At 34.1% G+C, this 57,671-nt stretch carries 51 protein-coding genes and 1 pseudogene (2 of these 52 cut by a window edge); 24 read left to right on the top strand and 28 right to left on the bottom strand.

The genetic code is table 11. The annotated features are described in order from the left end of the window. From KO527_RS14140 to KO527_RS14190, 11 genes are all read right to left on the bottom strand, one after another. On the bottom strand, positions 1-323 hold the 5' end (the start) of the coding sequence (locus KO527_RS14140; RefSeq protein ID WP_216040931.1) for a methyl-accepting chemotaxis protein. It extends 1,996 nt beyond the left edge of the window; 323 of the gene's 2,319 nt are visible here — the first part of the coding sequence; it begins with the start codon at positions 321-323; its stop codon lies beyond the left edge, outside the window. Positions 324-412: 89 nt separating this feature from the next. Continuing rightward, positions 413-631, bottom strand: a complete 219-nt coding sequence (locus KO527_RS14145; RefSeq protein ID WP_216040932.1) for a DnrP protein — start codon at positions 629-631, stop codon at positions 413-415. A 10-nt stretch (positions 632-641) separates the two neighbouring features. Further along, entirely contained in the window at positions 642-2,468 is a 1,827-nt protein-coding gene (locus tag KO527_RS14150; protein ID WP_216040933.1) for a VWA domain-containing protein, read from the bottom strand. Between the two features lie 188 nt (positions 2,469-2,656). Further along, positions 2,657-4,090, bottom strand: coding sequence for a cbb3-type cytochrome c oxidase subunit I (locus tag KO527_RS14155; RefSeq protein WP_354668622.1), 1,434 nt, complete (start codon positions 4,088-4,090; stop codon positions 2,657-2,659). Between the two features lie 4 nt (positions 4,091-4,094). Next, positions 4,095-4,454 (bottom strand): cytochrome c, encoded by a 360-nt coding sequence (locus tag KO527_RS14160; protein WP_289847700.1) that lies wholly within the window; start codon positions 4,452-4,454, stop codon positions 4,095-4,097. A gap of 377 nt (positions 4,455-4,831) precedes the next feature. Then, positions 4,832-5,188 carry a hypothetical protein gene (locus KO527_RS14165; protein WP_216040936.1) on the bottom strand — a complete coding sequence of 119 codons (357 nt, stop codon included), beginning with the start codon at positions 5,186-5,188 and terminating at the stop codon, positions 4,832-4,834. A gap of 9 nt (positions 5,189-5,197) precedes the next feature. Then, a complete protein-coding gene (locus KO527_RS14170) occupies positions 5,198-5,473 on the bottom strand; it encodes a cytochrome C oxidase subunit IV family protein (RefSeq protein WP_216040937.1) in 276 nt (91 codons plus the stop codon). Positions 5,474-5,484: 11 nt separating this feature from the next. After that, on the bottom strand, positions 5,485-6,069 hold the full coding sequence (locus tag KO527_RS14175; RefSeq protein ID WP_252733725.1) for a cytochrome c oxidase subunit 3 family protein: 585 nt from the start codon (positions 6,067-6,069) through the stop codon (positions 5,485-5,487). Positions 6,070-6,074: 5 nt separating this feature from the next. Continuing rightward, positions 6,075-6,908: a CbbQ/NirQ/NorQ/GpvN family protein gene (locus KO527_RS14180; protein ID WP_216040938.1), complete on the bottom strand. Its 834-nt coding sequence runs from the start codon at positions 6,906-6,908 to the stop codon at positions 6,075-6,077. A gap of 119 nt (positions 6,909-7,027) precedes the next feature. Continuing rightward, positions 7,028-7,933 carry a 4Fe-4S binding protein gene (locus KO527_RS14185; protein WP_216040939.1) on the bottom strand — a complete coding sequence of 302 codons (906 nt, stop codon included), beginning with the start codon at positions 7,931-7,933 and terminating at the stop codon, positions 7,028-7,030. A gap of 113 nt (positions 7,934-8,046) precedes the next feature. Beyond that, the gene (locus KO527_RS14190; RefSeq protein ID WP_216040940.1) at positions 8,047-8,613 is read right to left on the bottom strand and encodes a bacteriohemerythrin; all 567 of its coding nucleotides are present in this window, start codon (positions 8,611-8,613) and stop codon (positions 8,047-8,049) included. Positions 8,614-8,896: 283 nt separating this feature from the next. On the opposite strand from KO527_RS14190, the gene KO527_RS14195 reads away from it, so the two are divergent. The 7 genes and pseudogenes from KO527_RS14195 (at position 8,897) to KO527_RS14220 (ending at position 16,424) form a co-directional block, all read left to right on the top strand. Beyond that, positions 8,897-10,525 carry a cytochrome D1 domain-containing protein gene (locus KO527_RS14195; RefSeq protein ID WP_216040941.1) on the top strand — a complete coding sequence of 543 codons (1,629 nt, stop codon included), beginning with the start codon at positions 8,897-8,899 and terminating at the stop codon, positions 10,523-10,525. Positions 10,526-10,661: 136 nt separating this feature from the next. Further along, a pseudogene (locus KO527_RS25960) lies at positions 10,662-11,165 on the top strand (NapC/NirT family cytochrome c); the annotation flags it as partial. Between the two features lie 72 nt (positions 11,166-11,237). Beyond that, positions 11,238-12,401 (top strand): ethylbenzene dehydrogenase-related protein, encoded by a 1,164-nt coding sequence (locus KO527_RS25965; RefSeq protein WP_354668624.1) that lies wholly within the window; start codon positions 11,238-11,240, stop codon positions 12,399-12,401. 157 nt (positions 12,402-12,558) lie between these two features. Beyond that, complete coding sequence (locus tag KO527_RS14205; protein WP_216040943.1) at positions 12,559-13,521, top strand: hypothetical protein; 963 nt, start codon at positions 12,559-12,561, stop codon at positions 13,519-13,521. Position 13,522: 1 nt separating this feature from the next. Then, the gene (locus KO527_RS14210) at positions 13,523-14,119 is read left to right on the top strand and encodes a hypothetical protein (protein WP_216040944.1); all 597 of its coding nucleotides are present in this window, start codon (positions 13,523-13,525) and stop codon (positions 14,117-14,119) included. A gap of 15 nt (positions 14,120-14,134) precedes the next feature. Then, on the top strand, positions 14,135-16,051 hold the full coding sequence (locus KO527_RS14215; RefSeq protein WP_216040945.1) for an ATP-binding protein: 1,917 nt from the start codon (positions 14,135-14,137) through the stop codon (positions 16,049-16,051). Positions 16,052-16,202: 151 nt separating this feature from the next. Further along, positions 16,203-16,424 (top strand): PGPGW domain-containing protein, encoded by a 222-nt coding sequence (locus tag KO527_RS14220; protein WP_216040946.1) that lies wholly within the window; start codon positions 16,203-16,205, stop codon positions 16,422-16,424. A gap of 10 nt (positions 16,425-16,434) precedes the next feature. On the opposite strand, the gene KO527_RS14225 is transcribed toward KO527_RS14220, so the two are convergent. Then, positions 16,435-17,238, bottom strand: coding sequence for an alpha/beta hydrolase (locus tag KO527_RS14225; RefSeq protein ID WP_216040947.1), 804 nt, complete (start codon positions 17,236-17,238; stop codon positions 16,435-16,437). 201 nt (positions 17,239-17,439) lie between these two features. Here KO527_RS14225 and idi point away from each other — a divergent pair, with 201 nt between their 5' ends. Next, positions 17,440-17,982: an isopentenyl-diphosphate Delta-isomerase gene (gene idi / locus KO527_RS14230; protein ID WP_216040948.1), complete on the top strand. Its 543-nt coding sequence runs from the start codon at positions 17,440-17,442 to the stop codon at positions 17,980-17,982. A gap of 65 nt (positions 17,983-18,047) precedes the next feature. Here idi and KO527_RS14235 read toward each other — a convergent pair whose 3' ends face one another. Next, a complete protein-coding gene (locus KO527_RS14235; RefSeq protein WP_216040949.1) occupies positions 18,048-20,564 on the bottom strand; it encodes a DUF5666 domain-containing protein in 2,517 nt (838 codons plus the stop codon). 138 nt (positions 20,565-20,702) lie between these two features. Further along, positions 20,703-23,066 (bottom strand): ATP-binding protein, encoded by a 2,364-nt coding sequence (locus tag KO527_RS14240; RefSeq protein ID WP_216040950.1) that lies wholly within the window; start codon positions 23,064-23,066, stop codon positions 20,703-20,705. 565 nt (positions 23,067-23,631) lie between these two features. On the opposite strand from KO527_RS14240, the gene KO527_RS14245 reads away from it, so the two are divergent. Further along, positions 23,632-25,959: a S8 family serine peptidase gene (locus KO527_RS14245; protein WP_216040951.1), complete on the top strand. Its 2,328-nt coding sequence runs from the start codon at positions 23,632-23,634 to the stop codon at positions 25,957-25,959. 130 nt (positions 25,960-26,089) lie between these two features. Continuing rightward, a complete protein-coding gene (locus tag KO527_RS14250) occupies positions 26,090-26,830 on the top strand; it encodes a ferredoxin--NADP reductase (protein WP_216040952.1) in 741 nt (246 codons plus the stop codon). Between the two features lie 17 nt (positions 26,831-26,847). Here KO527_RS14250 and KO527_RS14255 read toward each other — a convergent pair whose 3' ends face one another. Then, positions 26,848-27,138: a metalloregulator ArsR/SmtB family transcription factor gene (locus KO527_RS14255; RefSeq protein WP_042145420.1), complete on the bottom strand. Its 291-nt coding sequence runs from the start codon at positions 27,136-27,138 to the stop codon at positions 26,848-26,850. A gap of 169 nt (positions 27,139-27,307) precedes the next feature. Here KO527_RS14255 and KO527_RS14260 point away from each other — a divergent pair, with 169 nt between their 5' ends. The 5 genes from KO527_RS14260 (at position 27,308) to KO527_RS14280 (ending at position 34,136) form a co-directional block, all read left to right on the top strand. Next, positions 27,308-27,739 (top strand): YeeE/YedE family protein, encoded by a 432-nt coding sequence (locus KO527_RS14260; protein ID WP_216040953.1) that lies wholly within the window; start codon positions 27,308-27,310, stop codon positions 27,737-27,739. A gap of 1 nt (position 27,740) precedes the next feature. Further along, complete coding sequence (locus KO527_RS14265; RefSeq protein ID WP_216040954.1) at positions 27,741-28,166, top strand: DUF6691 family protein; 426 nt, start codon at positions 27,741-27,743, stop codon at positions 28,164-28,166. Positions 28,167-28,583: 417 nt separating this feature from the next. Further along, positions 28,584-29,294, top strand: coding sequence for a YebC/PmpR family DNA-binding transcriptional regulator (locus KO527_RS14270; protein WP_216040955.1), 711 nt, complete (start codon positions 28,584-28,586; stop codon positions 29,292-29,294). Positions 29,295-29,723: 429 nt separating this feature from the next. Next, positions 29,724-33,446 (top strand): collagenase, encoded by a 3,723-nt coding sequence (locus KO527_RS14275; RefSeq protein ID WP_216040956.1) that lies wholly within the window; start codon positions 29,724-29,726, stop codon positions 33,444-33,446. Positions 33,447-33,602: 156 nt separating this feature from the next. After that, entirely contained in the window at positions 33,603-34,136 is a 534-nt protein-coding gene (locus KO527_RS14280) for a thioesterase family protein (RefSeq protein WP_216040957.1), read from the top strand. A 48-nt stretch (positions 34,137-34,184) separates the two neighbouring features. On the opposite strand, the gene KO527_RS14285 is transcribed toward KO527_RS14280, so the two are convergent. From KO527_RS14285 to KO527_RS14295, 3 genes are all read right to left on the bottom strand, one after another. Beyond that, positions 34,185-35,393, bottom strand: a complete 1,209-nt coding sequence (locus KO527_RS14285) for a hypothetical protein (protein ID WP_216040958.1) — start codon at positions 35,391-35,393, stop codon at positions 34,185-34,187. Between the two features lie 122 nt (positions 35,394-35,515). Continuing rightward, complete coding sequence (locus tag KO527_RS14290; RefSeq protein ID WP_216040959.1) at positions 35,516-35,926, bottom strand: phosphate ABC transporter substrate-binding protein; 411 nt, start codon at positions 35,924-35,926, stop codon at positions 35,516-35,518. 9 nt (positions 35,927-35,935) lie between these two features. Further along, positions 35,936-37,111, bottom strand: a complete 1,176-nt coding sequence (locus tag KO527_RS14295) for a porin (protein WP_216040960.1) — start codon at positions 37,109-37,111, stop codon at positions 35,936-35,938. A gap of 190 nt (positions 37,112-37,301) precedes the next feature. On the opposite strand from KO527_RS14295, the gene KO527_RS14300 reads away from it, so the two are divergent. The 3 genes from KO527_RS14300 (at position 37,302) to KO527_RS14310 (ending at position 38,596) form a co-directional block, all read left to right on the top strand. Further along, positions 37,302-37,778 (top strand): sulfur transferase domain-containing protein, encoded by a 477-nt coding sequence (locus KO527_RS14300; RefSeq protein WP_216040961.1) that lies wholly within the window; start codon positions 37,302-37,304, stop codon positions 37,776-37,778. A 105-nt stretch (positions 37,779-37,883) separates the two neighbouring features. Next, positions 37,884-38,129, top strand: coding sequence for a DUF2375 family protein (locus KO527_RS14305; RefSeq protein WP_216040962.1), 246 nt, complete (start codon positions 37,884-37,886; stop codon positions 38,127-38,129). A gap of 95 nt (positions 38,130-38,224) precedes the next feature. After that, positions 38,225-38,596 carry a response regulator gene (locus KO527_RS14310; protein WP_216040963.1) on the top strand — a complete coding sequence of 124 codons (372 nt, stop codon included), beginning with the start codon at positions 38,225-38,227 and terminating at the stop codon, positions 38,594-38,596. 2 nt (positions 38,597-38,598) lie between these two features. Here KO527_RS14310 and KO527_RS14315 read toward each other — a convergent pair whose 3' ends face one another. From KO527_RS14315 to KO527_RS14330, 4 genes are all read right to left on the bottom strand, one after another. Further along, positions 38,599-39,549, bottom strand: coding sequence for a sterol desaturase family protein (locus KO527_RS14315; protein WP_216040964.1), 951 nt, complete (start codon positions 39,547-39,549; stop codon positions 38,599-38,601). A gap of 148 nt (positions 39,550-39,697) precedes the next feature. Continuing rightward, a complete protein-coding gene (locus KO527_RS14320; protein WP_216040965.1) occupies positions 39,698-41,881 on the bottom strand; it encodes a TonB-dependent receptor in 2,184 nt (727 codons plus the stop codon). 15 nt (positions 41,882-41,896) lie between these two features. After that, the gene (locus KO527_RS14325; RefSeq protein ID WP_216040966.1) at positions 41,897-43,177 is read right to left on the bottom strand and encodes an imelysin family protein; all 1,281 of its coding nucleotides are present in this window, start codon (positions 43,175-43,177) and stop codon (positions 41,897-41,899) included. An 88-nt stretch (positions 43,178-43,265) separates the two neighbouring features. Continuing rightward, positions 43,266-45,002 carry a DUF4856 domain-containing protein gene (locus tag KO527_RS14330; RefSeq protein ID WP_216040967.1) on the bottom strand — a complete coding sequence of 579 codons (1,737 nt, stop codon included), beginning with the start codon at positions 45,000-45,002 and terminating at the stop codon, positions 43,266-43,268. Between the two features lie 282 nt (positions 45,003-45,284). Here KO527_RS14330 and KO527_RS14335 point away from each other — a divergent pair, with 282 nt between their 5' ends. After that, entirely contained in the window at positions 45,285-45,518 is a 234-nt protein-coding gene (locus KO527_RS14335) for a TIGR02647 family protein (RefSeq protein WP_216040968.1), read from the top strand. A 74-nt stretch (positions 45,519-45,592) separates the two neighbouring features. Here KO527_RS14335 and maiA read toward each other — a convergent pair whose 3' ends face one another. After that, positions 45,593-46,234, bottom strand: a complete 642-nt coding sequence (maiA, locus tag KO527_RS14340; protein ID WP_216040969.1) for a maleylacetoacetate isomerase — start codon at positions 46,232-46,234, stop codon at positions 45,593-45,595. Beyond that, positions 46,234-47,562: a homogentisate 1,2-dioxygenase gene (gene hmgA, locus KO527_RS14345; RefSeq protein ID WP_216040970.1), complete on the bottom strand. Its 1,329-nt coding sequence runs from the start codon at positions 47,560-47,562 to the stop codon at positions 46,234-46,236. Before hmgA ends, maiA begins: the two co-directional genes overlap by 1 nt. 86 nt (positions 47,563-47,648) lie before the next feature. On the opposite strand from hmgA, the gene KO527_RS14350 reads away from it, so the two are divergent. Next, positions 47,649-48,092 carry a MarR family winged helix-turn-helix transcriptional regulator gene (locus KO527_RS14350; RefSeq protein WP_216040971.1) on the top strand — a complete coding sequence of 148 codons (444 nt, stop codon included), beginning with the start codon at positions 47,649-47,651 and terminating at the stop codon, positions 48,090-48,092. A gap of 104 nt (positions 48,093-48,196) precedes the next feature. On the opposite strand, the gene KO527_RS14355 is transcribed toward KO527_RS14350, so the two are convergent. Both KO527_RS14355 and KO527_RS14360 read right to left on the bottom strand, forming a co-directional pair. Further along, entirely contained in the window at positions 48,197-51,424 is a 3,228-nt protein-coding gene (locus KO527_RS14355) for a TonB-dependent receptor (RefSeq protein ID WP_216040972.1), read from the bottom strand. 70 nt (positions 51,425-51,494) lie between these two features. Beyond that, positions 51,495-52,295 carry a S1/P1 nuclease gene (locus KO527_RS14360; RefSeq protein WP_216041178.1) on the bottom strand — a complete coding sequence of 267 codons (801 nt, stop codon included), beginning with the start codon at positions 52,293-52,295 and terminating at the stop codon, positions 51,495-51,497. 338 nt (positions 52,296-52,633) lie between these two features. On the opposite strand from KO527_RS14360, the gene KO527_RS14365 reads away from it, so the two are divergent. After that, on the top strand, positions 52,634-53,455 hold the full coding sequence (locus KO527_RS14365) for a PhnD/SsuA/transferrin family substrate-binding protein (protein WP_216041179.1): 822 nt from the start codon (positions 52,634-52,636) through the stop codon (positions 53,453-53,455). Further along, positions 53,448-54,380 carry a hypothetical protein gene (locus KO527_RS14370; RefSeq protein WP_252733727.1) on the top strand — a complete coding sequence of 311 codons (933 nt, stop codon included), beginning with the start codon at positions 53,448-53,450 and terminating at the stop codon, positions 54,378-54,380. The genes KO527_RS14365 and KO527_RS14370 overlap by 8 nt, the downstream gene beginning before the upstream one ends. Before the next feature lie 52 nt (positions 54,381-54,432). Here the strand turns inward: KO527_RS14370 and ushA are convergent, their stop codons facing one another. Beyond that, positions 54,433-56,091 (bottom strand): bifunctional UDP-sugar hydrolase/5'-nucleotidase UshA, encoded by a 1,659-nt coding sequence (ushA, locus tag KO527_RS14375; RefSeq protein ID WP_216040973.1) that lies wholly within the window; start codon positions 56,089-56,091, stop codon positions 54,433-54,435. Between the two features lie 96 nt (positions 56,092-56,187). After that, positions 56,188-56,364: a hypothetical protein gene (locus KO527_RS14380; RefSeq protein ID WP_216040974.1), complete on the bottom strand. Its 177-nt coding sequence runs from the start codon at positions 56,362-56,364 to the stop codon at positions 56,188-56,190. Positions 56,365-56,603: 239 nt separating this feature from the next. Between KO527_RS14380 and KO527_RS14385 the strand changes: the two genes are divergently transcribed. Both KO527_RS14385 and KO527_RS14390 read left to right on the top strand, forming a co-directional pair. Beyond that, the gene (locus KO527_RS14385; RefSeq protein WP_216040975.1) at positions 56,604-57,380 is read left to right on the top strand and encodes a peptidylprolyl isomerase; all 777 of its coding nucleotides are present in this window, start codon (positions 56,604-56,606) and stop codon (positions 57,378-57,380) included. Between the two features lie 247 nt (positions 57,381-57,627). Further along, positions 57,628-57,671, top strand: partial view of an acyltransferase gene (locus tag KO527_RS14390; protein ID WP_216040976.1) — the start only. The gene runs 1,279 nt beyond the window's last position; the window shows 44 of its 1,323 coding nt (coding positions 1-44); its start codon is at positions 57,628-57,630; its stop codon lies off the right edge, out of view.

A 57,671-nucleotide genomic window follows, 5' to 3' on the forward strand; every position in this document is an offset into this window, starting at 1 on the left:
GTATAATATTGTTGAAGCTGCCCAGTTTCTTGAAGGCTAGTTTCCTGATCGAATTTATAAAATGGTTTTGACATTTTCTGCATCATATCACTAACCATTAAATCGCTAGATAAGCTAACAATTTCATGTTGTATGGTAATGAAATATTCTTCTATTTGCGTTTTTTGAATTTCTCTAATTGCAATTAGCTGCTCAAAAGCACGTTTTTCTAATGCTTTTGATGCGATTGAAGATGCTTGCCAACCTACAAGAGAGCCTGCGGTTATTATTCCGATTGCTGACAAAACAACAGATGCAACTATGATCTTATTTGCTATCTTCATTTGTATATTAATCTAATAGAAAAACATACTTCAAAGTTTAGTTAACTTATCTTATCCTAGCCACATGATCATGCTTTTATTACAGTATTTTACCTAGGTAAATAAATCATCATAACGATGCAAAAAATGAATATAGGCCAAAATGCATATTTAAATATCCGTCTACGATATGTGGCACTATGAGGATGGCATTGTGGAAGTATCATGCCACAATGACAACATATCGTTTCTTGTGAACTTGAGTATTTATCCTCTTGCTCTAAGGTATTTTCAGTATCACAATATAGACAATGAATTGTTTCTATCATTATATAACTCCTAACTTGTTAACTGATGGTATAGATGTGGTAACTTATTGGGCAGCGCAGTTGGATTCAAAATTACCGTAAATCCATCACTCCCAAACAAATAGGGCAGATACTCATCTGCTTGCTGATCTATGGTGATGCAAAAAGGTCTAAGCCCTAATCGTTTCGCTTCTAAGATTGCCTGATGGGTATCTTCTATACCAAAACGACCTTCATAATGGTCGATATCATTAGGCTTGCCGTCTGTCAAAATTAACAATAATTTCTGAGTGTTTTTTTGCGCTGATAATACTTTTGTAGCCTGACGGATAGCAGCCCCCATTCGAGTATAAAAGCCAGGTTGTAATGCTTGAATTCGACCTCTTACATCATCATTGTATTTCTCAGCAAAGTTTTTAAGCATGGTAAATCTAACATGATGACGTTTCACAGATGAAAACCCATACATCGCAAATTCATCGCCAACAGCCTCAAGTGCTTCACCAAATAACAACATGCTACTTTGAATCACATCAATAACACGATTATTATCATCTATATGTGCATCGGTAGACATAGATATATCAGCAAGTAATAAACAAGATAGGTCTCTATTATTACTTTTAAAACTACGGTATAAGCCTTTTTGTGGTGCTGGACCTTGCTTGCTTTGTATATGAAAATCTAACCAAGCAGATATATCTAGCTCTTCACCTTGGGGTTGCGCTTTATGCCACTGCTTCACACTTTGTAGTTGCTGAAATTGAGAACGAATTTTTTTAGCTGCACTGGATAAATTAGCAGGTAGTTTTTTAGCTGAACTGTCTTTTGGTAACATAGGTTGTAATAAACACCTATCATCTATCAATTTAGATAATTTATAATCCCATTCAGGTAACTTTAAACCAGCACCTAATGGAATATCATCTTCAGATGCAGATGGTAAATCTAGATCAACTTTGAGTTTTGCTGTTTTTTGATTTTGTTGCTTAGATAATGTAATTTTATCCAAATCTTCTGCAACACGTTGTGCATCTTCATTATCAGTATCATCTTCAGCGCGGTTAATTTTTGAAAACTCACTCCATGAAAATAAATTTTCCAATCTAAAAACCATCATACCATCGCGGGTGTGTGGATCTTGAATTCGTTCTGTTTTCTTTCTTGCCACTTTGCTTTCTTGTTTGTTTTTTGAAGATTCCTTTTTTTGATGGTTTAACTCATTATCAACTGGAGGGCTAATTTGCACATTGGCACTTGGATATAACCATAAATATACCGCTTGTGGAGCATAATTTGCCATAGGAAAATGTGTTACAGAGCCAGGTTCTTTGAGTGCTTGAATAACAGATTTTTCTAAAGCTTGATGCGCTTTTGGTAATGTATCTATTGCAGGTCTAAGTTGTAACAAAGCTTCAAGCATAGCGTAATAGCGGGTCTTTAAACTAGGGTAACGTTGTAAAACATCTAATACTCTTGCTTGATTATCTTTGGCCCAATGGTTAAATTTTTCATCTGATTGTGCAGCGAGCGCTGCAAGCCATAAATAAAGGTTTTTATTTAATGATTTTGAAGGAAAAACAGCAATTGATTCAGGGAGTCTTAAACTCGTTTCATCTTGCCAAGCAAGGCTTAATTGATGATGTGAGCCAGATATCTTTTGTAAAAAGCTACGCCTGACAATATAGTCTCGGGCCGCGGCAGCTTCAACCCGCTTTGCTGGGGAGCCTCCAAGGGCTCTAAAAATCATACCTGCTGACTTACTGACTTGTGCAAATGTTACTTTAGCTTCATCAAAATCAGTGCTTGCTTTTTTAGTGATATATTTATGCCAAATACTACCAACCCATTCTTCCATTATAAATTCTCATTAAGCTGACATCACACTCATAATATCAATAACAAAGGAAAGCAATGTGACTTATATCAAAAGAAGATTTGTTAAATATATTAATCATTTTAACTTTATAAATAATGAGGAGTTAAGAAAAGATAAAGCCCTAAACAATGTTTAAGGCTTCTGGTTGAAACTATATTGATGTGAATTTAAGCGTCGGCTTGCAATGCATCTTTATTTATTTGTGAATTACTTACTGTCACTTTCTTCCTATCTACTAGAAAGTTAGATAAATAAGTTAATAGGCCTATCATGAATACAACACCAGCTGCTTCGCGTAACCAATAGAAGATAGCCAGTTTATCTTGCGTTGCCATAAACCCTAATGCTTCGCCTGTTTCAGGCATACGCTGTAACCAAACTTGTAAGATACCAGCACCCGTTAGAAATAATGTGATGAATACCATAGAGATAGTCATTAACCAGAATCCCCACATTTCTACAACTTGTGCTTTAGGGCTAGAGGACTCTCCGATACCACGTAACTTAGGCATCGCAAATGAGATTATTGTTAATACAATCATTACATAAGCACCGTAAAATGCCATATGACCATGAGCAGCTGTTATTTGAGTACCATGCGTAAAGTAGTTAACTGGAGCAAGTGTATGTAGGAAACCCCAAACACCAGCGCCTAAAAATGCCATTACTGCTGTACCTAAAGCCCATAATGTTGCAGCTTTATTTGGATGTTCACGGCGACGACGATTTACCATATTAAACGCGTATAATACCATAGCAAAGAAAGGTAAAGGCTCAAGTGCAGAGAAGATAGAACCAATCCACTGCCAGTAATCAGGTGTAGTTAACCAGTAGAAGTGATGACCTGTACCTAAGATACCTGTGATCAGTGCCATCGCGATGATAACGTATAACCATTTTTCGATTACTTCACGATCTACACCCGTTACTTTAATTAAAATGAACGCTAAGATTGCACCCATGATCAGTTCCCAAACACCTTCTACCCATAAGTGAACAACAAACCACCAGAAAAATTTATCAAGTGCGATGTTAGATGGGTTATAAAAAGAGAATAAGAAGAATACAGCCAAGCCAATAAGACCTGTAAGCAATACTAAGTTTACAACCGTTTTACGACCTTTTAGGATTGTCATACCTAAGTTAAATAAGAAACCTAAACATACTACAACAATACCGATTTTAGTTATGGTAGGTTGCTCTAAAAATTCCCGGCCCATGGTGGGTAAAATATCGTTACCTGTCATATGCGCTAGAGTAGAGTAAGGCACTAATAGGTAGCCAAGGACAGTTAAAGTACCTGCAACTGCAAATATCCAAAATAATGCAATTGCTAATTTTGGGCTATAGAGTTCTGTTTCAGCTTCTTCAGGTACTAAATAATATGCCGCACCCATAAAACCAAATAATAACCAAACAATCAGTAAGTTAGTATGAACCATCCGCGCAACGTTAAAGGGGATTGCATCACCTAAAAAGTCACCCACCACATATTGAAGACCCATTATCAAACCAAATAGAATTTGGCCTGTAAACAGCATTAATGCAAAAATAAAATAAGGTTTTGCAACAGATTGAGATTGAAATTTTAATGTATTCACGTCATTAACCCTCAATATTTGGTGGCCAGCTATTAACATCCATCTCAGCAGTAAACTTTAGGAAGTCTGCTAGGTCATCAATTTCTTGGTCATTTAAGTTGAACTGCGGCATCTGGCGACGGCCAGGGACACGTAAAGGTTGTGCTTTCATCCAGCCATTCATGAAAGCTTTAAATGTTTCATGGTCACCTGCACCGCGACGGTAAAATACATTACCAAGTTCAGGAGCAAAGTATGCGCCTTCACCTATTAGTGTATGACAACCAATACAGTTATTTTCTTCCCATAATTCCTTACCTCGCTCCACTGATTCAGTTATATTTTCACGGTGATCCGATTTAGGCATTTCTCTTGTTGTATGCATGGTTAACCCGAGGAACACTAAGAAGAAGAACATACTTCCGCCGTAATAAATGTTTCTCGCCATACTTTTTGTAAAGGTTTCGGACATTGTCTCATCCCCTATAATTGTTAAAAAAGCTAACGGTTGTTGAACAAATAAATCTTACGGTACGGTGGGTTTGCTTTATTTGACTTGCATCAAATTTTTTAAATTGGGGAGCTTCGTTATTTGATTTGAATCAACCTTTGTAACTATAGGATTTTAAAGAGTATATAACCTTATTTAAAGTAAGGGTTTAAAAGCTACTTAATAGATATTTATAAAAAGTTTAATTGTTTTTTTATTCATAATTAATATTTTAACATTTTTGATGAGATAAAAGATATTTGTTAACTGCACTAAAAAAGAGGCAATTTTTTTGCCATGGCTCTGGAAAGATTTAGCATACCTAACAGAACAAAAATCGCATGCATGCAAATAAAATAAAACAACATTATCATAATAGACGCATTGATATTATTACCAGCTAAGAATATATAGACGATAGGAATAACAGCTAAAGCGATACCATTTAAAGCACATAATTGCATTGAGCGATATAGATGAATACGTGCTAGTCCAAAACGAGATTTGAATTTAATGAAATAAACTAATAAAAATAGAAATGCTAAACCAGGTAAAATAAGCAAATTAGCAACATAGAGCGCCTGAGCGATTGTTGATAGTTTTTTTTGTGTAATGGCACTGTTGGGCATGAGGTTTCCTTAACTCAAAGGGATCCAGTATATAAGGCCTATGATGAATGGGACAACAATCACATAGGTTAACATCAAAATCCGCCAAAGTTTTGGGCCGCTATTTAGCTCCATAAATACATCCGTGATTTGTTGTCCTTTATACATGGCAGCCGCTAAAACTAACCAAATAGTATAGACTTGTGAAATATCATTGTTATCCTGAGCAAAACCACCAACTATCACTGACTCAACTGTTAATCCGATTAATACAATAAAACTAATTATGAACTGTTTAAAAGTCATCTTCAAACTCTCTAGTTTAGAATATATATTAATGGGAATAAGATAATCCACACTAAATCGACCATATGCCAATAACAGCCACCAGCTTCAAACCCTGAAGTTTGATCTGCTTTATATACGCCATTAGCCGCTTTTTTAGCAATAAAAGCTAAAATTATCATGCCCAATAAAACATGCATAAAGTGGAAAAAGGTAATTAAAAAATAAAGCATAAAAAACGTATTTGTTGATATTCCAAACCCAGCTTCAATTAATACTTGGTATTCCCATGATTTAGTACAAACATATATACATGCAATTAATAGTGCAATTATAAGATGTTGTGCTGCTTTGGTATTTTCTGACTGTTTAATTGCATGAACACTTAATGCCACAAAATAACTACTTGTGATAAGTGCTAGGGTATTTATTATTCCTGCAATGGGGTGAAGATGGGCTTGACCCGATATAAACATTTGCGGATTTAACTGCTTAGTAACAGCAAAAGCGATAAATAGAATCGCAAATACTGTCAGTTCAGCTAAAATAAAAAACCACATGGCTAAATCGCCAGGTAGTTTTTTATCATTGGTATTTATGTCTATTTCATTTTGCATTGTTTTTATTCATCAAAATAAATTCGTGCAACATCCATTAATGCTTCAACTGTAATAGGATCATCGGTTAATGGCTCTGCTAAACAGCATCGGCATACTTCAAGTGCCGGCATACCACTAGACATCATGCGTGCCGCATAAATAAGCAAACGAGTTGATGCCACTTCATCTAAGTCGTTATCTTCTAACCGGCGCAATGCGCCAGCAAGCTCAATTAATTTATAAGCCAGATGTGCGTCAATATTACATTCTTTCATTAAAATTTCTTGTTCTACTTTAGGTTCTGGGTAATCAAACCTAAGTGCTACAAAACGCTGACGTGTACTTGGCTTCATGCCTTTTAGTAAATTTTGATAACCCGGATTATATGAAACAACTAACATAAAACCCTTTGCGGCTTCTAATAGTTCACCCGTTCTTTCTAGTGGGAGTATACGGCGGTCATCGGCCAATGGATGCAATACAACCGTTGTATCTTTTCGTGCTTCAACAACTTCATCTAAATAACAAATGCCACCTTCTCGCACAGCACGTGTTAAAGGACCATCTTGCCAATAAGTGCCATTTGGCCCTATTAAGTGACGCCCAACTAAATCAGCTGCCGTTAAATCGTCATGGCAAGCAACTGTATATAAAGGTTTATTTAATTTTTCAGCCATATGCTGAACAAACCGGGTTTTACCACACCCAGTTGGCCCTTTAATTAAAACGGGTAATTGATGTTCATAAGCATACTCAAATAGAGATATTTCATTTTTTTGTTCTTGATAAAATAATTCTTTTTGATCTGATTCTATTTCGATAATATTATCAGTTGAAGCTGCAGATGTTTGAGTCATAAAAAGAAAACCTTAAGCACATATTGTTGTTAGCTATAAGGTACTCTTGTTATATGAGAGTGGTTTTGATTTTGATCAAGTCAAATGAGAACTCGCATCAACTTGGTTTAATAATAACTTCACTTTTCTTTAGGAATGTATTTTGCTGCGGGGCGATCGATGTCAATCGCTTGGGGACCATCTACCCATTTTAATAACGTCCCTTCAGGGTTATCTTTTTGTACTTCTTGGCATGCAGAAATACATTGCGCGCACTGTGTACAGGTAAACTTAGCCCGTTTCATGTTTCGTGTAGGAAGACGCATTGGGCAGGCCTTATCACATGCTTTATCACACTCTCTACAGGCTTTTGCACGTGTACGATCAAACTTTACTGCCATCGCTTGTTTATTTGCCATCCATATAAGACTTTGAAATAAACCCAAAGCACAACCGTATTTACAAAATATGTGACGCGCAAAAATAAAATCGAAAGAAAATACACAAGTCGCAGCGATTAGAAATATGGTTGATCCAAAGCCTACTTCTAAATTAACCAAGTCAATAAGCAATGGTACGGGCGGCATTAAATAACTGAGTAAACCTACAGCCCAAGTGAATGCCATACTGATACTAATAGCCGCAACAATAAGCCTAGGAATAATAGCTTGATTCTGCTTTTCAGGCTTTTCCCATAATGTAACCCGATTTAATTGTTTCAACATCACTTGGTTTATCATTTCTACAACCGAAAAATGTGGGCACAACCAACCACAATAGATACGCCCAAACTTCCAAATTAAAATAAGAGAAGTGCCTACAAAAGCAATGGCAGGTAAGAATACTTTTAAAAATATAATAGTTGTTGCTTGTACAGTGGTACCTCCTTGATGGATAACGCTCTCAAGACCTAATGTCCATTGGTGGCCAAAAAATATAAAATGCCCTAAAGTTAAATCAAAACGAAAAATATCTAAAAGGGGAGCGAATAAAAAAAGTAAGAAAAATAATGTACGTGTCATTGTTCTTGAATGCTGATAAGTCATGAGAATACTGCTTTATGAGCTGGTTTTGAACAATTTTAGCAATAACTAGCACCACTAAAATTGATCAAAGTCTTGTTTAATTAAAAGAATGTCTAATATTTATCTCGATCATCTTATTTATAACCACGCTCAATTAAATGTTGCGTATATTGTTTATCAGTACCATTAATATGTTTTATCAACCAATTTGTTAAAAATTCACACACTTCTTCAAATACTTCATGGCCTTTCTCGTTATATTTATCTTGCATATGGGATATTTGATTTATCATATCTTGATGTTGTTTTTTATGTTCATCAAAATTAGGGTAATCATTATCACTCATAATTTCTTCTTCTCGTTCAAAATGATATTTAGTGTAATCAATTAAATCATCCAATGCTTGGCGTTCAAACTCTTCACTCATTGCATAGTCATATGCAGTATTAAATTGATTTAATAAATTGATTAATTTTTTATGGTCTAAATCTAAAACCTCTATACCTACACTATACTCTTCCTTCCATTTTAATTGCGTCTCTGTTTTAGTTTTATTGTATATAAATGGTATTAATAGCAGGGCTAAAATTAAAATCCATGAAATAGGATTATTCATTCCTGATAAAAAACCAAGAAATATTGCAACTATGATCAAACCGATAATTGCAGCGTATAACAATGCCTTAGAATGTTTCTTCATTTCTCTATACCCTTAATTTTTATGTGGTTTCTTTAACTTCAGATACCACAATATGAATTTACTCGGGGGAAATTATTGTCATAGATCAAACAATTTTTAGTTTAACTTTAATTAAAATTTAATCAGTTTAAAAATTTGATCTAGGTCAGGTTGCCATAAATAAAATTGATTGATAGTGCGCTCAAAGCAGAATAATTATTCAACAAAACGCATTCCAGGGTTAAGCGCCGAATAATAATTCTGAAAATCATTTATTTAAAATACTAAACCTGAGGGAAAAATGATGAAAAAAGTAAAAACAGCATTATCAGTTCTCACTATGGCACTTGGATTTGCAACTACAGGCATAAGTATGTCGGTATCAGCTGCAGAGCCAACGTTATCGAAAGCTGACTTTGAAAAAGCACAATTACAATATTTTCAACGTTGTGCCGGTTGTCACGGTGTTTTACGAAAAGGTGCTACAGGGAAAAGCTTAGAGCCAAAAGAAACACTGAAAAAAGGTCAAAAACGTTTAGAAAAAATTATTGCATACGGTACAGAAGGCGGTATGAATAATTTTGATGACATTTTTAGTAAAAAAGATATATCAAATTTAGCGACATTTATTCAAATGAAGCCACCTGTACCACCAGAAATGTCAATTACACAAATGCGCAGCCACACAAAACAGTTTGTAGACGCAAAAAACTATCCAGCAAAACCTATGCATAACCTAAACTGGAAAAACTTCTTTATCGTTATTGAACGTGATGCCGGTAAAGTAGCTATTGTTGATGGTGATACTAAAAAAGTGATTACGCATATTAATACTGGCTACGCAGTACATGTTATTAAAGGTACTGAGCATCATAAAATTGATCATGCTGAAGATGTAGGTCGCTTTTGGTACACCATAGGTCGAGACGGTAAAGTTACAAAAATTGATTTATGGCAAAAGCCAGAAAACATGTTAGTTGCTGAAACTAAAATGGCCTATGACGCTCGCGATATTGCCGTATCAGGTGATGGTAAATATGTTATTGCTGGTGGTTATTGGCCTGCTCACTTCGTAATTATGGATGCAGTTACATTAAACCCGCTGAAAGTCGTTTCTACCCGTGGTTACAATACTAAAGGTGAATTCATAAACGAAGCTCGTGTGGCTGCAATATATACGACACCAAACGAATCAAGCTTTATGGTCGCAGTAAAAGAGCTTGGTCAAATGTGGCAGGTCGATTACAAAGATTTAGACAACTTATCTATTACACAAATAGATTCTGCAGAATTCTTACATGATGGTTTCTTTGACCCAACAGGGCGTTATTTCCAAATTGCAGCTAACGCATCTAATAAAATGGTAGTGGTTGATACTAAGACACGTAAATTAGAAGCTATGATTGACGTAGAAAGCCTACCTCACCCAGGTCCTGGTGCTAACTGGAACGATAAAAAATGTGGTCCAGTTGGTGGTACGACGCACTTAGGAATGGGGCTAGTTTCTGTATGGGGTAACGATCCTATTGGCCATCCAGATAAAGCATGGAAACTATGTTACGAAGTTGAAACAGATGGTGCGGGTGCATTCATCCGTACCCATGAAACATCACAATTTGTTTGGGCTGATCAACTAAAACACCCTGAGCCTGAAGTACAGCAATCCGTTCAAGTATTTGATAAAGATACACACGAAATTGTTAAAACAATTCGTGTAACAACTGAACCCGGTAAAGCAGCACTACACATGGAATTTAATAAAGGAGGCTCTGAGGTTTGGGTTTCAGTTTGGAACCGTAAAGAAGCAAGTAAGCCAACAGGTGAAATTGTGGTTTATGATTCTAAAACACTTAAAGAGAAATACCGCATTAAAGGTTTAACTACACCAACAGGAAAGTTCAACGTTTACAATAGAATGAACCATAAAACCTAATCTATTTAACCACACAATAAAGCGGGCTTAATGCCCGCTACTTTTTTGAACCGTCAAATTAGAATATAGCAAGTTAGGACAAAGAATTATGGCTAACAATAAATTAAATAAGCCAAGCTTTTGGTCTCGCCGACTTATGTTTGGTAGCACAGTAGCAGGTGCAGTGATTTTTTTCGTAGTAGGGATCATTTTTTGGGGAGGTTTTAATACAGCCATGGAAGCAACAAATACGACCGAGTTTTGTATTGGTTGTCATGAAATGCAAGAAAATGTTTATCAAGAGTATACACCAACAATACATTTTACAAATCGCACTGGGGTAAGGGCTGGTTGTCCAGATTGTCATGTACCAAAACCTTGGATCCATAAAATCATTCGTAAGATCCAAGCGTCAAAAGAGGTATTTTCATGGTTAACGGGAAAGTTAGATACTAAAGAAAAGTTCAACGAACATAGATTTGATTTAGCACAAAGTGTTTGGGGCGCTATGAAGGAAACAGATTCACGAGAATGCCGAAACTGTCACAACTTTGAATCAATGAACCCTGAATTTCAAAAACCTCGGGCACGTAAGCAGCATTTGAATGCATTTGAAACTGGTCAAACTTGTATTGATTGTCATAAAGGCATTGCTCATCATGATGTACGAGATCAATTAACAGACGAACAATTAGAAGAACTCGAAGCACCTAACCCTGATTTTATTCGCGAAATACCAAAAGAATATATAGAAGGACTAGCACGTGTAGAAGCTAGAGAAGCAAAAGAGGCTGCTGAGTTAAAAGTTCAAAAAAAAGTAAGTAAAGAAAAAATGGAACAACAAATTGCAGATGCAGTTAAACTAGCTGTGGCAAATAGTCATACATTACAACTTGCATCTCTAGACCCAGATGAACAAGCTGAAACCTCAAGCAATATAGATGTAGACTGGTCTAAATCAAGTGCACAAGATATTACAGTATTTTACCCAGGCACCGCCTCTATTGAGTGGATTTTAGGTCGAAAACATGGTGGCAAACGAGCATTTTCTAAAGGTGATCGCTGTGTTGAATGTCATGGAGAAGAAACCGATGTTATCGGACAAACAATCGTATCAGGTGAAAGCGAAAAAAACCTTGAACCTAATGTGATCCCAGGAAAACGTGGCAGTATCCCTGTTCAAATTGATGCAACTCATGATAATGAACATCTATATCTACGTTTTAGTTGGGTTGATGGCGAACATGCACCTGTGCCATTTGTTGAAGGCGGTAAAATGGATCCTGAAAACCCAATGAAACTAGCCTATATGTTAGCGACCGATGACGTTGAATTTGCCGATAGAGCGGGGTGCTGGGGATCTTGTCATGCAGATGTCGATACTATGCCATTTGAACCAAGCGGTGAGTCACTGTTAAATTCAGACTTAGCGCAACGACTTAATCTTAATGCAGGTATTACAAAGTATATAAAAGAATCACGTGAAAAACTTGAAATTAAAGGCCGCAAGAAAAAACCTTTGGGTGGCTGGGATAAGCTTAAAGACGATGCCGAAATTCAAACCGTAAATGATTCTGGTTTATTTATGGATTTAATCAGATATAAATCAGGAACAGGTGAAATCGAAGACGGTAAAATTCTTGAAAAACGTGATATGCACGGTGGTCAAGGTTCTGAAGTTGAAGCGTCACTTAAAGCGGGCACTTGGTCTGTTGTGATTAAACGTAAACTAAGATCGGATAGCCCAGGAGATGTAAATATAGAGCCTGGAAAAGTATACAACTTTGGGTTTGCGATTCATGATGATTATTCTAGTGCACGGTACCATCATGTATCTTTAGGCTATAAGTTAGCATTAGATAATCCTGATGCAGAAATTAATGCAACACAACAATAAAATCTAGATGTTAAAGTTGATATCCCCAAAGCATGACAATTTATTAGTCATGCTTTTTATTTTTATAACCTAATCTTAGTAAAAATTAAAATTTAACTTATACTTAAATCAAACAAAGCAATTGGTAATAGAATATGTAGTTATATAGGAGGATTATTTGAAGCTTAAAATCTATATATACACTTTTTGTATTATACCTAATCTTGTTTTTGCAGATATCACAGATAATTTTCGTTGGTCTATAGATTCAAGTGCCCGTTACAACGATTATTCAGAGCCAAATAAATCTAGTCAAATCTACTTTATAGGTTTAGATACCCATAAAGTTTTCTCTAATAACAATGGTGATTTTGCCTATAGTGTTATGCAGTTTTATTATACAAAGCTCTCCAATCAAAACCCTTACCCATTCATGTTTGACTCACCAAATGATGGAAAAATTATTGTTCGAGAAGCGCATGTAAATTACACACCTTCACATTTTTTAATACCAAATATACGTATTGGACATTTTACACTGCCTTTTGGCTTAGAGGATAGTAATGACACAAATGGGAGATTACTTGATTATGGACACGGTTCAACCCTTGGTACCAAATTAGATTGGGGAATACTATTAAATAAAGTACATGATAAGTTTGAATATAAAGTCAGCTATACCTTAGGTGGTAAAAATGATCCTAAATCTGTTGATGGTTCGTATTTATATACTGGTCGCTTTAGTACTTTAAGCCATCAAGATTATATATTTGGCTTGTCTTTTTACTTTGGTGAACTTGATAACAATGAGCGTCAAAGAGTGTCATTTGATTTACAATACTATTATCAAACTTGGGGTGTAAAAGCAGAACTAGCACAAGGTCAATTTAACGACGATGATCAACGCTATGCTTTAATAGAGCTTAATAAACAGTCAATTGATGATTCAAAAAAGATATATGGACAATATATTTACAAAGATAGTGACAGCTTTGAAGAAGCGCAAAGTCTTGCATTAGTTGGATTTAGCTACCAGTTAAATACACAGTTAGAAGCAAGTATTGAGTTTAAAAAACAACTGGTGCAAGTAAATGATGGTAAAAGTAGTATATTCAGAGCGCAAATAAGATATAGGTATTAATATGAAATATATAATTATCTTTTTATTATTTATTTTTGTCCCAAATGTACTTGCTGAAGCTTATTGCGCTTTAAGAGATCCTGTTGCACAAATAAAACTATTATATCCAACAAAATCAAACCAACTTTCAATCGTTAAAGAAATCAATGAAGGCGTCAGGCAACAAGTAAAAATTGCTTTGCCTAATAATGACCTGCATTTTGGAGAGTTAGGTAAACATACGCTTTATGTTGTATTACAACAGCAAACAAAGCTTGGATATATACATGTTAGATCTGAGCAAAGTAAATGGGGACTAGTTGAAATCATTTGGGCAATAGATAAAGACTATCGTATTAAAGATTTTGCATTTCAACGTAGCAGAAGTCCTAAAAAGAAATTGATTGACAATAAGTCATTTAAGAATATGTTTATAGGTAAGAATTTAGCACAATTAAAGGAGTATTTAAATAAAGATGGTATTACAGCCAATCAAAAATTACTCTCAGTTGCCCCTAATGCGCCAGAGCTTGCCAATGTTGTTTTAAGATGTGCATTAAAAACATTATTATTAACACAATTGGTATGGCAGGACGAATTAGAAAACACATTAAAATAGAAGAATAAAAAATTAATGAAAATATCACATTATAACCAAATAATTTCGGTTGCAACTCTGTTGATAGGCAGTTGCATATTTGGTTTTATTTGGAGTAAATACCAAGACGTTGAATATCAATCTCGTGTACATTATCAATCGAGTATATCACTGAAGTCTTTCCAACATTTTTCTACTATGTTTCAAATATGGCTTACAACCCAAGATTTATTTTTCTCTGGAAAACAAACTTATTTAGCGCAAGGTATACAACAACAAACGGATATTTTACTTAAAGAGTTAAATGCTTTGTCAGTGATATCACACAGTCAATCTTCAGATTTAAATCAATTAATTTCAATGATTAAAAGTAACGATGACATTATCGCTTCTATACTTACTCTAAATAACCCAAAAGATAAAAAGTGGGATTTAGCAATAGAAAGTTCGGATGTGATTACGACAAATACTATTGGACTCATCGAACGATTAAAAAGTAATTATGAAGCACAAGAGTTAAACTTAGCTAATAAACATAAAAATGCGATTAATAAGTTGAAAGCATGGGTATCAGGTTTAATTGCCATATATTTATTCATGATCATATTTGGTACACGCTGGATCAGCAAAAATATTGTAAAGCCACTAGAGAATATTACCCATATTGCGAATAAACAATTAGATACTGAAGAAGACATTGAATTTGTACAACACTATGGTCCGCAAGAAGTCATTGAGTTATCTGAAACCATTCAAAATTTAACGCAACACATTAAATTAGAAATAACCAAAGCTGAATTGCAAAGAAATAATGCAGATGAAGCTAATAAACGTATCACTAGCATAATGAATTCAGTGCCTACTTCAATTATTTTAGTAAATGAAACAGGGATAATTAAGGAAACAAATAAAGCAGTTAATAAACTATTTGAAGCTGATGATAAGGATATTCTTAATAAAAAAATTGGTCATTTTTTACCAATTTTAGCTATGGTAAATGGTAACTTTGATAAAAATAGCGCAACAAAAACAATGCAAGAAGGTATTTTATCTTCAAATATAAAAAAACCTTATATTGAATACTCAGGATGTTTAGTTTCTATTTTTGGTGAAAATCATTATTTAATTGCAATAAGTGATATTAATGATAGAAAACACGATCAATTGGCTTTATCACAATTAAATCAACAATTATTGCATGCTGAAAAAATGGCATCCATAGGTCAGTTAGCAGCAGGTATCGCCCATGAAATTAATAATCCTATTGGTTATATACGAAGTAATATCGAGATATTAACTGAGTATTATGAAGTGATCATGGATTTTAAAAAACTTGTCATTGAAAATAAACCATCAACTGAAATTGAAACTTATTATCAAGAGCACGATCTGGATTATATTTTTAATGATATTGAAGCTGTTATCAAATCATGCCAAGACGGAACAGGTAGAGTATCAAAAATAATCAAAGACTTAGGTAGTTACGCTCATCAAGACAATGAAAAAATGGAACCTGTAAATATCGATGAGCTAATAAACAAGAGCTTAGTATTAGTTGCAAATGAACTAAAATATAAGGTAGAGCTTATTACACAACTTGAAGCGTCTTCTGTAATTTATGGCTACCCGCAGAAACTACAACAAGTCTTTATTAATCTATTAGTGAATGCATCTCATGCAATACAGAGTTCTGGCAAAGTATGGATCACAAGTAAACTTATTGATTCTGAGGTTAATATTTGTATTAAAGATAATGGTCATGGTATTTCTTCAGAAAATATGAAAAAGTTATTTGACCCTTTTTTTACCACTAAACCAGTAGGTAAAGGAACTGGGCTAGGTTTACATATCGTCAGCTCAATATTAGAGGAGCATAATGGACATATAACTGTGAGTTCTACATTAGGGCAGGGTACTGAGTTCACATTACATTTACCATTAACACATAGTTAATAAAATAATTAATACACTAATATTTGGTCAAAATACGCAACTTATAAAATAAGCAATTTCATAATACATTGATTTTTAATTAATAAAATAATGGAATGGAGTTTGCCTTTATAAATAATTAAAACAATCAATATTTATAAAGGACTAATCTATGAAACAAATGAAAAAAATAGCAATTACATTAGTAGGCGGTTTTTTACTTTTAATCGGCCTTTTATTTATTATTTTACCAGGCCCTGCAATTATCGTTATTCCATTAGCCCTTGTTTTGTTAAGTAAAGAATATCCAATAGCAAAGCAGTGGTTACGTAAATTTCAGCGATACTCACGTACAAGTGCACAAAAGTTAGATGCGTTTTTTTCAAAAAGATAAATCAAAACATTTAAAATGTCTTAATGATACCTTTAATAAGTGCAGCAGTTTGTTCTGGCTTTTCTAATGGAAACATATGACCTGCATCTGTAAACTCTACTGTATTGATAATATTTTGCTTGGCAAAGCGTTTTACCGCTTTGCCAGTACATACACCATTTTGAGCATAAATTAATGTTGCAGGGATATTCAACTTACTTTTATAACTGCCAAGATTAACAGGTAGCGTTCTAAAAACTTCAGTTTCCACCTCAGCTGAGAATAATAACTCTTTTTTTTGATTTCTGTTAACAAACCCATGGTTTGCATAGTCAGATAAACAACGAATATCAAAGTTTTTAAATAATGATTTGTGCTTAAACTGTTCTACCATATTAGTATTTAATGGCCATTGCTTACGTCTTATATTTGATTTGCCCGCAGGGGATATTTTATCGAATAATTTTGTACCTTTAAGTAACTTCATCATAAAAGCTGTTGTGCCTGTAAAAGCCGGTGGATCTAGCATAATAACGCCTTTAAAAAGGTCAGGTCTTTGACATGCTGCCATAAAGGAAATAACACCACCAAACGAATGTCCAATATTAATTACTTTTTCATGCTCTCGATTAAGTGCTTTTTTTTGTTTGATCACAAACGCGATTAACTCATCAACAAGGTATTGCCAATTATGGGTAATAGAATATAAAGGGTTATGCCCATACTTTTCTAGTGCAATAACTTTAAAGTCATCGCTAAATAAATCTAAAAATGTATTGTAACTTTTAGCAGGGAAGCCATTAGCATGCACAAAATTTATGATGTCATGTTTCATTTTAAATAATCAACCGTAGAGTTATTGCTCTATTTTAAATTAATAAACAAAATAACAATAATTTCATTTAATAGCGAATTATTTTCGGTCCACTATTTAAGTGAACTAAACTTATATATAAGTAAGGCTAGATGAAGTTATAGACTCGCATCTAACCATGCCTAGGTATATAATATATCGCGATTATTTTTGGGTATGTGTATGGAACGTAATAGAGTTGTATTAGTAGATGTTAATGATACTGAATTGGGTACTGCTGATAAGATGCAAGCCCATGAAAAAGGTTTATTGCACCGCGCATTTTCTATTTTTGTTGTACGAGAGACTAATGGCGTAAAAGAAGTATTATTACAACAGCGAGCATTAACTAAATATCATTGTGCCGGATTATGGAGTAATACATGTTGTTCACATCCGCAACCAGGTGAAAACATAACACAATCAGCAATTAACCGACTCACTGAAGAGTTAGGCTTTACCGTTAACAACCTTATTTGGGTCGATAGTCATTGTTATAAAGCTAAATTATCTAATGACTTAATTGAGCATGAGTTTGATCATTTATTTGTAAAGCAACTCAGCGAACTAGAGTTTAATAAATTACAAATTCGACCTAATCCAGCAGAAGTAAATGCAATCGACTGGCTAAGTATAGAGCAGATAGAATTAGAGCTTAAAAACACTGCAAATAAATATACTCCTTGGTTTAAAGATACATTTTATAAAGTACTCAATAAATTATAGATATCCATAAGATAGAAAAGATAAATCTCTTCTATGCTGTAAGAGGTTGAAAAAATTTAGAAAGCTTAATCGTCAAACTCTAACTTGGTGGCAACTAAAATACCATTTGAATTTAAAGATCCTTTTACCTTAACTTCAATACCGTTTGCAAGATCGTTTACCGTTCCACCTTTAAAATCCGTAAACTCGTTTGTAGTAACACTATGCCCATCAACTTTGAAGTTAAATTCTGATACAAAATCAGAAAGTATGCCTTCATATTCAACTTTTTCAAATTTAATCTTTTGAGCAACTAACATGTTATTATTAAAATGGCCTTCAACTTCAATATTTACGCCATTTGCTAGCATTGAAATACTACCATCTTTAAACTCTGTATCTTGAGAGACTGAAATACTTAATGTGTCTGAACTGTTAATTTCTAAGTTAAAAATAAATGGAAACTGTAAATTTTCAGAAAATTCAGAATTAACTATCACACCTTCAACTTCATGATCCTCATCATGTTTAAATTCTATTTTTATCGCTAGTATCGTATGTGAGTCTGTTAAGTTTCCCTTAACTTCAACGTTTACCCCCTGAGCCAGATCATCTTTAGTACCATATTTAAATTCAGTATTATCATCAGTATTTATTGTGAATTCACCAATTGTAAATTCTTGTATTGTACTAAAGGTTTCAATAACCCCTTCAATTTCAGACTCATCATCATCAGAATCAAATTCAATTTTTAAAGCAAGTATTGCTCCCGATTCACCTTGCTGACCTTTGATCTCTACTTTTATTCCAGGTGCTAAATCCGACTCTGAGCCGTCTTTATATTCTGTAGCCTCGTTAGTTACAATTAAATGACCATTAACTGTAAATTCAGCACTCGTTTCAAAGCTAGCATCTACAGTGCCTTTTAATTCAACTTTATTACTGTCTTGGTCGTCTTCTTCATATTCAACTTTTAACGCAAGAATACTGCTGTCTTCTTGTTCCATTCCTTTAACTTCAACTTCATCATTATCTTGTATTAAGGCAAAAAATTCTGCTTGTGATACATCATCCCAATATTCAAATTTGGTTAATTCAGTGGTTTGAACCACAATACCTTGAACTTCAAATGTTGTTTCTGTGATATTAGTTAAAGCTCCTTCAAGTTTTACTAAGCTATCCTCTGGAGATACTCTTTTTAATTGACGTATTATAAACTGAGTGTCTTTTTCAAATGCTTTAATTTGAACACGATCATGGATTTCAATATCTGACAATCCAAAGTGTTTTACTTTTAAAGCCGATTTGTCAATAAAATGCGTATGCTTATCAGATATAAAATTAATACCTAAAACTGTTATGGCTGTAGTACCATCAGTTGAATCTACAGGGCCGTTTACTTTTATAATTCCAGGTTTATCAAAACGTATTTTTGTTAAAGTTAAAACATTATCTTCATTTAACTGACCAAATACTTTTACACGTTTATGTAAAACAATATCTGATAGTTCACCATTTTCTAGTGTTGTAATGTCACTCACTATTACAATTTGGTTATTCACCTTAAATTTTAAATCGTCTATATCAATTATTTCAGTAATAATACCATCTAAAGCTATCATTGAGCCTTGGTCAAACTCTATATTTTTAACTTCGACTTTACTTGCAACAAGCGTATTATCATCCGGTGCTAATTCTGATATCACTTTTACACTTTCACCATTGACAAGTTCGCCTTCAACTTCAGCACTGGTGTAATCAATGGTTAAACTATCCAATTTAAAAGTCATTAAATCTGCATTTAAATCTGACATTTCCCCTCTAACAATAAAAACAGAGTCTGTATCATCTAATTTTTTAATTAACGTTGCCAATAAAATATCGTCAGGATTTAAGATTGCGCTAACACCTACAATATCCCCTGGAACTAATGACTCAAAATCAGTATCTTTAAACTCTGTTGATTCATCAGTTAAGATAACCTGTCCTAACACCGTGATCTCTCGCGTCAATAAATTAACTTCTTCAACGGGCCCCCTGACAATAGCGGAATAATCAACTTTATTGGCTTTTGCCATCGTACCATCAGCTGATATTAGACCTACAATTGATACATTCATACCAATATCAAGATCAGAATCAGACCCTGTAGCTGTCAAATCTGTTGTTATAATTGAGTTATCAGTATTAAACCGCGTGCCGTTAACAAACACACTGCCAAAACCTGAGATCACCCCTTGGCTTTGGGTAAGTGCACCATAGATAACTTCTGTATCTAAAGTGATATTGTCGCTAAGTGTGAAACTAATACTGGTATCAAAACCCTGATAGTTAACGCCAGATATAGTGACATCATTCACGGTGGCTGAATAACTGCCGACATCTAAATCAGTTAACTTAATGGAATCAGATATGGTTTGAGTATATCCATTTGGGCCCGTAATTGTAATATTTGCGCTTTGACCATCAGGCAAACCCAAAACAGTCAAATTTAAAATGCCCGCAGTTAATACGGGCTCAATTATAGGTTGTTCTTTAGTACCGGAGGAGCCGCCACAGGATGAAATTAAAAACAATAAAATAATCAAAAGTGAGCGTTTCATTATGACTTATCCTTTATACTTAAAATTCCAGCTTTAAAGTTAAGTTTGCCTGCTAATTAAAAGTTAATTAATAAACAGAACAAATTTAGCCCGATATGACGACTTACCTATAGATAATAGGAAGGATTCAAGTATTTGTCAGTTTTGCTCAACGTTAGATACTTCACTTTTACATAAGTATTTTTTAAATACTTGAGATATTTCATTTTTATCAATGGGTTTTGTTAAATAATCGTTCATTCCTGCGGCATAGGCCTTTTCAAAATCTTGTTTCATTGCATTGGCAGATAAGCCGCAAATAATCAGTTCAGTAAAACCTAATGCCCTAAGCTTAGATGTTGCCGTATAACCATCCATAACCGGCATTTGAATATCCATTAATACAAGATCATAATTATTTATTTCTAAAACTTTATCCAAACCTTGTTGACCATCATTAGAAATGTCATAAGTTAATCCAAATGACTTCAGCACTTTTGTAATAACAATTTGGTTTATCATATTGTCTTCTACGACTAAAATATGACCATCAAACTGTGAAAGGCTCTCTTGCTGGGTCTCATTGCTTATAATAGGTTTAACATTTACAGGTTGTGAAAGTTTGCCAATGAATTGTACAAAATGTTTAAAAGTAAAAGGGGAGAATAGCGTTTCACCTGATAGTTTTAAATCATTAGTTTTTAATGGACTTTTCAATATTTTATCTAAGATCAGTACAATCTTTAAATGTGCGAACTTAACATTAATCTCATCATAAATTTTAAGGTAATCCTTTAAACTATGAATATCAATTAGAATCACTGAAGACTTATATTGTTCTGGTGATATGTTTTTAAGCATCTTAATTGATTGATAATTTACTTTTAAGCCTAAATTTTTAAAATATGAATCAGCTATAAATGGTTCTTTTTTTGAAACAAAGTAATGTAAATTTTCAAGTTCTACACTAAAATCATCTATTTTATTTGGCTCGAAACCTAGCTTAAGACTACAAGTAAAAGTACTGCCTTCACCTAATGTTGATTCTAAAAATATTTCTCCATGCATGAGTTTAACCAATTGCTTGACAATAGATAAGCCTAAACCTGTGCCACCAAATTTCCTGCTAGTAGATTCATCAGCTTGAGTGAAAGAGTCGAATATATTGTATTGTTGTTCTTTGCTTATTCCAATACCTGAATCTTTTATTTTAACATTAAGATTTATCTGCTTAATATCCTGGCTTGGCTCACACTCTATGGATATAATCACTTCGCCATGATGAGTGAATTTAATAGCATTAATACATAAATTGTTTAATATTTGACTGATCCTTAAAGGGTCTCCAATCAGTACTTCTGGTAATTCAGGTGAACAATAAAACTTTACTGATAGGCCTTTATTTTCAGCTGTTACAGCAATATTTGATAAAAAACTTTCAAAGAAATCCGCTGTGATAAACGGCGTTTTTTCTATTAAAAGTTTACCTGATTCTATTTTAGAAAAATCTAATATATCGTTTATTACTTTCATAAGTGCTTGTGTTGAATAAGATATATTTTTTAAATCATCTCTTTGTTCTATTGTTAATTTGCTACTTAACACAATATCTAAAAGTCCAATAATACCATTCATTGGCGTTCTAATTTCATGACTCATATTTGCTAAAAATGCGCTTTTAGATTTCGAGGCGTTTTCTGCTTTTATCTTTTCTTTAACTAGTTCTCGATTTAAGGTTACCTGGGAGGCATTATGTTGCTGCGTTTGTGAAAATAATTTATCTGATTCTAGATTTCTTTCATGAAATGTAATTGCTGCTTTTGCTAAAGTGCCGATTTCATCACTACGATATTTACCTGGCACATCATTTATCTCATTTCTTAGAATCAATTGAGAAAAAACTTCAGTGATATACTTTATTGGCTCAATGATTCTTAACATTATAAACATGCCAATGATCAGCACAAATAATATAGATATAACTGCAATTACATTTTGTATATAAATGACTTCTTGAATTTTACGTTGCAAAGATTCATTTGAAGCAGGTAATTTATCCGTTACTCCTAACAATAGTCTATTTATTAATACTGAAAGTGCGTTAAGTGATTGATACATTGAAAGTTTAATATTTAGTTTATTATCTTGTATCTCTAGCTGATCATTTAAAATTGTATTGAGTGCATTGTTATAGTTATTTAAATGTAATCTTAAAAGTTCTAAATCTTTATTTAATGCAGAAAAATTTAATTTTTCTAAAGATATAAGAACCTGAAACAAATTCGAGACAATTTGATGCTGTTCAGTATAGTGGCTCTGATCTGAATGGAGTTTTTGAATATCCAAAATATGATTTTTAAAATCATATATTAAACTATCTTTAGTAGTGACTACGCTCTGATTTCCATCATTTTCTTTGCTGATCACAAATAGGGCAGTATGAGACAAGTGTGTTTGAAGAACAATCAGAAAAATCAAACTGAAGAATAATAATAGTATCTGAATTCGAATTGAATTTATCATCAATTTTACTTTATGGTATTGGCAAAAACGAGGTTAAGCTAGATATAGAAAAACCTTTAATATTTATTGAAAATGAAACTTTCATAATACCTCCTGTAACCTATGGCCGTATTCAGTTGCTGCAAGAATAGTGACTGAAGAAATCCAAAATAAAATCAACTTTAATTAAAATATCGATGATGAATATTAATTTTACATCTAACTCCTTGTTTCCCTATTTATAAATTAGTTGAGTAAATCGATTTATACAAAAAGTATATGTTTTTTTTAATAAACTCTTTAATTCGACAATGTTAAAAATTAACATTTTAATGACAAAAACCACATAAAGGGGAATTTATTACCTAAATATTACACTTTAATTATTCAGATAAACAAAACAGTAATCTAAAATTAAAATTTAATCTAACATTATCATAACCTTGCATTTTGCATACTTTATGTATTTACATTCATTAACATAACGCTTGTTAATTTAATGTTTCAATTGTATTTTTAGTGTTACCTTGGTGTTCCCATTAAGGGCAGACAACAATTATAATTTGAAACATCCAGGGTAATAAATATGAACAATACATCAACAAAAACCATACTGATGACAGCTAGCGCTTTATCTTTAGCTGTATCTACAGCTTTATATGCTGCACCAAAAGGTGTTCAGCTTACAGATAATGCCATTAATTCAGTTGCATCATCACCTTTACCTAAACGCTTTATTATTAAATACAAACAAAACAGTACTGCTGGAATGGATGACAGCTTTGCAGCTTTTGCTTCTGATAATTTATCAGTGGCATCTACAGTTAAAAGTAAATTACAAAATCTTGGCGGAAAAATAAAAGCTGAGCATAAAAATATTAATATCATTGCTGCAGAATTAAGTGCTTCAGATGCTATCGCATTAAGCTTCGATAGCAATGTTGAATATGTTGAAGAAGATTTACCACGCCGTTTAATGGCACAAAGTGTGCCATACGGTATTGGCATGGTTCAAGCTGATCAAGTAGATGACAGTGTTGCATCTGCAAGTTCTGGCGGTAAAAAAATCTGTGTTATTGATTCAGGTTTAGATTTACCTCACGAAGATATGGGAACTCGTGGCGATACTATCTCAGGTACAAATGATAGCGGTACAGGCAATTGGTATAATCACGGTGGACCACACGGTACGCACGTTGCGGGTACAATTGCAGCACTAAATAATGGCATTGGCGTTCGCGGTGTTATCGGTACTAACCCAAATATGCATATTATTAAAGTATTTAACGAAGCAGGTTGGGGGTATTCTTCTGATTTAGTTAATGCGATAAATACATGTAAAGACAATGGCTCTGACGTAATCAATATGAGTTTAGGTGGTACGGGTTCAAGTATTTCAGAAAAAAATGGCATTCAAGCAGCTTATGATGCTGGTGTTTTACTAATAGCAGCTGCTGGTAATGACGGTGTTGTCACAAAAACGACAGATGTTGAAAGCTTCCCTGCATCATATGACTCTGTAATGTCAGTTGCAGCAATTGATAGCGCAAAAGCGCTTGCTGATTTCTCACAAAAAAATAGCCAAGTAGAAATTTCAGGCCCAGGTGTTGATGTATACTCAACATATCATACAGGCGGTGGTTCTGTTGTTGAAGTTTCAGTAGCCGATGCTGGTTACGCTGCAAATGCGATGGAAAATCAAGGAACTGCCAGTGGTTCTTTATATAACTTAGGTACTGGTGAAGCAATTGATAACGGTGCTTCTGGTCGTATTTGTTTAATTCAACGTGGTAATATCTCTTTTCACGACAAAGTAAAAGCATGTCAAGATAGCGGTGGTGTTGGTGCGATTATTTACAATAATGCAGCGGGTAGTTTTGGCGGTACTTTAGGCGATACAAACGCAACTTCAATTCCTGGTGTGACCGTATCTGATACAGATGGTGCAGCTATGTTAAGCAACATAGGTATGAGCGCAAGTATCAATATTGGTGCTGGTAATTACGGTAAAATGAGTGGTACTTCAATGGCATCACCTCATGTTGCTGGTGTTGCTGCTTTAGTGTGGAGTCATCATCCTTCTTGTACAAATGTTGAAATCCGTAATGTTCTAAATACAACAGCGCAAGATCTTGGTGACTCTGGTCGTGATGTTAAATTTGGTTACGGCCTAGCACAAACTAAAGATGCTATTGATTACATCACTGCAAATGGTTGTGACGGAAGTGGCACAGGACCAGGTCCAGTAGAGCCGCCAGTAGGTAACACAGTACTTGAAAATGGTGTAGCTAAGACAGGTCTAGCAGCAACTACAGGTAATGAGGTAGTTTACACTATGGAAGTACCAGCAGGCGCAACTGATATTTCATTTGCAATGGCGGGTGGTTCTGGTGATGCGGATATGTATGTTAAATTTGGTTCAACTCCTACTGATAGCAATTACGATTGTCGTCCATATGAAAGTGGTAACACAGAGTCTTGTACAGTAACAGAAACGGCTGGTACTTATTATGTTCGTGTGAAAGCATACAGCAGCTTTGCTGATGTTTCTTTAACTGGTACTTATACTGAATCAAGTACTGGTGGTGGCAACGGTGGCGCTGTTCAACCGGTAGACGAAACTGTATCAAATGTTTCAGTAGCAAAAAGAAGCTGGACTCGTTATACATACGACTTAACTGCAGGTTATGCTGATTTAACAGTAGCCATTGCAGGTGGTTCTGGCGATGCAGATTTATATGTTACACAGGGCAAGCAATCAACTAAAACAGCCTATGACTGTCGTCCATATGAAAATGGTAATGCAGAAACGTGTACATTTGCAACACCAGCTGCAGGTACTTGGTACATCGATATTTACGGTTACTCAGCTGCATCTGGTATGACTTTAACATTACAAGCAACACCTGAATAAAATAAACTAAATTTCCCAAATTGAGTTTATAAAGGGCAACATATGTTGCCCTTTTTTTGTTTCCAAAATATTGATTAATTGACTATTTGCTGTCATTTTTAAAGTAACTTTACTTTTCAAGGTGCATTAAATGGCAAATTGGCTAACAGGACAAGTTAAAGCAATAACATGGTGGAATGATAAGTTATTTTCATTAGTGATAAATGCCCCCATCAAAGAATTTAAGGCGGGTCAATTTACTAAATTAGCAATGAACATTGATGGTAAACGGGTTGCTAGAGCTTATTCATTTGTTAATTCACCTGAAGATCAAGATTTAGAATTTTATTTGATTGAGGTCGATGACGGAAGCTTATCATGCCCTCTCGCAAGTTTAAAACCAGGAGATGAAGTTGAAATTTCAGAAATTGCCTCAGGTTTTTTTACGCTAGATGAAGTGCCAAAATCTGACCAATTATGGTTATTATCAACAGGTACTGCAATAGGACCCTTTTTATCTATTTTACAACAGCAAGCTGTATGGCAAAACTTTACTGAAGTGATATTAGTTCATGCAGTTAGAACCCAAGAAGACTTATCTTATCAAGAATTAATTAACGGCTTATGTCAAAAATACTCACAACTTAAGTATGTTTCCGTTGTGAGTCGCGAAGAAAACTCATTAGGTTTGGTGGGCAGAGTGCCTTATCTTTTAGATTCTGGAGAGTTGTTTGATTTTTGTGGCATTACACCCTCGATCAATACGAGCCAATTTATGATCTGTGGTAACCCACAAATGGTTAAAGATACAAGTTCAATTTTAAATCAAATGGGCTACGAGCGAAATCGCCGAAAATCCCCTGGACATATAACGGTTGAGCAATACTGGTGATTTTATAGGTAACTAATTTAACAATATTCATTATGAAGTAGCGTAATCATCTTACTAACAATATCATCAGCAATACTATAATAAATCGTTTGAGATTCTCGTCTTGTTTTAACGAGTTTCTCTTTGCGTAATTTAGCTAAATGTTGAGATAGGCTAGATTGGCTTAAAGGAATAACTTCGTTTAACTGTGTTACCGACATTTCAGAGATGCCTAAATGGCATAAAATAATCAATCTATTTTCATTTGACATCGATTTTAATATAGCCGCAGCTTTACCTGCTTTATCATGCATTTGTGTAATGCTCATTTCTTTCATTTATAACTAATAATATTTTAAAAATATAAGTATATATGACACACAATAAATGCAATAGCATTTTGTAATCCACGATACATTAGAAAACCCTAAATTAGATTTTACTAATGTAAGGTTTTATTGTATTCTAAATGTTCAATATAATACTTCAAGGTATCACATGTTAAATGTTCAACTATATTTAATGCCATTAGTTGGTGGCATTTTAATTGGGTTATCGGCGTTAATTTTAATGATGTCTATAGGCCGTATTACTGGGATCAGTGGGATATCAAGTGGTTTGTTAAAAACAAATCCTGAGGGTGGAAAACTTTGGCGAATAACTTTTATAGTAGGCTTAGTTTTAGGTGCATTTTTATTAGACATTTTCACTCATAACCAGCAAGTATCTACAGATGCACTTTCATTTCCAGTTATTATAGCCTCTGGTTTATTAGTTGGTTTTGGTTCTCATTTAGGCAGTGGTTGCACAAGTGGTCATGGAGTCTGTGGAATAGGGCGATTATCTATGCGTTCAATAATCGCTACTTGTTTATTCATGTTCAGTGGTGCCATTACAGTATTTATTATCCGACATATTATAGGTCAGTAAAATGATTAAATATTTACTTATATTATTATCCGGGATACTGTTTAGCTTTGGTTTAGTTATTTCAACTATGATTAATCCAAATGTCGTTTTAAACTTCTTAGATGTATTTGGTACTTGGGATCCATCATTAATCTTTGTTATGTTGGGGGCTTTAATAACGGTAGCAATTGGCTTTAAAGTTATATTCAAACAAAAAATGCCACTTTATGAAAAAAGGTTTCATATACCAAAAAAACAAAACATTGATGTAAAACTTATCTCAGGGGCGATTATATTTGGAGTTGGGTGGGGATTATCGGGTTATTGTCCAGGTCCTGCAATTGCAAGTATATCTTATGGCATCTTAGAAGTGTTTTTATTCATATTAGCCATGTTAATTGGTTTTAAAAGTTCACAGTGGTTACAGCTAAGTAGTAAAAACTCCTAAGTTTTATCTCAATTGAGAAGTGATTCTCAAAAAAAAGTTATGCTTTATCTGCTAGGATAGGGCTGACGTCAATAAATTGATAAACTCATTCGGTTTTTTACTTAGCAACTTATATGACACCATAACATTGTTTTTTTAATCATTTAAACACTAGCAGACAAACTACAAAAGGTTAATTCGATTTCGGGTTTGCAGCATAAAAATACACTTACAAAAATATTGATAAATGTATCATATTTTACAAATTTATATTTAGACATAAATTTCAATTCAAATTTTAATAAAGATTAAACCCACAACTAAATAATCTAAATAATCTAAATAATCTAAATAACATAGTTTTACTGGCGTTAGGGCACCTTTTACCGTTAAAATTGCACTTATATTTAAATGAAAGATTTTAAGGCTAGAATTCAGATGGGCAGAGCTTTCCAAAATAAAAAAAATGATATCGCTAAAACAGCTGGTCAAAAAACAAAAATTTACTCAAAGTACGGTAAAGAGATCTATGTTTGTGCAAAAAATGGCGGTGTAGATCCTGATGGTAATCTATCTTTACGTCGTTTGATTGAACGTGCGAAAAAAGATCAAGTACCAGCTCATGTAATTGACCGTGCTATTGATAAAGCTAAAGGTGGCGGTGGTGAGGATTACAGCTCTACACGTTATGAAGGATATGCACCTGGCAGCACTATGATTATAGTTGACTGTTTAACTGATAATAACAGTAGAACTTTTGCTGACGTACGCGTTTGCTTTACCAAAGCAAAATCAAAGATTGGCGCTCAAAATTCAGTTTCACATATGTTTGATCACCTCGCTATTTTTGTTTTTGATGGCGATGACGATGAGGCTGTACTTGAAGAACTTATGATGGCTGATGTTGATGTTACTGATGTTGAATGTGAAGACGGTAAAATTACTGTTTTTGCACCGCATACTGAATTTAACAATACGAAGACTGTTCTTGATGGTATGGGTGTAAAACTTGACGTAGAAGAGATATCGTTTGTACCACAAAATATGACTGCGATCTCAGGTGAAGATGTTGAAGTATTTGAACGCTTTCTTGAAATGTTAGAAGATTGTGATGATGTTCAAAACGTATACCATAACGCTGAATATTAGTTTTTATATTTAAAAATGAACCGCTAAGGTACAAGCCATAGCGGTTTATTTATATCAATTCCCACTATCACATCAATTAGTGTATTTTTTACATTAATGTAATTACTCCCACAACACAGTTTTTACTCCCACGACCTCAGTGTATTCTTTTTACATTTGTTTACAATCCATTAAAAATAACTAACCTACTGATTTTGCGATTTTATTTCTTTATTAAATGTATAGCCAATATCTATTACTGTAAAAAAACAGATTGCATACAATATACCTAATGATATATATTAACTTTAGAAACATTGTTTTAACATTTGTTTCTATTTTAATAGGGAAAATTGGACACCTAAAATTGTTTCTATCTGCAATTTTAGCGAAGGAGCCTCTGCTATCAGAGTTTAGTGCCCTGACATTCAAGAAGTGAAGTGAATTATTATGAAGATAACTACAAAAAAAACATTATTAGCAAGTGCTGTTCTTTTTTCTCTTAATATGGGGGCTCCTCAGGCTGCACAGATGTGTGGAGCTAAAACGCTTGAGAGACAAGGCGAAGTTCCTGTTAATCAAATGCAATGTATTTCAGATTACGGTCATTACCTTTTTATCAATGTCCCTTATGAAAATAGCCAAGTTACCATTTCAACATCTGGCGGTACATTTTCAGGAAGTGATGCTGACATTATTTTATTTGATGGGAATGATTGGAGTGGAAACGAAGAATTATCGAGCAAAACATTAGGCACAAATGATGAATCAATCACATTTACTTCAAGAGCAGGTGAACGTTATTTTAGAATTTCAGGTAATATAGAACAAACAAATTTAATGGTCACTGTGACTGGCGGTGACGTACCACCACCAATGGGTGATTACATTGTTTTTGATACTGATATTATAGTTTCTTTACCAGCGCCAAAAATCACATCTAAAGCAGACTACGGAAGTACAATTGCAACTATATTAGCTGCTTCTTATAGTGACTTTGAGGCAATTGCGAGCGCAAGCATCGATCCAATTACAGATGTAAGTGAAGCACTACATTACTTGGCAAGCACAAACGACCTTACTGATCCTGATCTAAACCAAATTTTATATTTTTTAGGCTCGTATAAATATTATGCAGCAGATATGACTGATGCTGAAGCGTCAGAATTAAGCACCGCATTGCAGGCAGTTGCTAAAATGACCGGATTTTTAGGCATTGATGGTGCAGTAATACAAGAAGGTTATGCTAAAGCACTAAATAATTTTGAGCGTAAAGCCGGTGCTACATACTTTAAAGATCATCTTCCACATTTATTATCGGTCATTCAATCACATTCATTAACAACAAATCCATTTTCAACCAGCAATGCAGGTGATGCGACTATGGCACTACTAGGTGCGATTGGATCTGCGGCATATTATGGTGATGCCAGTGTTAAATCAGCAATCAATACTAATATGCTAGATGTATTATCTGTACTACGTTCTTTTGCATTTTTAGGTGAGACTTCTCTAGATATGCGCTGGTCAACAGAAGCAGATAGAAAATGGATTTTACCACACTCGATGATAGCCCTAGGAAAAGTATCTAGCATCGCAACAGATGAAGCAAAAGCACGTTTTGATAGCACTGTATTAGAGATTCACGGTAAAGTAACTAAAGATATTTCAATTGAAACGACTGAAAAAATCATCACTAAAAACTACTTAGAGTCAGCAGGTCGTTTATGTGAATCGACAGATCCTTTATTTGGCAGTTGTGTTGTACCACCAAAAGAGGAAGATATTTTAACTGTCTCTCATGCCTGTACTGATAAAATCACCATAAGAGCGCAAAGTAGTATTAGCCAAGCAACACTAGATCAATCTTGTGCTGATATGGCACTACAAGAAACAGAATTTCATGCATTTTTTAATACTAACGGCATTCCAGTAACTGGCGATAAAAACGATACTATTGAAGTCATCGCATTTGCAAGTCCAGCTGACTATGAAAAATATGCACCTGAGTTCTTTGGGATCAGTACTGATAATGGTGGTATGTATTTAGAAGGAACTCCTGAATCAGATACAAATCAAGCTAGATTCATTGCAATGCAATGTCCTGATGATTGGGTAGGTGGCTCTTGTCAATATATTGATCAAATCTATAATCTACGTCATGAATTTGTACATTACTTAGATGGTAGATATGTTAAAGCGGGTTCATATGGTTCATTTGATTACAATGTATCTTGGTCTGAAGGTATGGCAGAATACATGGCTAATGGTAATGATCATCCAAGAACATTAAACACCTTAAAAGGCAAAACTATTCCACCATTATATAACTTACTATTTATGGCATACGGCTATGATGAGTTATACCCTTGGAGCTACTTTGCTATGCGCTACCTAGCAGAAGAGCATCCTACAGAAATTGAAAATTTAACTGCAGCATTGCAAGCAGGTGATAATAAAGCCTACATAGAAGTGATCAAAGGTGTTGCTGAGCGTACCCAAAGTGGATTTGAAACTTTTGTATTAGCAAATTCTGAAGCTGTTGCTCCAAAAAGTGCACAAACACCATCAGCAGATACGATTGGTAGCTGTGATTTAGTCCAGCAATACGCACGCCCTGTAGATGCAAATACAACGAACTTTACATTTACAAATACAACTAATACTCCTGTTTCTTTATTTTGGCTAGATAATAACAAAGGCACACCAAACTTTGGTAAAAACTATAAAACGTTGAATCAGGGAGATACATATTCTTCTTCAAGTTGGAAAGTGTCAGATCGTATAGTCTTAACTGATAACAATATGAATTGTTTAGGTGTAGCTGTTATGGATGAGAATACGAATACCTTTACCATAGAAGCTGATTTAGTAAAAGATGTGATTCCTGAAGTGATCCCTTCTCAAGATGAGCTAGGTAGCTGTGCTCTTACCCAACCTCATATGATTTTAGATAAATCCCATGCATTTACAATCACCAATACAAGTGACAAATCAGTAAGATTGTTTAGAGTTGATAATGCAACCGGTAAACCTAAATATGAAAGTGCAGCAACAGACTTTGATCATGGATACGGAACTTTAGCTAAAGGTGAAAGCTATACTTCAGATATTTGGTATGGCGATCGTCGTTTTATGGTGACAGATACGAGATTAAACTGTTTAACAGTGGGTGTACTAAATAATTCAAGCGCAAACTTCACAATTGATGATTTAATTGTTGTAAATGCTGCCGAGCCAGAAGTTATTCCTGCGGCAAATACCATTGGCAGCTGTGATTTAATGGAGAAACACTTAACAGGGCCATTTGAAGCTGATTTCTCATTTACAAATACAAGCAGTACACCAGTAAGAGTCTACCGAGTAGATAATGAAACTGGACAATTGAGTGAAGGCTTTGGTTTTACTACACTACAGCAAGATGAAACATACGATAGTGCTAACTCTTGGAAATGGTTTGGTAAACGTCGCGCAGCAATTACAGATACATCAGGACAATGTTTAGGTGTTGCTGTAATGACTGAAAAAGACACGATTAATACTTATGAAATTACCGATGAATTAACGGGTGGTACAACACCAAAAGACACTGATGGTGATGGTGTTGTTGATTCACAAGATGCATTCCCAAATGATCCTAATGAGTGGGCTGATACTGATGGTGATGGCTATGGCAATAACTCAGATGCATTTGTAAATGATCCTACCGAATGGTTAGATACAGATGGTGATGGTTATGGTGATAATTCAGATGCTTTCCCAACAGATGCAACTGAATGGGTAGATACGGATGGCGACGGAATGGGTGATAATTCTGATCCGTACCCTGAAGACCCTACTAATACAGCACCTCATTGTGGCACAGCAACCATTAGTTATGGTCAACTTCATTCCGGCGTAACACAGTGTATATCAGGTGGTAGAAGCTCATTTTATGTTTGGATAGATAGCGATAATACACAATTAACCGTATCAACATCAGGTGGAGACGGTGATGCTGATATTCACTTTAATGCTGACACTTGGGCTACAGCAGCAAATGCTCAAGCTGAGTCTTCAACATTAGGTAATAATGAAAGCTTTACAGTTACAGCACATAAAGGCTGGCGTTATATTGATGCGAGTACCACAAGTAATTACTCAGGTGTAAGCATCACAGTGACAATGAATTAATCCTTGTTATAACAATTGCAGAAATGTAGTTGCGAATATACCAAACGGACCTTAGGGTCCGTTTTTTCATATAAAAGATAACTTAGAGCAAAATAGAGTTTTTATTCCAATCAAACGATGGCTATAATTATAATTCATTATTTAAGGTGTATTTTCATGAATTTATATTTTCGTTTGTTTTATATTTTATTATTTAAAGTTAAAAAGTTAAGTTACCGAATAGGTTTACTTGATGAAGGCTCGATCTCATTTCGCGCACTACCAAGTGATTGTGATATTAACTTCCACCTAAATAACTCTCGATACTTAGCTATGATGGACCTAGCAAGAACTTGGTTGATGGCCGAAATGGGTTTATTGCATTTATTTATTAAAGATAAATGGATGCCAATAATGAATGCATGTTCAATCACTTATATCCGAGAAATTAAGCCGTTTCAAAAATTTGATATCAAAACAAAAATGATAGGTTGGGATGAAAAATATTACTACATTGAACAAAGGTTTGAATCAGAGAATACCTTACATGCAGTAGCGTATGTACGTGGCGTTTTTATTCATAAAGGCCAACGTATTGAAAATGATGAGTTGCTAAAAGTCGCAAAATTTGAAGGACCAGTTCCTGAATTACCAGAGCCTGTTATTCATTGGAAAATGTTATTAGATGCTAAGAAAAAGCATCATAGTTAGCAGCTATATGTTTAAGGACTATAAAAAATAGTCCTTAAACACTCAATTTCAAACTTGCATCATTGAACCTGTTCTAGGCTCAGATAATAGTTCAGTAAACACACGCCAAAGCTCATCATGGCTTGAATTTGTAACTTGGTTGGCTAAATAAACTTTAACTAAGTCTTGCCCATAGTTATAGTTAATAACATATGAGCGATTATATTCAATAAATTTAAGCCTTTGTTTCGAACGTTCTTCACTACTCAGTGCATACTTCATCAATAATTTAACAGCTTCATCTGCAGTTATTTCATTATCTAAATATTTTTGTGCAACCATATTATCAACATAAGATAATTTATGTAAAACGGCTTGTATATCGTAATATAGTTTTGCTTTTTCAGGGTTTATTTCAGCTAATGGAAACAATACCGATTGCTCAAACTGCAACCTTTCTTTAGTTGGAAATGCCACTTCAATGCCATAATTAGCACTACCTTCAGCTAATAAAGAAGAAGGTGAGAATAGATTGTAGATAGAGTATTCCATCCAGCCATTCTCATTCACTAAATGTTTTTCAATTAATACATTAAAAATGTGGTGTCCAGGATAGCCTTCGTGTGCTGCCAAATCTATTACACGATCAATAAAAATTGGATGATCAGTATTGAGTTGTATTAAGCTGTAGCTGTTACCTTTATACCAATTATAAGCACTCCAAACTTGATCATTAACTAATTCAACATTGAAATTTTCATTTGATGGAATATCAATAAAATTAAGTGTGCGCTTTCTTGCTTCATCAATAGCAGCATTAAAAACAGCATCAAGCCTGTCAACAGGTATAACAAATTCTTGGCGGTAGTCATTAATCCGGGTATTCAAATCACCTGTACCGGGTACTAAATTGTCTAGTTCTTTTAAAATGACATCAAAATGCTGAGTATCAAAAGTGGGTGGTACAACATCATATAAAGCAGCACACTCATCTACAAACTTTAATTCATTGCCTAATAACTTGTTTATATAAGTCGCACTTGCTTTTATATGTACATATAGATAATGCACACGGCGAGATGTGTTATTGGTAATTATCTTGTCGATATCGTTTATGAGCTCACAGGCATCTTTGTAAAGCGTATTTAAATCGGTTTTACTTTGCTTAGGCTGCCAATCAGCAGGGCCATAATAAGCATCAACGTAGTATTCACTATGTTGACCTATTTTAAGAGATAGCTTCACATATTGTTCAGCAATTTTATCTATAGTTATCATGTTAACTTACAAAGCTTAAAGTTGTTAGTATATTGTATACCAACAACCTTGTGTTAACTACTCTAGGATAATTAATGTTTAATAATAATGATACACTGATTATAATTGCTGGTTAAATAGCTTTAAAATGTTGTCAGTACTTTCACTTTATCGGTAATAGCACTCGAATCAACGTAGCCTATAATGTTAGGGTTGGAAGCAACAAGGTCTATGACTGCGACGTTATTATCTACACTTTTTGGTGGAGAACCTTTACCTGTAAATACCAGTTTAGACCAATATGCTTTTAGTTGGCTTGATGATTTTTTAAGCACCTTTGAATTAAATTGTCCTGTAGCACTACTTGCCTCAATTTGATTCAAGGGTATAGCAACCGAACCATCCGGAAATTTTTTTGATTTCCCAAGAAATAGCCGAGATATTGCAGATGCATCCATAGCGTTACTATTTGAAGGATGCACAATAACTGCAATATCAGCAAGTACAAAATGACTACAGAAAATTAATGACATGACACATAATTTAAGTTTCATTATAATCCCCTAAAAAACTAAATCGACAGCGACAGAAAAATTACCTGAGCTCTCTGGGTTTTCAAAGCTGCCTAAACTTCCTATATCGACAATATCGTTAAACCTGTTATATTCAAACTTTAGTGCTGCACTTGCATGAAAATCATACTTAACCCCTATAGTATAGGCATTATATTCAAACATTTGTCCATCTAAAGCACTTTGTAAAAAATTATTTAAAGTTGGCTCAGTGGGTACAATTTGTTCCGGTATCAAAGCATCTGAAATAGATAGTGTTTTTCTCTTACTTTCAGTTTCTTGATAAGATATATATGGCATAATCGAATCAAATCTATAGGCTAAACTAACATACCACTGCTCGGTATCTAGTGTTAGACTTTCTTCAATGGCAACGGTTGACCATTCAGTGTTCAACAACCAATTATCATAGTCTACCGTAAACCCTAAACCTAAAAAATCACCATAATCATAATCTAAGCTTATTTCAGTTCCTCGACTAGGAGCTATTAACTCAACTATTTGGGCTGCACCTTCTATGCTTGATGTCGGAATATAAACATCCGTTCCAACATAGGCTATATAAGCACTAAACCAGTCTTTACTTGCCTGTATATTGATTCCATAAATATCCTTAAGCTTTCCTTCTGTCGGATTGGTTGTGGCAAAAAATGTATCGTCTAAATTACCATAAATTAAATTTGAAGCGATATCCCAATCACTTAAAGAGAAATTACTTAAAAGACTTAAGCCTTCATAGGTGCTAAAGGTAAGGCTATACATAGCACGAGGAGGACGGATCCAAGGATAAGCATAACCGACATCTAAGTAATCAGAATATTTATAAAACGGTAATCTAAGCTTTCCGGCTCGAATTGTATGATTGTCATTCAAATCATAACTTAAATATGCCCATTCAAATTGGGCATCAAAGTCATTTGAACCTCTTGCAATAATCTGTGCCGTTGCACTGAGCCCTTGTGATAAATCAGCACTGACTTGTAAGGCAAATTTGCTTTCTGGTTTAAAGTCTATTTCATCGGTATAAGGAGAGTTAGCAAAACCTTTACTATCTGTATCTTGACCGGCAACAATAGAGGCAAACCCATTAATTCTGACTTCAGATAATGCGCCAAAACTAAGCATCAGTAATATTAATACAAAAATATAAGCATAAAATTGTTTCATTAATGTAATCTCCAGAGACTATAGTCTCTACAAGGTTAGTTAAAGAAACAAAAATACGCGAATATTCATATTTTTGATTTAGTTATTGAGAAGTAAAATTTATTTAACTCATTTATAATTAGAACAATAAAAATAAAAGAATGACTAGTCATGTTATTAAAAAAATTAATGCTATCTGTATTATTGATTATTGATTATTACATTTGAATCATTTGCACATAATTCACTAAATATTAAAGATATTTCACTAAAAAATGCAAGTTCGTATCAAGAAAACTATATTACTGGAGGCCAACCTAGTATATCTGATCTTGAGTTACTCGCTAAACAAGGTATTAAACAAGTCATAAATTTAAGAACTAAAGGAGAGTTTAAAGTTTATAACGAAAAAGAAATTGTTGAATCTCTTGGTATGGCTTACATTAATTTAGAAATTAATGGTGTGGAAGATTTGAACCAAAATAAAATTAAAGCCTTTAGCAAACTATTATCAAATAAAAAAACATTAGTACATTGCGCAAGTGGTAACAGAGTAGGAGCTATGTTTGCACTTGATGCATATTTTGTTAAAAATAATACAGCAGATGAAGCCTTGAAAATAGGTGAAACTACTGGCTTAACACGATTAAAACCGAAGGTTAGCTCTATGATTTTGAAAACTAAATAGTCTTAAATGTTATTAAAATTATCATGCAAGGTGTTCAGTCATAAAATCGGGTTACAAATTTAAATAATCTATATCTGATATTATTTTAATTATATTTCGAAGGGTATGAATAGATTAATAGCATTGAAAAAAGTAAGTAACTTAAAAGAATTTACCATTATATTTTATGATGGTAATTCGCTTGAATTAAAATATGAAACAAAATATTTGCCTCAAATTAATAATGGTAGAGTTAACATACCTAATAAATATCGTAACAGAAAATCAATTATTGCAATCTGTGAGGGCGCTGTTAATGTCTTAAATAAAATGGGTGATAGGGCTGAACCTTTTAGTGTTCAAACAGCATAATTAACCCATACCTATTTAATCTATTATAAATTTGCAAAAAAAGATAACTAAACTACAGTTAATGGCAATTATGTACGCAAAAGGATTTGTCGAATATGAAGATCTTAGTTGTAGATGACATGACTACTATGCGTCATGTTTTATTACATATGCTACGTGATTTAGGCCATGTAGATTGCGATGAAGCTATTGATGGTTTGCAAGCTTTATCGCTATTGCATAAAAATCACTACGATTTACTAATCACAGATTTACATATGCCAAAATTAGATGGCAAACAATTGCTAGAAAAAGTCCGCTCGGAATCTGAGTTATCAAAAATTCCTGTATTAATGATATCCAGTGAAGATGAATGTAGTAAAGTAAAAGAAATCATAGCAGCAAAAGTTACTGGTTTTATTGTAAAGCCATTTAATTACAATACATTGGAAAAGCAAATTCATAAGATTGACAAGTGTATTGTTTAAATTTATTTATTTATTTTTAATGACTTAAATGCCTTAGAAAAAGGTTTTAAATAAATAGATACAATACTGTCATGACCAGCATCATATTTACCTACGCCTATAGATATTTTTCCTGCAGCTGATGCTTTTATCAGCGTACCAAATAAACGATCCCAAATAGCAAGTGCTGAACCCAAGTTTCGGTCAAAATGAATTGGATTATTACTATGATGTACTTGATGTTGAGCAGGGCTGATAAACACAGATTCTAATGTATCACCCCAGCTTAACCAAACATGCGAATGTCTTAAATTAGAGCCAAATAAGTTAAAAATAAATACAAATAAATTCGCGCCTAAAACATCATACATGCTTAATGTAGCACCAAATAAATAATAGCCAACGCCAACAACTATTCCTTGAACTATCGCCATTCTACACGCATATAGATAGCTTTCGACTGGGTGTGAACGATATATGGTAAAAGGTGTTAATACTTTAGCAGAGTGGTGAACCTTGTGAAATTCCCATAAAAAAGGCACTTTATGCAAAATCCAATGTAATAAAAAACGTGTAAAATCATCAACTAAAAATAAAGCTGTGGTAAAAATAGCGATTATTTGCCAATGTGCTAAAACAAAAGGTTCAAAATTTCCAAAACTTATTTCTAAAAAACTAGATAAACCGAGTGCTATTGGTACCATCGTTAACACTATCGGCCCAAATAAAAATGCTTTTAATACTTTGTTTAAAATCCAGAGTTTATAATCTTGAATTGCACTTTCATGTAACCAAATATTTTTTGGAAATAGAAATTTAAAAAACGCAGGTAAAGATTTGGTATTAGAAACTTTAATAAAGACCGGAAGTGACAATGCAATTGCTGAAATTAAATAAATACCAAATATGCGTTTATTTGCATCAGTAAAATATAAAGGTAGCTCCAATAAACTTTTTGATAGAATATCTAACACAACTCTCTCAGTTTTATTTAAAAACAACACTATAATATATATAGCTTTGCTATTTGTTAATTTATATCAATCTAAATAATACAAAATCATAGATAAGTAAAAAGACAGCTTAAGCTGTCTTTTTACAGATTCTAATACATAATCAACATTAGAATTGATACTTGTAGCCAATAGACATTAATCTAGGTTTGCCAGGACGAGAACCATAAGGTTTTCGACTTACAATATGTGCCTCATCAGTTAAGTTATCAATTTTACCATAGATACGACCATAGTCACCTAACTCATAACTAGCTGAAACATCAAGTATTGTCGAGCTATCTGTTTGAGAGTGTACATCACGATCGCCACCTTGATCTAACATAGATCCAACGTACTTGATTGCAAGATTGAACTGCCAATCATTTGCGTCAACGCCTAAATTAAGCGTTGTTTGATGTTCTGGTAAATCGGGTAATTCATAACCTGCTTCGACGTCCCCCCAGTAATCAGACTCAAATGTTTCTTGGAACTCACTGCGAGTATAGGTATGCACTAAACTAACGGGTAAATCAAAAGCTGAATTAAAGCTAAAGCTTTGGCTTATTTGACTTTCAAGTCCGTAAACAATGACTTCGCCTGCATTATACTCTAAGTCAATATTATTATTATCCGGACAATTAGACTGCGAACAACTCCCTTTTAAATTACTATAATCATTGTAGAAACTAACTACTTCAACTTTAAGGTCATCTTTATTATAACGACCACCAAATTCATAGTTTATACTTTTTTCTACTTCAATTTCAGAGCCTTGTTTTGGGCTGCTAGGAGAGAAACCTTGATAAACACCTGCTAATAAACCTGCATTTTCAGATAGTTTATAAAAGCCACTTAATCCAGGTAATAAAATACTGGTCGTTTTGTCTTGCCAATCATCTGTTTTAACTTTGTCATTGTAGTGCATATCCATATACTCACTACGTAAACCTGCAGATAAAGTTAACTTATCTATTGTGATGCTGTCTTCTACATAAATAGAAAGGGCTTTAGTTGACTCAATATTATGTGAAGTATCATAAGCAGAACCTTCATTAAACACTGCCGTACCATCTTGCATACTGTAGATCTCTTCAAAGTGACTACGGTTTATCTCATCTTCATGCAAACGTACACCAACAGATATGTCATGCTCTAAATCAAAAAGTTTAACAGCGTAATCAGCGTTAAATTGAATCCCTTGTGACACATAAGATCTATCATTAGTGCCCATAATTAAATGGGTTGTAGTTTCCCCACTGAATACTGAGTTTTGGCCACCAGAAATAACTTGGTACTGACGCTGAAATGTGTCTGGATCAGCAAGTATCTCAGATAGGCTAGCTTCAGTATTTGTTAAACCATTTAGCTTTTTCCATGCTCTTTGATATTCATTTCTGTAAATACGCGTAGTAAAACTAAAGTCATCATTATGAATATTATGAGTAAACATAACTTGTTTATGTTCTGTATCCATTTTTGCTGGCTGACTAGCTGCATATCTGCGATATGGATTTATTTCGAAATCTTCATCAGTTAAACCAAGGTATGTCTCATTTGATATTTCATCTGCGTAAGATAATTTAAGCTCAACCGTTTGATCAAACTTCTTACCCGCTATCAAGTAATTAACTTTGACTAAAAAGTCATTTTTTTCAAAACCAGTATTGCCACCACCATCTAAATCTTTAAAACCATCAGCCTCTAAATGAACGGCTTCAAATAAAGTACCTAAATTATCATGAGTTTCACCAAAGTAGGCATGCGCCTTAGCATAACCTTCAGTACCTAGAGCTAAATCTAATCCGCCTTCATTATGAATGGGTATTTGTCTGGTCACTAAATTTAAAGTGCCCGCAACAGTTTGCGGACCATGTTTAATTGCAGATGGGCCTTTAAATACTTCTACCGCTGTCATACGCGTCGTAATTGGAAAGTAATAAGCAGCAGGGGCTGAGTAGGGCGCCGGGCCAATTAAAATACCATCTTCTAGTATTGTAATTTTTTTACTACGTTCCGGATTGACACCACGAAAACCGATATTAGGCCTTAAACCAAATCCGTCTTCTTCACGAATATTTACACCTGGCACTGATGCTAATATTCGATGGATATCATCATACTCATGTTTTTCAAGTTCAAGCTCTGTTAATAAAGTTGAAGATCCAGATTCAGTTCTTAACTTATCACCATGACTTAGAATCTGCATATGTTCTATTGCTTTATTCTTTACATCATCTGTTGTATCGCCAGCAATTGCAGCAAGCGGATTAATTAAGGTTGCGACTGATAATGCTAATAATGTTTTTTTCATTTTGGATACCTTTGATTAATCGTTGTCGCCAGCTGAAGATTTTGGCAGCTCTAAAGCGAGTTTATTGATAAAATCATTTTTAAGTTGATCCGTAATATCCTTTACCTTCGCGTGTGCATGTTCAACTTTTTCATTTTCAGAAATTAATGCAGTTTTTAACTCTGAGTCAATTTGTGCTACTGCATTTTTTGCATCATTGATCCCCTGAATCATAATATCTTTAGTATCAGAAGCGCCTTCTTCTACTAAAAAATCATCAAAACCAGTTTTAGCGTCTTCACCTTGCAAATTACCTAAAAATAATTTTTCAAATGCAACTAAGTTCGCTTTTATATTTTCTAATGAATAGCCAGAATCAAATGATTCCACATCTTCAGCACATACTTCAAAACCACAAGAATTAGCAAACTTACCTAATGGCACACCTAATTTTTTATCTTTTACGATTGAATCGGTATAAAACATAGCATCTGAGATTAGATTGACTGCTTTATGAGTAGATTCAAAGCTATTACCAGGCTGACCTGCATTTTTTAGTTCATTTGCATAACCGTTCTCGCCAGTCCATTCACCTAATAATTCATTACCGTTATTTGTTAAATCTTCACCTGCAGCAACTGAAAATTCACAGCGAGCAACTTTACGTTCTTGATCCGTTCTTGTATTCCAATCAGACAATGCATCTCCTGCTGCGCTAGAAGAACAATTGTGATTTAAATCTGTACTAAATAATAAATGCTCAATGGCGACTATACCGCGACGGGTTGCTACTCGTTTGCTTATGTCGTAGGGGCGGCTTGGGTCATTATTAATCATGCCATCTTCAAAATATGCCACATCTTGGTCAACATTACATTTACTGACTGATGGCCAAGAATATATTCTATTTCTTAATTCGCCATCATCAGCAGATAACGGACCTAATTGCATTAACTCTGCTTGTTGCCAAACAGAAGCTGTATTCATCCAAGCTAGTTGCGCTGCTTTTTTTGCATTTTCTACTTGTGCTTGAGCTGAAGCGTCACCCATTGTAGGATCAAAACTTGATTCTAAATTACAGTATGTAGTTAATGCTGTCTTTTGCAGGTTTGTTTGGTTTACAAATTCTTCAAATGTAGGTGTAATCACGTTATCAGTCAGATTTGCAATCAATTTTGCTTCATCAAAATTAACTGGAACAGTACCACCACCGTCACCAAAACCTGGTCCACTGTTACTACTCGTACTTTCACCACAGCCAGATAATACTAAAGATAGCGCACTTACAAGAACTAATGGCTTAAAAATTTTAGCCATGTTTTACCCCTTACTTTTCAAGGTTTATTAATACAACAAAAGGTCAGACTCAAAGAGACTAACCTTTTGTATTAAAATATATTAGTGACTACCAATTTTGAACATTGTCAGCATCAAAATCATATGCAGCTTGTAAAATATTACGCGCTTCAAGTAATTGTGTTTGATACTCTAAAATCTCAGCTTCACCCACAATTACAGGTTTGTTACCTAATAATGTATTAACTTCAGCAAATTGTGCAGAAGTCATTGGCGACTCAGGGTTAAACTGTAGATTTAATGCAAATCCTTTCATCTCAGAAAAATGTTTAGCCATAGTCGTGAAATCACTTACTGAGTATTCACCTTTTAATTTGTCTAAGTCTGCTATTAGATCATTGATGTAATGAACAACTGTTGCAGAAATTGATTTTTCCCATGCAATAGTTGCTGTTTTAGCATAACCCTTAAGTTCAGCAGCTTGTTCATCAGTAAAGGCTTCATGCGTTGTAGCAATTAAATTACGGCCAGCTAAGAAAGCATCCATAGCTTCTTTTGTTAAATCAGTTGCAACAGTTGCGCCACGGTCACGTTTAGCTGCATTTGTAGAATTACCAAAGTTAAATTCAGCTTTTAAATCAATTAAATCATCAGCGTTTGTATCGTGTTTTCCATTCCAATCAGAACGACCATCTTCATCTGAAACTTTGCCAGCAATTTCTGTATCAGTGTAATTTAAATAATCACGTGCTGCACCGAAATAACCAAAACCTTCATCCCACTGATGCTCAAGGTTTGTATAAGTTTTACCATCAAGTTGGTTTACGTTATCAGTTAATAGACCTTTACCTTCATAATCATTATCTAGGTAGTCATCTGCGCCTTGTGAGAAAGCAACAGCACCTAATAGGAACTTTTGAATAAGTTGTTTAAGGTCAACACCATCTGCTGTAACATAAATTGTGTCAATTTCTAATCCATTTGGTGTTGAAGCACCACCAGCAATTAAAGCACGATCTGTTAATTGGTCAAATAATTCATCAACTAAACCTTCTGGTGTATTATTTGTTAAACCATCCCAACCTTTAAAACTTGTGCCATCAGTCCAGTCTTTATGCTGACCTTTACTATCATTACCAGCAAGCTTACCTACTATGTTTTTATGTGAGCTTGAAATATCTAATAAGCTAGTTTGCTTAGCTGTAGGGTTAGTTGTTACTGTTAATAAACGATCTTCCCAAACTGAAGCGTAATCATCGCTAGTTACGCGATAAATTTTATCTAGTTCAGTTTGTAGACCCGCTTTATCTAATGTTTGTGCATCAGTTACAAACTTATCAGAACCAATGTAATTATATATTTCTTTTATTAAAACATGACGTGCGATTTGGCCAGAATATGAAACTGTTGATTCACCATCTTCAAATCGACTTGTAAATCCGTAAAAATCAAGTAAGTCTGTTACTTCAATAGTAAGATCTTTTTCAAATGTATTATTTGCGCTATCAGATACAGATACTTTTACAGTAACAGAAGTTTCTTTTTCAAAATCTATTGATGTATCAGCTTTTAATTTAAGACTTGTTCCAGAGATTTCAAATCTTTCATCAGAAGTAGAGAAAGTAAAAGTATCACCTGAGTCTGAATCAGTTGCAGTCAGAGTTCCGACTTCAGCAGCTATTGCATTTTCTGAAACTGAATTTGCTGATAATGTAATATCAGTAGGTGCTGTATTTACTGGCTCAACCGGTTTTTCTTTGCTGTCGCTAGAACCACCACAAGCTGTAAGGCCTAAAGTACCAGCTAAAATAGCTGTTGCCAAAATAGATTTACGCATATTAAACATAGATAACCCTTGATTCTATTGAAGTATTTAATTTTTATGGGGCGTATTATATAGGTATACCAATGATAATCAATATCATTTGCAATAAATTTAACATTTTTAATAATAATGTGATTTATATCAAGGTTTGAGTTTAGTTTAGATTACACCGATTAACATATAAAAAATTAACTTTTTTGCAATATCATGGTTTAAATCAATTTTTATGCAATTAATACTTTAAATTAGGACAACAACAGGCTATGTTTTAGCTGACAATAAAAATAGTTAAGGTGTGAATATATGCAATTTAGTCAACATATGTGTGAAGAACTTGATTTAATTCTGAAGTTTCCAATGGATAGTATGATGCAAGGCCTTAAAGTTCATCAAGATGCAGAGCCTGCTCTTGTGGAAGCAGCAAAACGTTTATTTGAAAAAGGAATTATTGATCAAAAAGATGGCGGATACCTAACAGACTTAGGCTTAGATCTAGCAGAGCACGCACAAACGTTACAATCAGCTTTGAAATCATAAGATATAAAGTATTAAAAACCATCATATTAAATAATGCCCAATATAATAAGAGGGCATTATTATCATTAGGCTAACTAAGTTGCATCTAACTGATTTTCCGGTGCAGCATCAATGAACGCGGTCATTTGATTACATAGCGCGTAAACCGAAGCGATTTTTGGATAGGCAGACATATCTACTTTGAATCTTAATGCATTAAACACTTGTGGTACTAAGTTAATATCTGCAAGAGTAGGAGTGTCACCACAACAAAATTGACCTTGATACAAATCAGACTGCTCAAGCATAGTTTCAATTTTCTTAAACCCAACTTCAACCCAATGTTTATACCAAGTCGTTTTTTGTTCGTCCGTTACTTTTAATTCTGACGATAAATATTTTAAAACACGCAAATTATCAATCGGGTGAATATCACAGGCAATGGCATAGCTTAAATTTCGAATTTGAGCTTGGTTCCAATGATCGCCAGGTAAAATTGGAGCTTCAGGGTGCTCAGCTTCAAGCCATTCTAAAATTGCAAGAGACTGGCCTATATTGCCTTTCTCAGTTGCAAGTGCAGGTAAAAGGCCTTGAGGATTAACTTCTAAATAATCTTGTCCGTTTTGAGCCGACTTTAATAAATTAACAAGCACAAGCTCATGTTTTAAACCTTTTAAATTTAAAGCAATGCGGACTCTGTATGCCGCTGACGACCTAAAATAAGTATATAGTTTCATTATTTTTGCTCCGAGGTAGGGGCTTTGTAGTATTTTTTAATTTCACGCCAGCAGTCTTGATAATTTGGCTGACGCGTTTCACCTTGTAGTGCAAATTTAGTTGGCGAGATAATAAATTTTGACTCAAACATAAAGGCTAAAGTATTTTCATATCTTTGCGGTGCTAACTCAGCGTTTGATGCTTTTTCAAAAACTTCAGCTTCAGGCCCGTGAGGTGACATGCAATTATGTAAACTTGCACCGCCTGGTACAAATCCATGTTCTTTTGCGTCATATACACCTTCTATTAATCCCATAAACTCACTCATGATGTTTCTATGGTAGTACGGTGGTCTAAATGTATTTTCTGCTACCATCCAACGAGGCGGGAATACGACAAAATCTATATTAGCAACGCCTGGTGTACCAGATGGAGATGTGAGTACTGTGAATATTGAAGGATCTGGGTGATCAAAGCTAACAGTGTTCATCACATTGAAACGAGATAAGTCATACTTATATGGTCCTGCATTGCCTGTCCAAGCGACAACATCTAAAGGAGAGTGTTTTATATCACAGCGAAACATATTACCGTTAAATTTAGTAATAAGCTCAAAATCACCTTCTTTATCTTCAAAGGATGCGACAGGATACTGAAAATCTCTGTCGTTAGCATAACCATTTGCACCTACAGGGCCACGCTCTGCCAATTCATATGCATTACCATAGTTTTCACAAATATAACCACGTGCATTATCAGTTAACAACTCAACGCTAAATTTAATCCCTCTTGGGATCACTGCAATTTCACCTGCTTTAATATCTAACTTACCACATTCAGTATGTAAAATTATCTGTCCATCCTGTGGTACAAATAAAAGCTCACCATCGGCATTGCAAAAATAGCGACCATCCATTGACGCATTTGCGACATAGATATGAATTCCGATACCTGTTTGTGCATTTACACTACCATTTGCAGCCATTGTAATTAAACCATCAATAAAGTCAGTTTTAACTGTCGGTATTTCTATCGGATCCCAACGTAACATATCTGGTGGAGTAGGGATTTCAGTTATTGGTGCACTGCGTATTAATGCATTATCAATAGGCTCATAGTTACCTTGCACAACAGAAGGACGGATCCTATAAAACCAATTTCTGAGATTATGAGAGCGCGGCGCTGTGAAAGCCGTAATATTAAATTGCTCAGCATACAAATCGTATTTTACTTTTTGTGGACTAAATTGCCCAACGGGTAGCGCACCTTCAAGTGCTTCAGTTTCAAATTCATTGCCAAAACCAGTCATATATTTTAGGTTTTGTGGTTCTGTTTTTATTAAAGTCATGATTTTAAGCTCGACGTTTAGAAATAAGCTTTATAAAAATACTCTCACGTGAGAGTATTTGCAATAATTATATTTGAGTAGATTTTATGACAGCAGAAAAAACGATTAAATTAGAGTCATTTTTACCGTACCGTATCGCAAACTTATCAAATAATATCAGTGAAGCATTTTCTGCAGTTTATTCGCTTGAGTATGGAATAAGCATTGCGCAATGGCGAATTTTAGTAAATCTATTTGAGAATGATTTTGTAACAGCCAAAAATTTAGGCAATCTTGCCTCAATGGATAAATCAACAGTATCCCGGGCCATTCAAATTATGTTAAATAGGGGCTATTTAGAAAAACGAGTGAACAAAGATGACAAACGCGCATATTTTGTAGCCCTTACCGAAGAAGGTAAAGAGTTATATTATGAAATAGCGCCTAAAGCGTTAACTTGGGAAAGTCATTTAAAATCAGGCATTTCAGATGAAGAATATGAATGTTTTATGTCGGTTTTAGCTAAGCTAGATAATAAAGTAAAAAGTTAAATTAACGATTTTTGTATCCGTTAATAAAGAATACAAAAAAAAACAGCCCTCAAATGAGGGCTGTTTTATATTTTGTCTCTAGGGAAAGACAATTACAAATCAAATTAGAATTTGTAACTTACACCAATCTTAGCTTGCCAAGCTGAACCACCAGCAATTGTATTATAGTTTCGCGTATCACGGCCGCCATATGGTTTATCGATTTTGTATTTACCGTTTTCATCTAAACCACCAAAATCATATACCACTTGATTTGCATATTTAATTTTCTTCTCTACACCCCAATCGCTGTTAAGAAGATTAGCAAAGTTGTCTACCATGAAGTATATTTGCCCTGAATGCCCTTCAGCAAACCCAGGGATATCTTGTTTTATGCTGATATCCATAGTTGTTACCCAAGGCTGAGTTCCTGTATTTCTATCAAGGATACTACCTGATGCTGAAATCCCGGCTTCATCTAAGTAACCTTTAAGTTCATCCCAGCTAACACCTGACTCATCCCAGTTTACATTAGGATCATCTGCACCTGTTGGAATATATGGTAAGTAAGCACCTTGAGAGTAGAAATCTCTTGTATCTCCAAAGTCACCATCTTTATACATGCCCATAGTGTAGCTAAATGGACGACCTGAACGGCGTTCAAAGAACATGTTAAAGCTCGTAGCATATCCAGCAAAGAACTCAGTTGAATAACCTAAGTTTAATTTAAAACTATGTTCAACTTCATAAAAACCGCGAGACACCATATCTTGGTTACGGTTTTTAATGATGTTGTGTTTGTAGTTACTTTGACCTTGAGATGCAGAACCAACATGATTCTCTTCAATATCCTGATGCGCGTAGCTCATCGTCATGCTCACGCCACTATCCCAACTTTTCGCTAAAGAAGTAGAGAAAATAATTGATTTACCATCATCATCGGCATTAGTCATCATGATATCAAAGTTATCTTCATAGATACTTTCATTGATCACTCGCACTCCATCTGCAGCACGCTCACCAGAATCTTTAATACCCGTATTAACCCAAACAGCTTCATTTTCTTTCTTTTGATACATCAGTTCAGAAGACCAAAGGAAGTTATCCCCTGCAAAAGGAATATCTAGAGTATAATCAACACCTATTTGTGCGCGTAAACTAGTTGGAAGATCAAAATTAGGATCTATATAATTAACGCTACCGGCACCTGATTCTAATGAGTCTTTAATTTCTTGTGGTACAGTAAATGAATCAACTATGTTGTCTTCATTTTGATAATAGCCATTTGTTGCAGAGCTTGGCGCAGAAACTAAAGTAATGCCATCCATAGTGAACGGGTTGTTATACCAAACATTTGGAATACCACCTTGGAAACGACCAATGCCACCACGCACAACAACATCATCGCTAGCATAATATTTAAAACCAACTCTAGGTAATATTACGTCAACACCATCTAAATTTTCTTGGTTTGAAATACCATTGGTTTCTAAAAAGTTAGTATTTAATGTTGGTTTATCATCTGAAGATAAACGCTCATAGCGTAAGCCTGCTGTTAGCTCTAAATCATCAGTTACATAGAATGTATCTTCTAAATAAAGCGCTAAAGTACTGCGAGAAGCATCATATGCTGTATCGTTAGAATCATTGGTATAAGCATTAGCATAATTAAAATCGTATTTACCGATCTTTTGATTTTCAAATAATTCAAAATCATCAAATGTCCAACTGCCTAATGAGTTCTGTGCAAATAAGTTATATAAATTTAAGTTTTCGTATTGCGCACCAAACTTAATTTCATGATCGTCAAGTAAGTAAGTACCATCGAATGATATAATTAAATTTTTAGTTTGTGAATGGTTATCATGGTTAGTACCAGCTGCACCAAACTCGACTGACGGCTGATCACGTCCTTGACTAACTTTAACGCTACCAAAATTTGAATTATTGATAGTATCAGATGATACATCTTTATAACTTACACCGATTTCAGTTGAAAGTTCATCTGACCAATCAGAGTAAAGCTTAACAGCAAAGTTATCAAATTTAGTAACGTAGTTTGCACGACGAGACTCTAATGCTATGTTTTGCCCACCAAATGTAGCACCACGACTATCTTGGTCATCTTGCCATTGATAAGTAAAATCTGCACGATGGCTATCTGATGCATTCCAACTAAGTTTAACTAATAAAGTTTCGTTGCTGTCTTCAACATCGCCACCTAATGAATCTTGTATACCATATGTAGTATTTAAAGTAGACATAAAGCTGTTAAAGCTTTCTTGCGTCATGTTGTATTCATTAGTGGCGCCACTACCTAGGAAGCCATAATCAGTTTCGATTACACTTTTCCAATTACTATAATTAACAAAGAAGAATAATTCATCTTGAATTAGCGGACCACCAACATTAAAACCAAAACGAGTATCAGTATTACTCGGCTCTACTTTCTTTGTTGAATAAGTTTTGTGACCAGTTTCATCTAAAATGGCATTACCTGGATAGTGCTTAGTACCATCAGGGTCTTGAACAAACTCAGCATAATTGTTTTGCCCTAATACAGAGCGATCACCAGCTAATTCAGGTGTTGACTGCTCTACAAAACCAGAGAATTTAAAGTCATTTGTACCAGACTTAGTTACAGCGTTTATAGTACCACCACCAAAGTTGCCTTTTTTAGCAGAAAATGGTGAAACATCAACAGATACTTGTTCTATAGCATCAAGTGAAACTGGAGGTTGTTGTGTTGCATACCCACCGAAATTGAGACCAAAGTCATCATTTTGACCTATGCCATCAACTGTTAGGCTATTTGAACGTGGGTTACCACCAGCAATCGTCATCTCACCATTACCATTGATACTTGCTAAAGGGTTTAAGCGAGCAACATCTTTAATATCTTTATTAAAGCTTGGCATATTTTCAATCGTAGCTTGACCAAATACACTACTGGCGCCACCTACATCTTGTAAAACTCTTACACCAGAAACTTCAATTGTTTCCATTTTTTTAGATGCTAGCTGAGCATTTACACGCTCCGTTTGACCTAAAGAAAGGTAGATGTTTTCTAACATGTCGTCAGAATAAGTATCAGAATCAATAACAATAGTATATGGACCACCAACACGCAGACCTTTTGCAACAAATACACCATTTTCGTTTGTTGTTAATTCTCTTGATGTACCTGTAGGTTGATGAACTACAGTAATTTTTACATTACTAGCAGCATCGCCTTGCGGAGTTAAAATTTTACCACGCATTGCAGAAGAAGTTTCTGCTGCCATTGCGCTTGCCGATAAACCTAACGCAAAAACTAACGCGCCAGTGATCTTCGAAAGTTGATAAGTTTTCATTTAGTCGTTTCCCGTGTAACAATTATTTGAAAGTTAATTTGCTTTTATATTATTTATCTACTGCTTTGATTTAGTGGTTGTTTAATGAATTCACTAAAGGTATTGCTGATTTATCAAATATGCGATTCAATAAACCCGCTAATCTAATGCCACCTTGCGTTAAACGCTTTTTAACGACAGGTGTTTGTTCGTATACATAATTATATCTGTAATCTCCATCGCCAATGTCATATAACTTCTGTGCTATATAAAACGACTCTAAAATCCAGTCTTTCGGTTGACTATTTAAGTATTTTGAAATGAGAGTTTTATCGTTTGTATCTATAAAGTGTGCAAATTCTGTAAAAGATAAATTTTGGTTTTCAACTAATAAGCCATCCCAAAGAGAATGTAAGTTACTATGTTCACCAAAAAACTTAACTTTAATACGGTTTCCACCACGGTCTTCACTGTGGCCAACATGCATAGGCTGATGAATATCACCAACAACATGTACTAAAAATTTAAAATAAAAACGTTTGTCTTTAAGAGAAGAGGAGGGACTTTTTAAAACTGAAGTTGCTTTTAAAATTAAAGCATAAGCATCAGTGACTTCACCAGATTGTGCTGAAATATTATAAGACGAAGGTTTAAAGTCTGATGCCTTACTGATATTAACGTAGTGATATTTACCTGATTCTTTTTGCCAAAATTCATCTGGATTTGACCGCATTTCATCAGGCCAAGTTGAAACCTCGGCTAATTTTTCACCCTCTAATAACGGTAAAATAGCTTGTAAAGTTGTTTCGGTTAGATGATTCTCAGCTATTTTTGCTACAATTCTATGACCATTTTGACTCCACGCATGTGCATTATGAGATAAAGCAAACATTAATATTGCATAAAAGCCGATAATAAATTTTATTGTTAACTGTTTTTTCACCTAACCACCCAATTGCAAATAATTACAAATAACCTTGTTTTGATTACTTATTTTCACGCTTTTAAAGTCAAATAGGAAGGAGTTAACAGCATTCATCATTACTCGTTAACAAACCTATTGAAACAACCACTTATATTACTTAGGTAAAATTATTTATTGCAATAAGTAATCAAACTTGTTCAAATGTACAATGTTGTAAACAAGTAAAGTGAAGTATTGTGTTATCGGAACTCGCATTTTTTGGAAAAAGAGCAATTGTTACATTTTTGTGTACAGTAATTGTATTTATGTTTTACCTAGGTAATTCAAGAACAGAAATATCTAATGAAGCTATTCCTGTATTTATGGAAATATCAAGTCAATGTAAAACAAACGGCAAAGCTGTTGATCATAACTTAATTATTTATGTACCATCAGAAGTTGTGGCTAAACAGGTCTCACATAAACTATGTCAAGATGAAGTTGTAGCAAAACAATATGGGAATGTAATTGTACACTGGGGATATAAGCTAGGGGATTCTGTTGAATTTTTAGGAAAAGGCGTTGCAGATTTGATACTTGCAAAAGAAAATATCATGCAGGCTTTCATGGCTGAATCTACATATAACTATCAAGCTGTTTTAGGTTACTCAAATTACACTGCATTTTTTATATCATTAAAAGAAAAGCCAAAACTAAAAAAACTCTACTTTTTAGATAAGAAAATAGGGTTGTTAGATTACCCGACAAGTCGATCAGGACACATTTTACCAAAAGCCTTATTCAAAGATTTAGAACTTAATATTGATAATTTAGATATCACTTATGCTAATTCACATGAAGGATTAAGAGAATTGTTAGCTAGCGGCAAAGTGGACTTAATTGCATCTTATTGGAAAAAAGGAGATGAAAAGCAGTTCTCTAAAAATTATATAGAACCAATTAGTGATCCAATAAGCGGTAGTAAGTGGTATTTAAAAATGGATGTAGACAATACAGATTTACTTTGTGCGGTACAAAGGAATTTGCTTGATTTAGCTAAAGAAAATGAATCAACCTATTTTAATCATGTAAAGTTATTTAAATCTTGTAATACTGCACTATTAACAAAGGTACTAACAGATGCTTAAGTATCATAAAGTAATAATATCATTTCTCATTTTCTGGTTAGTATTACAACTTTCATATTCTTTGGGTGCTTATGTAGATCACAGGGCGAATATAGATAAATCGGTAAGTCAAATACAGACAAGAATTGCACTTGATTTACCAAGATTAAGCCTTCCAGATCCGTCACTCAATAATGTAGGCGATCACTCTTCTATTATAAACTACATAGAAAAATTCAATACCCAACTGAATAAAATGGGATATAAAGCCCAACTCCACACAATTCAAAACATTTCAATTGAAAATAAAAATAACGATAGCCTAATATATCGAAGCTTACTTGCACCAGGTGAATCTGTAAATATACAAATCTCTGAACCTAGTTTCGTTATTTTAGAGTATTTAAGCCTAATTCCCCTTCTAATAGCCATATTATTTGCTTACCTTACTTTAGATCACATCCTAATTTGGCAAAACCGTAAAAATACATTATTAATCACGCAAGATGAACCTAAAACGCCATTTTTAATAATCAATTTAAAAGAAAAAGTGCTGATCAATAGTGAGACTAACGTAACCATACCGCTTGCAAATAAGCCCTTATGTTTTTATGTTGCGCTTACAGAGTTTTGTACACTCAATAAAGATATCGTGCTCAATCAAAATAAAGACCTACCAGATGAACTAACGGAATTAGCCAATAAATACTTCCTTAGACTTATCGAGTTAGGACACACAGTTCGTAAAAGGCCAAACTTTAGTAATAGCTTAGAAAAAACTTTAAGTGAGATCAGAGCAGCTTTAGATGAAGTATTTACTGATACGCCTGAATTAAAAGCAATCTATTACCCACCAAAAGCACATGGGGAAGGCTCAAGGTCTAAGTTACACCACTATGGATTAAATACAATTGAAACAGAGCATATTGAACTGATAGGGAAATAGAGAGAGAGTACAGAGTATGGATGAGTATAAATTAATACTCATCCAAATTTTATTAAAGGTACTTAATTTCACCTTTAGGCGAATATTCATTTGCATTAATAGGGCTATTTTGGATTAAGAATTCTTTTAAAACTTCAGCATCTATATAATTGGTAGGTACATACCCAGGGTGTTTATTCAATTTCGGATAACCATCACCGCCTGCAGCATTATAACTATTGAGGCTAAATCTATAGGTACGATTTAAATCGAGTGGTTTATTTTGAATTTTAATATTCTCAGCAATGCCTTGCTTCAAAGTTAAAGAAACACCATAAAACTGTGTATAAGCGCCGGCATCAGATGGGAAACTAGCGACTGTAGATAAAAAAGACTTTATTTCATCTCCTTTCATTTCAACATAAGTTAAACGGTTTTTAAACGGATGTACGGTTAATACATTTTTATAGTTTACATCACCAGCGTTAATAGAGTTTCTGATCCCACCGCCACTGATCACACCAAAGTCAGCATTTACTTTTTTCATTTGCGCAGCAGCAATTAATCTACCTAAGTTTGTTTGATGAAATCTGACATGATTTCTCTCACCGTCTAAATCACCTTTTAACTGTGCAATAGGTTGTATTAGTTGTGCTTGCCCTTGATTTTGAAACTTAGACAAAAAGTTATACATTTCAGAGTCATTTTCAATTTTTTTGCCAACTAATTTTTTAACCTTAGTACCATCAGCTGCAATCGTTGTTCTTTTGTAATTAACAGGTATTAATTGATAGTCAACCAATACTAATTCACCATTAGTAAATTCAAACTCTGCTTTACCTACATATTTACCCCATTCATGGGCTTGCATGATCCAAGTACCATTTTGTTGATCGGGAGTACAAACATCACCAGGTTGAAAATCTGTATCATATTTGTTTTCACCATCCATACACGCAGGCTCTTGCGAATGGCCCCCAATAATAAGATCTAATGATCCTTGTTTAAGGTTTCTAGCTAGCGTTACATCACCTGGTGCATTTATGCCATGTTTTCCATCTGTAAAATGTCCCATATGAGTTACTGCAATAACAATATCTGGATTTTCAGTTGATTTAAGTTCATTAATCAATTTTTGACTAGATAGAGTAGGGGATTCAAATTTTAGGTGACTAATATATTCAGGATTACCAATTTTAGCTGTATCAGTTGTTGTTAATCCAATAACAGCAATTTTAAGTCCATTTTTATTAAACATTTTATAGGCTTTAAATGGTCGTTCGCCTGTAGTTTTATCAAAAATATTGGCTGATAATAAAGGAAAGTTAGACCATTGTTGTTGTTTTTTAAGTACTGACAGTGGATTATCAAATTCATGATTACCAATAGCCATTGCATCATAGCCTAATAAAGACATGCCTTTAAAATCAGGTTCGGCATGCAGCATATCTGACTCAGGGATCCCAGTATTAATATCGCCACCAGATAATAATAAAACTTCACTGCCTTGTGCTTTGGCTTCTGAACGTAAGCGATCTAATAATGTTTTACGAGCAGCCATGCCATACTCGCCATCTTCATTATGCCAAAATCGACCATGGTTATCATTTGTATGCAATATTGTTATTTTTTGTGTTTTCGAAACGGGAGCTTGTTCTTTAAATACAGAGCAAGCACTTATTGTGAGAATACTTGAGATTAAAATTGATTTGTATATTACTGATAAAGACATTATGAACCTATATTTTAAAAAAAGATGGCTATTTAAATGTTTTAAATAGCCATCTGATATTAATCATATGGTAACTGAAAATTGGAATTTGAACAATTATACTAATTTATTTGAATCCTTAACGGCTTGTTCTCTTTTATTTAGCTCTATAATTGCCCACTCAGATCTTTTATGTTTACTGTTTATCATCCAATGGATATAAGAAATTGGTAATTTGCTATATAAAATACCTTTATAAGGACCAAAGTCACAAGGTTCACTTCTATTTGACATCAATTAACTAATAAACTTAACAATATTGCTACATACCTTACTGAATATCTTTGGGCTTGAATAGAGCTAAAAGTTGTTTATCTTAAAATCATTACTTAGCTCATATAAAACAAGAAAATGTAATCAAAGGTAATTAAAGGTAGTTATAATGTGAATGGCGGAAGCTATTTGTGGTTTTTTGTACTTCAAATGTTTATGCTAGTTTTACTAACAAGAAAACAACAAAGCAGTAACATTTAATGAATAAAATATCTAAACTTCTCAAACCAATAATCGCTCTAAGTGCTTTAACACTTTCCCTGTCATCACAAGCTACAATTGTAGAGTTCGATGTTACAATTTCAAATGAAGTAAAAAAAGTCAAAGTTAATTTATTTGATGAAACAACTCCAATCACAGTATCTAATTTTTTAAAGTATGTGAATGATGGTAGATACACCGATACTGTTATACATAGAGCAATAGATGGATTTATTGTTCAAGGTGGTGGATTTACTTTTGAAAATGAACTCCCACTTACAGCGGTAGATGCCGATAGCGCAATACAAAATGAGCCTGTATGGTCAAATGTTAAAGGCACAATTGCTATGGCTAAAATAGGCAGTCAGGTTGATAGTGCTACTAACCAATGGTTTTTTAATCTAGAAAATAATAGCGCGAATTTAGATCTTCAAAATGGAGGTTTTACAGTTTTTGGTCAAGTTATTGAGGGTATGGAATCGATTGAATCAATCACTAGCTTATCTTTTTGTGGTGAAATACCTATGCCAAATTACAGCCAAGAGCACTGTTCAAATGGTGATTTACCAGGTGTTGAAAATTTTGTAACTATAAATCAAATCACAATTTATGATCCTGACGTGACTTCTGCAAACAACTTATCATTAGTAAAAAATACGCTCATTGCAGACGCTAATAAAACCCCTGATACCGATAATGGCAGTAGTGGCGGATCTTTTGCTTGGTTCAGTTTATTAGCCTTTGGTCTAATACCTTTTCGTAAAAAAACAAAATAGATAATAAATCAATAAAAGCAACCAGTTATGGTTGCTTTTTATACTGTAAAAAAATAAGTACAGACCATCAGGAAATATTATCCTTTAAAACATTTATTCCAAACTAACTTATTGAAGTTATCTATAGCTTAGGTATTATGTTTATGTAAATTAATAATTTAACATATGTAATTTGAAGTTTTTACTCTAAACTTTTTTAGCATAGTTTCAACTATTAATAACAAACAATAATAAAAAGGCAGTGAAGATGACAAATGTAGTTGAAAATATAGGCCTAGAAGCTTTAATGGA

Origin of the sequence: Pseudoalteromonas sp. C2R02 (assembly GCF_018860845.1) — a bacterium.
Classification (GTDB): Bacteria; Pseudomonadota; Gammaproteobacteria; order Enterobacterales; family Alteromonadaceae; genus Pseudoalteromonas.

Coding starts and splice junctions, on each gene's coding strand:
- KO527_RS14325 (WP_216040966.1), bottom strand. CDS start 43,177: ATGGCTAAAATTTTTAAGCCATTAGTTCTTGTAAGTGCGCTATCTTTA.
- KO527_RS14260 (WP_216040953.1), top strand. CDS start 27,308: ATGTTAAATGTTCAACTATATTTAATGCCATTAGTTGGTGGCATTTTA.
- KO527_RS14165 (WP_216040936.1), bottom strand. CDS start 5,188: ATGCCCAACAGTGCCATTACACAAAAAAAACTATCAACAATCGCTCAG.
- KO527_RS14175 (WP_252733725.1), bottom strand. CDS start 6,069: ATGCAAAATGAAATAGACATAAATACCAATGATAAAAAACTACCTGGC.
- KO527_RS14145 (WP_216040932.1), bottom strand. CDS start 631: ATGATAGAAACAATTCATTGTCTATATTGTGATACTGAAAATACCTTA.
- KO527_RS14150 (WP_216040933.1), bottom strand. CDS start 2,468: ATGGAAGAATGGGTTGGTAGTATTTGGCATAAATATATCACTAAAAAA.
- KO527_RS14330 (WP_216040967.1), bottom strand. CDS start 45,002: ATGTTTAATATGCGTAAATCTATTTTGGCAACAGCTATTTTAGCTGGT.
- KO527_RS14185 (WP_216040939.1), bottom strand. CDS start 7,933: ATGACTTATCAGCATTCAAGAACAATGACACGTACATTATTTTTCTTA.
- KO527_RS14270 (WP_216040955.1), top strand. CDS start 28,584: ATGGGCAGAGCTTTCCAAAATAAAAAAAATGATATCGCTAAAACAGCT.
- KO527_RS14350 (WP_216040971.1), top strand. CDS start 47,649: ATGACAGCAGAAAAAACGATTAAATTAGAGTCATTTTTACCGTACCGT.
- KO527_RS14365 (WP_216041179.1), top strand. CDS start 52,634: ATGTTTTACCTAGGTAATTCAAGAACAGAAATATCTAATGAAGCTATT.
- hmgA (WP_216040970.1), bottom strand. CDS start 47,562: ATGACTTTAATAAAAACAGAACCACAAAACCTAAAATATATGACTGGT.
- KO527_RS14265 (WP_216040954.1), top strand. CDS start 27,741: ATGATTAAATATTTACTTATATTATTATCCGGGATACTGTTTAGCTTT.
- KO527_RS14180 (WP_216040938.1), bottom strand. CDS start 6,908: ATGACTCAAACATCTGCAGCTTCAACTGATAATATTATCGAAATAGAA.
- KO527_RS14195 (WP_216040941.1), top strand. CDS start 8,897: ATGAAAAAAGTAAAAACAGCATTATCAGTTCTCACTATGGCACTTGGA.
- KO527_RS14210 (WP_216040944.1), top strand. CDS start 13,523: ATGAAATATATAATTATCTTTTTATTATTTATTTTTGTCCCAAATGTA.
- KO527_RS14360 (WP_216041178.1), bottom strand. CDS start 52,295: ATGTTTGCTTTATCTCATAATGCACATGCGTGGAGTCAAAATGGTCAT.
- KO527_RS14280 (WP_216040957.1), top strand. CDS start 33,603: ATGAATTTATATTTTCGTTTGTTTTATATTTTATTATTTAAAGTTAAA.
- KO527_RS14235 (WP_216040949.1), bottom strand. CDS start 20,564: ATGAAACGCTCACTTTTGATTATTTTATTGTTTTTAATTTCATCCTGT.
- KO527_RS14190 (WP_216040940.1), bottom strand. CDS start 8,613: ATGAAGAAACATTCTAAGGCATTGTTATACGCTGCAATTATCGGTTTG.
- maiA (WP_216040969.1), bottom strand. CDS start 46,234: ATGAAACTATATACTTATTTTAGGTCGTCAGCGGCATACAGAGTCCGC.
- KO527_RS14170 (WP_216040937.1), bottom strand. CDS start 5,473: ATGACTTTTAAACAGTTCATAATTAGTTTTATTGTATTAATCGGATTA.
- KO527_RS14355 (WP_216040972.1), bottom strand. CDS start 51,424: ATGAAAACTTATCAACTTTCGAAGATCACTGGCGCGTTAGTTTTTGCG.
- KO527_RS14215 (WP_216040945.1), top strand. CDS start 14,135: ATGAAAATATCACATTATAACCAAATAATTTCGGTTGCAACTCTGTTG.
- KO527_RS14160 (WP_289847700.1), bottom strand. CDS start 4,454: ATGCATACAACAAGAGAAATGCCTAAATCGGATCACCGTGAAAATATA.
- KO527_RS14250 (WP_216040952.1), top strand. CDS start 26,090: ATGGCAAATTGGCTAACAGGACAAGTTAAAGCAATAACATGGTGGAAT.
- KO527_RS14275 (WP_216040956.1), top strand. CDS start 29,724: ATGAAGATAACTACAAAAAAAACATTATTAGCAAGTGCTGTTCTTTTT.
- KO527_RS14225 (WP_216040947.1), bottom strand. CDS start 17,238: ATGAAACATGACATCATAAATTTTGTGCATGCTAATGGCTTCCCTGCT.
- KO527_RS14380 (WP_216040974.1), bottom strand. CDS start 56,364: ATGTCAAATAGAAGTGAACCTTGTGACTTTGGTCCTTATAAAGGTATT.
- KO527_RS14370 (WP_252733727.1), top strand. CDS start 53,448: ATGCTTAAGTATCATAAAGTAATAATATCATTTCTCATTTTCTGGTTA.
- KO527_RS14310 (WP_216040963.1), top strand. CDS start 38,225: ATGAAGATCTTAGTTGTAGATGACATGACTACTATGCGTCATGTTTTA.
- KO527_RS14240 (WP_216040950.1), bottom strand. CDS start 23,066: ATGATAAATTCAATTCGAATTCAGATACTATTATTATTCTTCAGTTTG.
- ushA (WP_216040973.1), bottom strand. CDS start 56,091: ATGTCTTTATCAGTAATATACAAATCAATTTTAATCTCAAGTATTCTC.
- KO527_RS14385 (WP_216040975.1), top strand. CDS start 56,604: ATGAATAAAATATCTAAACTTCTCAAACCAATAATCGCTCTAAGTGCT.
- KO527_RS14335 (WP_216040968.1), top strand. CDS start 45,285: ATGCAATTTAGTCAACATATGTGTGAAGAACTTGATTTAATTCTGAAG.
- KO527_RS14255 (WP_042145420.1), bottom strand. CDS start 27,138: ATGAGCATTACACAAATGCATGATAAAGCAGGTAAAGCTGCGGCTATA.
- KO527_RS14290 (WP_216040959.1), bottom strand. CDS start 35,926: ATGAAACTTAAATTATGTGTCATGTCATTAATTTTCTGTAGTCATTTT.
- idi (WP_216040948.1), top strand. CDS start 17,440: ATGGAACGTAATAGAGTTGTATTAGTAGATGTTAATGATACTGAATTG.
- KO527_RS14295 (WP_216040960.1), bottom strand. CDS start 37,111: ATGAAACAATTTTATGCTTATATTTTTGTATTAATATTACTGATGCTT.
- KO527_RS14285 (WP_216040958.1), bottom strand. CDS start 35,393: ATGATAACTATAGATAAAATTGCTGAACAATATGTGAAGCTATCTCTT.
- KO527_RS14320 (WP_216040965.1), bottom strand. CDS start 41,881: ATGAAAAAAACATTATTAGCATTATCAGTCGCAACCTTAATTAATCCG.
- KO527_RS14305 (WP_216040962.1), top strand. CDS start 37,884: ATGAATAGATTAATAGCATTGAAAAAAGTAAGTAACTTAAAAGAATTT.
- KO527_RS14245 (WP_216040951.1), top strand. CDS start 23,632: ATGAACAATACATCAACAAAAACCATACTGATGACAGCTAGCGCTTTA.
- KO527_RS14220 (WP_216040946.1), top strand. CDS start 16,203: ATGAAACAAATGAAAAAAATAGCAATTACATTAGTAGGCGGTTTTTTA.